The sequence below is a fragment of the Streptomyces alboniger genome (assembly GCF_008704395.1).
GTDB classification, from domain to species: domain Bacteria; phylum Actinomycetota; class Actinomycetes; order Streptomycetales; family Streptomycetaceae; genus Streptomyces; species Streptomyces alboniger.
Map to the genome: position 1 here is coordinate 1,707,531 of NZ_CP023695.1, position 56,148 is coordinate 1,763,678.

Genomic DNA, 56,148 nt, shown 5'->3' on the forward strand with positions numbered 1-56,148 from the left:
GCTGCTCGACCACGTCTGGAAGATCCCGGACGCCCCGGAACACATCGCGTACATCCACGACACCGCGGCGACCGTCGAGAAGGCCGAGCGGGACGGCGGTACGGCCGTCCTGATGCACCCGGTGCACGAGGAGGTCGTACGCGACCTGGCCCGCCAGGGCGTCACGATGCCCCGCAAGTCGACGTCGTTCGGCCCGAAGCCGGCCACGGGCCTGGTCCTGCGCGCCCTGGCCTTCTGACCGACGGCCCTCCTGGTCATAGGACAACGGCATACGACAACGGGCGGGACCCCCTCAGGGAGTCCCGCCCGTTCTCAGTGATCTGTCCGGCTAGCCGGAAGCTCAGTCCTTGTCGTCGTCCGACGTGTCCTGAGCCGCCGCGGGAGCCTCGTCGGCGCCGTCGGTCTCGTCATCACCGAGGGCGTCGACGAACTCGACGCCGTCCAGCTCGGCGAGGCGGTCCGACGCGTCGGTGCTGCCGTCCTTGTCGGACTCGATGACCTTGGCGAACCACTCGCGCGCCTCGTCCTCGCGACCGGCCGCCAGCAGCGCGTCGGCGTACGCGTAGCGCAGCCGTGCGGTCCAGGGCTGCACGGAGTTCGAGGCCAGCTCGGGGCTCTGGAGGGTGACGATGGCCGCGTCGATCTGGCCCATGTCCCGGCGGGCGCCTGCGGCGACGAGCCGCATCTCGACCTGGCTCGCCTTGTCGAGCTTGTGCACCTCGGGCGCACCGGCCATGTCCAGCGCCTTCTCGGGCCGGCCGAGGCCACGCTCGCAGTCCGCCATGACGGGCCACAGCTCGACGCTGCCGGTCATCCGCCGGGCAGCCCGGAACTCGGCGAGCGCCTCGCTGTACTTCTGGTTGGCGTACGCGGCGAAGCCGGCCGCCTCGCGTACGGCGGCGACCCTGGAGGCCAGCCGCAGGGCGATCTTCGAGTAGGCGTAGGCCTGCTCGGGGTCCTCGTCGATGAGGTTGGCGACCATCACCAGGTTCTTGGCGACGTCCTCGGCGAGACCCTTCGGAAGGCTCTGGAGCTCCTGCTGTACGTCCTTGTCGATCTCGTGCCCGGTGACGTCCTCCGGGATCGGCAGCCGCCTGATGGGCTCGCGGTCACGGTCGCCGCGGTCGTCACGACCGCCGCGGTACCCACCGCGGTCACCGTCACGCCGGTCGTCACGGCCGCGGAACCCGCCGCCGCCCCGGTTGTCGTCACGCCGCGGCCCACGGGGGCCACGGTCGTCGCGACCCCGGTCCTCACGCCCGCGGTAGCCACCGCCACCGCGGTTGTCGTCACGGCGGAAACCACCGCGGTCGTCCCTGCGCTCACTGTCCCGGCGGTCGTCGCGCCGGGGCGCGCTGGACCGGTCGTCGCGACGGAACCCGCCACGATCGCCCCCACGGTCATTGTCCCGACGGTCGTCGCGGCGGTCGTCGCGCCGGAAGGCCGGCCGGTCGCCGTCACGGCGGAAGCCGCCACGGTCACGGTCGTCACGGCGGTCGTCGCGACGGGGCCCGCTGGGCCGGTCGTCACGACGGAACGGCGGACGCCCACCGCTGTCACGGTCATCCCGTCCGCGGAAGCCGCCACCGCGGTTGTCATCGCGACGGAAGCCGCCACGGTCGCCACCGCGGTCGTTATCCCGACGGTCATCACGACGGAAGGCGGGCCGGTCACCGTCACGGCGGTCGTTGTCACGTCGATCGTCACGACGGAAGCCACCACGGTCGCCGTCGCGACGGTCGTCACGCCGGTCATCTCGACGGTCGTCGCGGCCACGGAACCCGCCGCCGCCACGGTTGTCGTCCCGCCGGAAGCCACCACGGTCGGGGCGGTCGCTCTCACGACGGTCGTCACGCCGATCGTCCCGGCGGTCGTCGCGCCGGAAGGCCGGCCGGTCGCCGTCACGGCGGAAGCCACCACGGTCACGGTCGTCACGGCGAGGCCCGCTCGGCCGGTCGTCGCGGCGAGGCCCACTGGGCCGGTCGTCGCGGCGGAACGGCGGACGCCCACCGGTGCCACGGTCACCACCACGGTCGTCGCGACGGTCACCTCCGCGGTCGTCGCGTCCGCGGAAGCCGCTACCCCGGTTGTCATCGCGACGGAAGCCGCCACGGTCGCCACCGCGGTCGCTGTCCCGCCGTGGAGCCCCGCGGTATCCGCCCCGGTCGCCACCGTCCCGGCCGCGCTGGTCGCGCCCCGGTCGCTCGTCGGGAGAGTTGGTGGACATGGGTGACTCCTAGTCTTCGGTACCGCAGTCATTCTCGCGCAGCCGGGTTGCCGGCGCGCTTCGACAAAAACAAAAGGACCCCTGGTCCCAGCGTGAACGCTGGGACCAGGGGTCCTCCAAAGATTGTTCGGCGGCGTCCTACTCTCCCACAGGGTCCCCCCTGCAGTACCATCGGCGCTTTGAGGCTTAGCTTCCGGGTTCGGAATGTAACCGGGCGTTTCCCTCACGCTATGACCACCGAAACCCTATGAAATATCCCGCTGAAGAGCAGGATCTCAAACAGGGCAGCGAACAAGCACACTTTTCAATTAAATAGTGACGCTGTTCAGCCGACACAACTGTTCGTTGTTTCAGAACCAACACAGTGGACGCGAGCAACTGAGGACAAGCCCTCGGCCTATTAGTACCAGTCACCTCCACCCGTTACCGGGCTTCCAGATCTGGCCTATCAACCCAGTCGTCTACTGGGAGCCTTAACCCCTCAAAGGGGGTGGGAATACTCATCTCGAAGCAGGCTTCCCGCTTAGATGCTTTCAGCGGTTATCCTTTCCGAACGTAGCCAACCAGCCATGCCCTTGGCAGGACAACTGGCACACCAGAGGTTCGTCCGTCCCGGTCCTCTCGTACTAGGGACAGCCCTTCTCAATATTCCTACGCGCACAGAGGATAGGGACCGAACTGTCTCACGACGTTCTAAACCCAGCTCGCGTACCGCTTTAATGGGCGAACAGCCCAACCCTTGGGACCGACTCCAGCCCCAGGATGCGACGAGCCGACATCGAGGTGCCAAACCATCCCGTCGATATGGACTCTTGGGGAAGATCAGCCTGTTATCCCCGGGGTACCTTTTATCCGTTGAGCGACGGCGCTTCCACAAGCCACCGCCGGATCACTAGTCCCGACTTTCGTCCCTGCTCGACCCGTCGGTCTCACAGTCAAGCTCCCTTGTGCACTTACACTCAACACCTGATTACCAACCAGGCTGAGGGAACCTTTGGGCGCCTCCGTTACTCTTTGGGAGGCAACCGCCCCAGTTAAACTACCCATCAGACACTGTCCCTGATCCGGATCACGGACCGAGGTTAGACATCCAGCACGACCAGAGTGGTATTTCAACGGCGACTCCACGAACACTGGCGTGCCCGCTTCAAAGTCTCCCACCTATCCTACACAAGCCGAACCGAACACCAATATCAAACTGTAGTAAAGGTCCCGGGGTCTTTCCGTCCTTCTGCGCGAAACGAGCATCTTTACTCGTAGTGCAATTTCACCGGGCCTATGGTTGAGACAGTCGAGAAGTCGTTACGCCATTCGTGCAGGTCGGAACTTACCCGACAAGGAATTTCGCTACCTTAGGATGGTTATAGTTACCACCGCCGTTTACTGGCGCTTAAGTTCTCAGCTTCGCACACCCGAAAGTGCACTAACCGGTCCCCTTAACGTTCCAGCACCGGGCAGGCGTCAGTCCGTATACATCGCCTTACGGCTTCGCACGGACCTGTGTTTTTAGTAAACAGTCGCTTCTCGCTGGTCTCTGCGGCCACCCCCAGCTCACGGAGTAAATCCGATCACCAGTGATGGCCCCCCTTCTCCCGAAGTTACGGGGGCATTTTGCCGAGTTCCTTAACCATAGTTCACCCGAACGCCTCGGTATTCTCTACCTGACCACCTGAGTCGGTTTAGGGTACGGGCCGCCATGAAACTCGCTAGAGGCTTTTCTCGACAGCATAGGATCATCCACTTCACCACAATCGGCTCGGCATCAGGTCTCAGCCTTAATGTGCGACGGATTTACCTATCACACGGCCTACACCCTTACCCCGGGACAACCACCGCCCGGGCTGGACTACCTTCCTGCGTCACCCCATCACTCACCTACTACCACCTTGGGTCAGCGGCTCCACCACTTCCCTCAACTCCGAAGAGATCAGGACGGCTTCACGGCCTTAGCATTAATGGGCTCGATGTTTGACGCTTCACAGCGGGTACCGGAATATCAACCGGTTATCCATCGACTACGCCTGTCGGCCTCGCCTTAGGTCCCGACTTACCCTGGGCAGATCAGCTTGACCCAGGAACCCTTAGTCAATCGGCGCACACGTTTCTCACGTATGTATCGCTACTCATGCCTGCATTCTCACTCGTGAACCGTCCACCACTGCCTTCCGGCGCAGCTTCACCCGGCACACGACGCTCCCCTACCCATCCCAGCAGGCGTTGGCCCTATATGCTGGAATGACACGACTTCGGCGGTACGCTTGAGCCCCGCTACATTGTCGGCGCGGAATCACTAGACCAGTGAGCTATTACGCACTCTTTCAAGGGTGGCTGCTTCTAAGCCAACCTCCTGGTTGTCTCTGCGACTCCACATCCTTTCCCACTTAGCGTACGCTTAGGGGCCTTAGTCGATGCTCTGGGCTGTTTCCCTCTCGACCATGGAGCTTATCCCCCACAGTCTCACTGCCGTGCTCTCACTTACCGGCATTCGGAGTTTGGCTAAGGTCAGTAACCCGGTAGGGCCCATCGCCTATCCAGTGCTCTACCTCCGGCAAGAAACACACGACGCTGCACCTAAATGCATTTCGGGGAGAACCAGCTATCACGGAGTTTGATTGGCCTTTCACCCCTAACCACAGGTCATCCCCCAGGTTTTCAACCCTGGTGGGTTCGGTCCTCCACGACCTCTTACAGCCGCTTCAACCTGCCCATGGCTAGATCACTCCGCTTCGGGTCTTGAGCGCGCTACTAAACCGCCCTATTCGGACTCGCTTTCGCTACGGCTTCCCCACACGGGTTAACCTCGCAACACACCGCAAACTCGCAGGCTCATTCTTCAAAAGGCACGCAGTCACGAGACACCAAGCAAGCTTGATGTCCGACGCTCCCACGGCTTGTAGGCACACGGTTTCAGGTACTATTTCACTCCGCTCCCGCGGTACTTTTCACCATTCCCTCACGGTACTATCCGCTATCGGTCACCAGGGAATATTTAGGCTTAACGGGTGGTCCCGCCAGATTCACACGGGATTTCTCGGGCCCCGTGCTACTTGGGTGTCTCTCAAACGAGCCGCTGATGTTTCGACTACGGGGGTCTTACCCTCTACGCCGGACCTTTCGCATGTCCTTCGCCTACATCAACGGTTTCTGACTCGTCTCACAGCCGGCAGACTGTGAAAGAGAGATCCCACAACCCCGCATACGCAACCCCTGCCGGGTCTCACACGTATACGGTTTGGCCTCATCCGGTTTCGCTCGCCACTACTCCCGGAATCACGGTTGTTTTCTCTTCCTGCGGGTACTGAGATGTTTCACTTCCCCGCGTTCCCTCCACACTGCCTATGTGTTCAGCAGCGGGTGACAGCCCATGACGACTGCCGGGTTTCCCCATTCGGAAACCCCCGGATCAAAGCCTGGTTGACGACTCCCCGGGGACTATCGTGGCCTCCCACGTCCTTCATCGGTTCCTGGTGCCAAGGCATCCACCGTGCGCCCTTAAAAACTTGGCCACAGATGCTCGCGTCCACTGTGCAGTTCTCAAACAACGACCAACCACCCATCACCCCACCAGCAAAACCAGTGAGTGTACTGGGGTCGGCATCCCGAAGGACAGGCTTGACAGCCCGTACCTTCAGATACCCAACAGCGTGCCCGACCGAGTCCCGTCCGAAGATCATGCTTTCCACGCCCCGAAGAGCAGTACTTGCAGCCTCCGACCCGTGAACCAGGCCGAGTAGTCAACGTTCCACCCATGAGCAACCACCGTCGATCGTTTGCCGACGTAGTGGCCTCTGAACCAAGCAAGCTTGGCTTAGAAGTGCTCCTTAGAAAGGAGGTGATCCAGCCGCACCTTCCGGTACGGCTACCTTGTTACGACTTCGTCCCAATCGCCAGTCCCACCTTCGACAGCTCCCTCCCACAAGGGGTTGGGCCACCGGCTTCGGGTGTTACCGACTTTCGTGACGTGACGGGCGGTGTGTACAAGGCCCGGGAACGTATTCACCGCAGCAATGCTGATCTGCGATTACTAGCAACTCCGACTTCATGGGGTCGAGTTGCAGACCCCAATCCGAACTGAGACAGGCTTTTTGAGATTCGCTCCACCTCACGGTATCGCAGCTCATTGTACCTGCCATTGTAGCACGTGTGCAGCCCAAGACATAAGGGGCATGATGACTTGACGTCGTCCCCACCTTCCTCCGAGTTGACCCCGGCGGTCTTCTGTGAGTCCCCATCACCCCGAAGGGCATGCTGGCAACACAGAACAAGGGTTGCGCTCGTTGCGGGACTTAACCCAACATCTCACGACACGAGCTGACGACAGCCATGCACCACCTGTACACCGACCACAAGGGGGGCACCATCTCTGATGCTTTCCGGTGTATGTCAAGCCTTGGTAAGGTTCTTCGCGTTGCGTCGAATTAAGCCACATGCTCCGCTGCTTGTGCGGGCCCCCGTCAATTCCTTTGAGTTTTAGCCTTGCGGCCGTACTCCCCAGGCGGGGAACTTAATGCGTTAGCTGCGGCACCGACGACGTGGAATGTCGCCAACACCTAGTTCCCACCGTTTACGGCGTGGACTACCAGGGTATCTAATCCTGTTCGCTCCCCACGCTTTCGCTCCTCAGCGTCAGTAATGGCCCAGAGATCCGCCTTCGCCACCGGTGTTCCTCCTGATATCTGCGCATTTCACCGCTACACCAGGAATTCCGATCTCCCCTACCACACTCTAGCTAGCCCGTATCGAATGCAGACCCGGGGTTAAGCCCCGGGCTTTCACACCCGACGTGACAAGCCGCCTACGAGCTCTTTACGCCCAATAATTCCGGACAACGCTTGCGCCCTACGTATTACCGCGGCTGCTGGCACGTAGTTAGCCGGCGCTTCTTCTGCAGGTACCGTCACTTTCGCTTCTTCCCTGCTGAAAGAGGTTTACAACCCGAAGGCCGTCATCCCTCACGCGGCGTCGCTGCATCAGGCTTTCGCCCATTGTGCAATATTCCCCACTGCTGCCTCCCGTAGGAGTCTGGGCCGTGTCTCAGTCCCAGTGTGGCCGGTCGCCCTCTCAGGCCGGCTACCCGTCGTCGCCTTGGTGAGCCATTACCTCACCAACAAGCTGATAGGCCGCGGGCTCATCCTTCACCGCCGGAGCTTTTAACCTCCACCCAGGAGAGTGGAGGTGTTATCCGGTATTAGACCCCGTTTCCAGGGCTTGTCCCAGAGTGAAGGGCAGATTGCCCACGTGTTACTCACCCGTTCGCCACTAATCCACCCCGAAGGGCTTCATCGTTCGACTTGCATGTGTTAAGCACGCCGCCAGCGTTCGTCCTGAGCCAGGATCAAACTCTCCGTGAATGTTCTCCCGTAATCGGGATGACACCACGAGAGCGGAACGGTCGGGAGGAATAATCCCGTCCGTTCACAGCGTCCTCGCTGTGTTTCTTCAAAGGAACCGCGTCCCAGCTGATGCTGGAGACGGGGTTATCAACATATCTGGCGTTGACTTTTGGCACGCTGTTGAGTTCTCAAGGAACGGACGCTTCCTTTGTACTCACCCGCAGAACATTCTCTGGGGCTTTCCTCCGGGCGCTTCCCTTCGGTATTTCGCGTTTCCAACCTTACCAGATCCGTTTTCCGTTCCGTTTCCGGTTCGGATTTCATTTCCGGTGGCCGTTGGAGGGCCTTTGCCTTTCGGCGTGTTCACTACTTTAGCGGATTCCCTCCGCAACTCATAATCGAGTTCTGCGGGTTCGAATTTCGGCATGCAAGCATGCGAAATAAGCCCCCGCCGAGGGGAAGTCGTAGGTAGTGGTTGGCCGCTTCCAGCTCCCGGCAGATTGCCGTGACCGGTTCAAGCGGCTCGGACTACATTACGGAGGCCCCCAGGCCGCGTCAAGTTCGGCGGCGACGGGGCACATGGGCCCGATAGGGGCTGACCGTAGGGTCGTTGGCCGTCCAGAAGCGCCAGGGGTGGACGGAGCCCTCCCCTCCTACGCCGGTGCGGGGACCCTCGCTGACCTGGTCGGCCTCGACAGGCGTTCCCGCCAGGAGCCTGAAGGGGCTGGCCGGGTCTCCGCAGAGGTCCGCGCCGTCGAGGCTCCGGTCCACGGCAAGGGCCGTGGCCAGACGGGCCGGGCCTTTGGCCAGTTCCTTGTCATTACGGGCCGAGAGTCGACGCGTCCGGGCCAGCTCGGCGCCCACCGTGATCTCGCCCGCCCGCAACAGGACGGCGCTCGCCTCGCCCTCGGGGCCGGTCACGAGGTTCATGCAGTGCCACATGCCGTAGGTGAAGTAGACGTACATGTGTCCGGGCGGGCCGAACATCACGTCGTTGCGGGGCGTGCGGCCGCGGTACGCGTGGGAGCCGGGGTCGGCTTCACCCGCGTACGCCTCCACCTCTGTCAGGCGGACTTCGATCGGTCCGTCGTCCGAGTCGCGTACGAGGACGCGGCCGAGGAGGTCGGGGGCGACTTCCAGGACGGGGCGGTCGAAGAAGTCTCGGGTCAGGGGCGTACGGTCAGGGGCCAAGATCATGCCTTACGAGCGTAGTACACCCGGGCCGTTTATACGGATGCCCTTCGGGGTGCTCGGTTGTCAGGGCGGGGACGCGGAACCGGGCGGGGTCCCCTCGCGTTTGTACCGATCAAGGATTCAAGTCGAGACGAGCCACAGGCGGCGGCCTGGGGAGTGGAGTGTCATGGGGTTCAAGAAGCTGCTCGCGAGTCTGGGGGCCGGCGGTGCCTCGGTCGAGACCGTGCTGACCGAGGTCAACGTGGTTCCCGGCGGTGTCGTCCAGGGTGAGGTACGGATCCAGGGCGGCTCGGTGGACCAGCAGATCGAGGCGCTGTCCGTCGGTCTTCAGGCCCGGGTCGAGGTCGAGGGCAACGACCAGGAGACCAAGCAGGACATCGAGTTCACCAAGGTGCGCCTCGGCGGTGCCTTCACGCTCCTGGCGGGCGAGGTGCACGCCGTGCCGTTCGGCCTGGAGATCCCCTGGGAGACGCCGGTCACCAGCATCGACGGGCAGCAGTTGCGCGGCATGAACATCGGGGTGACCACCGAGCTGGAGATCGCGCGCGCCGTGGACTCCGGTGACCTGGACCCGATCAACGTGCACCCGCTGCCGGCGCAGCAGGCCATCCTGGACGCCTTCATCCAGTTGGGCTTCCGCTTCAAGAGCGCCGACATGGAGCGCGGTCACATCCGCGGCACGCGGCAGAAGCTGCCGTTCTACCAGGAGATCGAGTTCTACCCGCCCCAGCAGTACCGCGGTCTGAACCAGGTCGAGTTGAGCTTCGTCGCGGACGACCGCGAGATGGACGTCGTCCTGGAGATGGACAAGAAGCCGGGCCTGTTCAGCGAGAGCAGTGACTCGTTCCGGTCCTTCAAGGTGGGGCTGAACGACTTCCAGGGCACGGACTGGCCCGCGTACCTGAACGAGTGGCTGTCCCAGGTCGGCAGCAAGCGCAACTGGTTCTAGGGTCGAGGTCGGACGCACAGCAATCAACCAGGAGGTGCTCACGTGACCGAGTTGAAGAGGCCGCCGCTTCCCCATGACTTCCACCCGCCCGTGCCGTCGTTCACGGTCGTGAGTGAGGACGTCGAGCCGGGGGCGGTCCTGGCCGACGCTCAGGTCTACGCGGCCGGGAACACCTCGCCGCAGCTGCGGTGGGAGGGCTTCCCGCCGGAGACCAAGAGCTTCGCCGTGACGTGTTTCGACCCGGATGCCCCTACGGGCAGCGGGTTCTGGCACTGGACCGTCTTCGACATCCCGGCCTCCGTCACCGAGCTGCCGGCCGGTGCGGGCAGCGGCAAGTCCGAAGGGCTGCCCGAGGGCGCGGTGCAGGTGCGCAACGACTTCGGGACGAAGGACTTCGGAGGGGCCGCGCCGCCGCCCGGCGACCCGGCGCACCGCTATGTGTTCACCGTGTACGCGGTGGACCAGGAGCGGCTGGGGCCGGACTCGGACGCCTCACCCGCGTTCGTGGGCTTCAACCTCCGGTTCCACACGCTCGCGCGTGCGCAGGTCATCGCCGAGTACGGCGCTCCCGCCGAGAACTGAGCGTTCACCGATTGTTTGCCCGCCTCTGGTCATGGAAGTGATCAGAGGCGGGCATTTTTTATTGCGTTGTCCATCTCGGCGTGCCCGGCCAGAGTTGATCCAGCCCGCCAGGCGGTGGGCCGGTGCATACGGGAGGTGGGCAGGTTGATGCGGGACACGCTGGTACTGAACGCGAGCTTCGAGCCGCTCTCTACGGTGACGCTCAACCGAGCCGTCGTTCTGGTGCTCCAGGACAAGGCCGTGGTCGAGCAGGCCCACCCCGGACTCCGTGTGCGCGCGGCGGCGGTCGAGATGCCGGTGCCGCGGGTGATCAGGCTCTGTAGATACGTCCGGGTGCCGTTCCGAAGACAGGCTCCGTGGTCGAGGCGGGGCGTCCTGGTACGGGACCAGCACCGGTGCGCGTACTGCGGCAGGCGCGCGACGACGGTGGACCACGTGGTGCCGCGGTCTCAGGGCGGCGCCGACTCCTGGCTGAACACGGTGGCTTCCTGCGCGATGGACAACCACCGCAAGGCGAACCGGACTCCGGAGGAGGCGGGGATGCCGTTGTTGCGGCAGCCGTTCGAGCCGACTCCCGCGGGCGCGATGCTCTTGTCACTGGGGCGGGAGGAACTGGCCTCCCTGCCGGAGTGGCTGGCTCAGCCCGTGCCCGCGGCGTAGGGCCCCTTCGGCGGCGCGTCAGTCGATCGGCGGCTGCTCGCGACGCTCCTTGCCCTGCGCGGGGACGGAACCTCCGCCCAGGGGGCCGAAGTTGCCGAGTGCGCCGCCGAGGCCCTTGAGGGCGTCGCCGATTTCGCTGGGCACGATCCAGAGCTTGTTCGCGTCGCCCTCGGCGATCTTCGGGAGCATCTGGAGGTACTGGTAGGAGAGGAGCTTCTGGTCCGGGTCACCGGCGTGGATGGACTCGAAGACCGTACGGATCGCCTGGGCCTCTCCCTCGGCGCGCAGGGCCGCTGCCTTGGCCTCACCTTCGGCGCGCAGGATCGCGGACTGCTTCTCGCCCTCGGCGCGGAGGATCTCCGACTGCCGTACACCTTCGGCCTGGAGGATCGCGGCGCGCTTGTCGCGGTCGGCGCGCATCTGCTTCTCCATCGAGTCCTGGATGGAGGTCGGCGGCTCGATCGCCTTGAGCTCGACGCGGTTGACGCGGATGCCCCACTTGCCGGTGGCCTCGTCGAGGACGCCCCGCAGGGCGGCGTTGATCTCCTCGCGGGAGGTCAGGGTCCGCTCCAGGTCCATGCCGCCGATGATGTTGCGCAGGGTGGTGACGGTGAGCTGCTCGATCGCCTGGATGTAGCTGGCGACCTCGTACGTCGCGGCCCTGGCGTCGGTCACCTGGTAGTAGATGACCGTGTCGATGTTGACCACCAGGTTGTCCTGGGTGATCACCGGCTGGGGCGGGAAGGGGACGACCTGTTCACGGAGGTCGATGCGGTTGCGGATCGAGTCGATGAACGGGACGACGATGTTGAGTCCCGCGTTCAGCGTGCGGGTGTAGCGGCCGAAGCGCTCGACGATGGCGGCGCTGGCCTGCGGGATGACCTGGATGGTCTTGATCAGGGCGATGAATACCAGCACCACCAGAATGATCAGGACGATGATGATCGGTTCCATCGTGGCTCCCCGTACCCTTCATGCCTCGGCGTTTGTCCGCGGGATCTCGACGATCTGCGGGATCTCAAGGATCTTGCTGGTCGAGTCTGTCAGACCGCCGCACGGCCCGTGGGGCATTCACAGGACGATGGCCGTCGCTCCGTCGATCTCGACGACGTCCACCTCCTGGCCCGCCTCGTAGGCGCGGTCCGGGTCGAGCGCGCGCGCCGACCAGGTCTCCCCCGCCAGTTTGATGCGGCCGCCGGAGGCGTCGACCCGTTCGAGGACGACGGCCGACCTGCCCTTCAACGCGTCGATTCCGGTGGCCAGTTCGGGCCGCTGGGACCGGTGCCGGTTCGCGATGGGGCGTACGACGGCGATGAGCGCGACCGAGACCGCGGCGAAGACGACGACCTGAACAACCGTGTCACCGCCGAGACCTGCGGTGACGGCGGCCGCGACGGCGCCCACGGCGAGCATGCCGAGCTCGGGCATGGCGGTCAGTACGAGCGGGATTCCGAGTGCGGCGGCGCCGATCAGCCACCACACCCATGCGTCGATGTCCACGCGGTCATCGTAGGACCGGGGGTCCCTTCCGGGACAGGGCGCGATCAGTCCGGGGGTGCGCCCCTCAGGAGAGGGGCAGGCCCGTCGCGGTCCAGCGGTCGTTCCGTTGCTCGACGACGAGCGGGAGGCCGAAGCAGAGGGAGAGGTTGCGGGAGGTGAGTTCCAGCTCCAGCGGGCCCGCGGCGAGGATCTTGCCCTGACGGATCATCAGGACGTGCGTGAAGCCGGGGGCGATCTCCTCGACGTGGTGCGTGACCATGATCATCGAGGGGGCGATGGGGTCGCGGGCGAGGCGGCCGAGGCGGCGTACGAGGTCTTCGCGGCCGCCGAGGTCGAGGCCCGCGGCGGGCTCGTCGAGGAGCAGCAGCTCGGGGTCGGTCATCAGGGCGCGGGCGATCAGGGTGCGCTTGCGCTCGCCCTCGGAGAGGGTGCCGAACCTGCGGTCGAGGTAGTCGCTCATGCCGAGGCGGTCGAGGAAGGCGCGGGCGCGCTGCTCGTCCACGTCCTCGTAGTTCTCGTGCCAGCCGGCGGTCATGCCGTACGCGGCGGTGAGCACCGTCTGGAGCACGGTCTGGCGCTTGGGCAGCTTGTCCGCCATCGCGATGCCGGCGACGCCGATGCGCGGGCGCAGCTCGAAGACGTCGGTGCCGGGCTTGCCGAGGGTCTCGCCGAGGATGGTGGCGGTTCCGGTGCTCGGGAAGAGGTAGCTGGACGCGACGTTGAGGAGGGTGGTCTTGCCCGCGCCGTTCGGTCCGAGGATGACCCAGCGCTCCCCCTCCTTGACCGACCAGGAGACCTGGTCCACCAGAGCCCGGCCCTCGCGGACCACAGATACGTCCTCAAGCTCCAGTACATCGCTCATGAGCGCGCTGTCTCCCATTGCAGTCTCGGTCGTCGCTCGCGCCTGTGGACGCGGCCCCCGGATAAAACCTACGCCACCGGCCGGGCGTTCCTGTCGTGAGCCCGGTCCTTAGGCTGTGTGCATGCTCTCGGAACCACGCTCAGGACGCCTGGCCGCATGGGGAAATGCCCTTTTGGCCGGACTTGTTTCTCCGGATGACGCGGTGCTCGCCATGGTCGGCGAGGACGCGGTGCACCGGGTCGAAGGACTTCCCGGCGAGTCGGGCCCGGTCGGTCTGACCCTCGCGATGGGCCGCCTGCGGGCGCTCGGGGTGCGGGGTCTGCGGGTTGCGCTGCCCGCGCCGGGACACCCGCTCGGGCTGAGCGGTCCGCCCGAGTTCAACGCGCGCGCCCTGGAGGCGGAGGAGGCGGTCGTCGCGTTCGGCGCCCCGTACGGGCTCGTTCCCGAGGTGTACGAGGCGGGGCCCGAGGGCGACGTACACGTGGAGGTCCGCTGGCAGTGTCTGGCCGTCCGTGAGGCGCCGCCCGCCGACGTGCCCTCGCTCGGTGAGGCGGAGCGCGAGCTGGCGGAGGCACTGCGGGAGGCGACGCAGGTGCTTTCCCGGCTGGACGTCGCGGGGTCGGGGCCTGTCGCGGAGGCCGCGCTGGAGGCGTACCGGGCGCGTGCGGAGGCGGGCCGCGAGGTGCTGGCTCCCGGGTATCCGCCGCGTGCGGTACGGGTGTTGGAGCTGGCGCAGCGGGTGGGCCTGCTGATCTCCCTGGCGTACGAGAACGGTCACGGCGGCGCGGTGAGCGCCTCGGAGATGGCCGCGCGGGGGCTGGCGCTGCGGCCGGTGGAGCGGACGGCCAGGCGGGCGCAGGTGGCCGCCTACAACGCGTACGTGGAGGAGCGGGAGCGGCACTGACGGGGTCCGGAACCGGGCACGGGGAAGGCCCCGCGGGCCGGTTGGTCCGCGGGGCCTTCTGTGCCCGGGAGGGGCGGTGTGCCCGGGAGGGCGGTGTGTCAGCGGTTCACCGAGGCGTTGCCGAACGCGGGGTTGAGTACGCCGATCACGTCGACGCTGTTGCCCGTGGCGTTGACGGGGATGTGGATCGGGGCCTGCACGAGGTTGCCCGAGCCGACGCCCGGCGAGTTCGCGGCGGTGCCCTGGGCCTGGGCGTCCGAGGTGGCGGACGCGGCACCGGCGGAGGCAGCCGCGGCGAGACCGGCGGTGACGGCGGCCAGGGCGGCCTTCTTGGCGATGCTGTTCATGGGGAGTGCTCCTCTTGCTGACATGGGCGACCCCGGCTGCGGGGTCAGGGGCGTGCGGCGCGGTGGCAGTCGCGGAGAACGGGGACCGGCCGCGCGGGCGCGGCCGGTGGATCGCGCGGGTGCGATCAGAGGTTCTTGCAGACGTTCCCGAAGGTCGGGTTCAGGACGCCGACGACCGAGACGCTGTTGCCGCACGCGTTCACCGGGACGTGGATCGGGGCCTGAACCAGGTTGCCGGAGACGACGCCCGGGGAGTTCTTGGCGACGCCGCCGGCGTGCGCGCCGCCGTGGGCGGAGGCCATACCGGCGCCGGCCGCGACCAGACCACCGGCCACCATCGTGACGGCAGCGGCCTTCTTCAGGTTCTTCACTTCTGGACCCTCCTAGCGATCGCTGCGACCAGCCGTCGCAGCACGCACTGGAGAACGCCGCGGCGGCGCGGAGGATGCGCCATCCGGGTGACACTCACACGACGGTATGAATCTCACACCGGAACAGGACGGTCCGTTCTCAGCCGGTCACGCCATGGCGTACGGCCCAGAGCGCGGCCTGGGTGCGGTCGGCCAGGTCCAGCTTCATCAGGATGTTCGAGACGTGTGTCTTGACGGTCTTCTCGGAGAGGACGAGAGCGCGGGCGATCTCGCGGTTGGAACGGCCGTCGGCGATGAGGCCGAGGACCTCCCGCTCGCGCTCGGTCAGCGTGCCGCCCCTGCCCTGGCCGCCATGCGCCTCCTCCTGGGAGAGGAGCGCGCCCGCCACCTCGGGCTGGAGCAGGACGTGTCCCGCGTGCACCGAGCGGATGGCGCCGGCGAGGGCGTCGGGGTCGACGTCCTTGTAGACGTACCCCGCGGCGCCCGCGCGGAGGGCCGGGACGACCGTGCGCTGCTCGGTGAAGCTGGTGACGATGAGCACGCGCGCGGGGTTGGCCAGCTCGCGGAGCTTGCGCAGCGCCTCGACGCCGTCCATGCCGGGCATCTTGACGTCCATCAGGACGACGTCCGGCCTCAGCTCCTCGGCGAGCGCGACTCCCTCGGCGCCGTCCGACGCCTCGCCGACGACCTCGATGTCGTCCTGGACCTCCAAAAACGTCCGCAGGCCGCGGCGGACCACCTGGTGGTCGTCGACCAGCAGCACCCGGATCCCACTCCTCGCGTCGCGCGCGGCGTCGTCAGCCACCGGGGACCTCCATCTCGATCGTGGTGCCCTTGCCGGGCTCCGATTCCACGGTCAGCCGTCCGCCGACCCCGCTCGCCCGGTCCCGCATGGAGACCAGGCCCAGGTGGCGCCCCGCGCGCCGTATGGCCTTGGGGTCGAAGCCCGTGCCGTCGTCGATGACGCGCAGGACGGCTCCGGCGCCCCGCTTGTCCAGGAGCACGGTGACCCGCTCGGCTCCGGAGTGGCGCAGGGCGTTGTGCAGGGCCTCCTGGGCGACCCGCAGCATCGCCTCCTCCTGGGAGGCCGGCAGCGCTCGTACGCCGTTGCTCTCGAAGGTGACCTGCGCGGAGTGCGCGCGGTGCAGTACCTGGGTGTGCGTGCGCAACGTGGCCACCAGGCCGTCCTCGTCCAGGGCCGCGGGGCGCAGCTCCACGACGGCCGCGCGCAGCTCGTCCGCCGCCTCGGCCGCCAGCGTGGCGACCTGGTGCAGCTCGCCCTTGGCGCGGGAGGGGTCGCGATCCACCAGGGCGGCGGCGGCCTGGGCCGTCAGGCGCAGCGAGAAGAGCTTCTGGCTGACGGCGTCGTGCAGCTCGTGGGCGAGGCGCGAGCGCTCCTCGGCGATGGTCAGCTCGCGGCTTCGCTCGTACAGGCGGGCGTTGGTGAGGGCGATCGCGGCGTGCTGGGCGAGGAGGGCGAGCAGTTCCTCGTCGTCCGCGGTGAAGCCGCAGCCGCCCTCGGGCTTGGGGCACGTCTTGTTGGCGAGGAAGAGCGCGCCGAGGGTCTCGTCGCCGTAGCGGATCGGGAGGCCGAGGAAGTCGGACATGTCCGGGTGGGCGTCGGGCCAGCCCTCGAAGCGGGGGTCCTCACGCACGTCCGCGAGGCGCTCGGGCTCGGACTTCTGGAGCATCGCGGCGAGGATGCCGTGCTGGCGGGGCAGGGGCCCGATGGCCTTCCACTGCTCCTCGCTGACGCCGTCGACGACGAACTGGGCGAATCCGCCGTGGTCGTCGGGGACCCCGAGCGCGGCGTACTCGGCGTCGAGCAGCTCGCGGGCCGAGGCGACGATCGTCTTGAGGACGTCGCGCACCTCCAGGTGCCTGCTCATGGCGAGCAGCGCGGCGCTCACCGCGTCCAGGCCGGATCGGGGTCCTTGACTCATGGGCGACACCGTACCGGCGAGGTGTGACAGTGCGTATCCGCCCTGTGGAGGCCCACCCATGGGCCGCGAGGCCTAGGCCCAGCGGCCGATCTCACCGAGCGCATTGCTGGGGCAACGCATGGTGAGACTGTTACGCGACCGATGTGAGCCCGCGCATAGGGCGAACATCACGTACGAAGGTCCCTAGTGGATAAGCAAACCCTTATGGGGACGGGGATGCGGGGTCATAAGGGTCGGTCGCCCACCCCCTGATCCACTATGCGGGGTCGTACGTCACTGCTTTGCCACAGAATTTTGCTGCCGCTAAGAATTGCTCCCGTCGCTCGGCGCCGCGGTCCTCGCACCGCGGCGTTTGTGCCGGGTAAGCAACTGTCCCCCACCGGCCAGAGCGACCTCCGCTGATTCGAAGAGGTCCGTTCCGCATGTCCCAGCACAGCACCCCTGGTCATAGTCGCGCCGACCTGACCAAGACCCAGAAGTTCTCGATCGCCGGAGTCGCCACCCTCGGCGCCGCCGCCCTCGCCTTCTCCCTCGTGCCGGGCAGCTCCGAGGCCACGACCCAGGCCGCCGACGTCTCCCCCGTCGCCTTCGCCGTCTCCGCCGACGCGCAGCAGTCGGTGCACGCCGGCGTCTCCAAGCAGCAGTCGAACGCCGACAAGCAGGCCAAGGACGCCGCCGCGAAGGCCGCCGCCGACAAGAAGGCAGCCGACGAGGCCGCCGCGAAGAAGAAGGCCGAGGACGAGCGCAAGGCCAAGGAGACGGCGAGCCGCGCCGCCGCCCGCAAGCCCGTCTACGCCAACAACCTCGACGGCTGGATCCGCCAGTCCCTGGACATCATGAAGGCCAAGGGCATCCCCGGTTCCTACGAGGGTCTGCACCGCAACATCCTGCGTGAGTCCTCGGGCAACCCGAACGCCATCAACGGCTGGGACATCAACGCGATCAACGGCACCCCGTCGATCGGCCTGCTCCAGGTCATCAAGCCGACGTTCGACGCGTACCACGTAGAGGGCACGTCCACGAACATCTACGACCCGGTCGCCAACATCACGGCCGCGGCCAACTACGCCGCCGACCGGTACGGCTCGATGGACAACGTGAACGGCGCCTACTGAGCCTTGATCGCCTGATCACTGGACCTCTTCAGCCGAAGACGAGGTTCGCAGACGCCGAAGGGCGGCACCCCGCGCGGGGTGCCGCCCTTCTCGTACGTCATGGCGCGCTTACTTGCGCATGACCTCCGGCTCGTGCCGGCGCAGCAGGCGTGCGACCGCGAAGCCGCAGATGACGCCGAGCGCGAGCAGGATCGTGATGTTGATGCCCCACTGTCCGGCCGAGTGCTCCCAGAGGGGGTCCAGGTCGGTGGGGTTCTTCGCGTCCCACGGCGGCATGAGGTGCGCGAGGTCGAGCGTGGAGCCCGCGCCCGCGATGGCCCAGCGCGACGGCATCAGCCAGGCGAACTGCTCCAGGCCGGGCGAGCCGTAGACCTGGAAGAGGACGCCGGTGAAGACGACCTGGACGATGGCGAACATGACCAGGAGCGGCATGGTCTTCTCGGCGGTCTTCACCAGCGAGGAGATGACCAGGCCGAACATCATCGACGTGAAGCCGAGCGCGATGATCGTCAGGCAGATCTCCACGGCCGGGGGCATGATCAGGCCCTCTTCCGGCAGCTCGCGCGGGGCGAAGCCGATGCCGCAGATGATGACGCCCTGGATGGCCGTGATCACGCCGAGGACGATGACCTTGGACATCAGGTACGCCGAGCGGGAGAGGCCAGTGGCCCGTTCCCGTTCGTAGATGACCCGTTCCTTGATCAGCTCACGTACGGAGTTGGCCGCGCCCGAGAAGCACATGCCGACCGCGAGGATCAGCATGATCGTGCCGGCGTCGCCGTTGAACTTGGCCGGCGGTTTCGGTGCGGCGAGGCCGAAGTCCGCCGGGATGACGACGCTGACGATGCCGAGGACCGCGGGCAGGATCACCATCAGGCCCATGAAGCCCTTGTCGGAGGCGATCACCGAGGTGTAGCGGCGGATCAGGGTCCACAGCTGCGAGCCCCAGCCCTGCGGTTTCGGCGGCCTGACCGCCTGCGGGGGCGGCATCGGTACGGACTGCGCGGCGACGGCGTCGATGTCCGCGGCGTACATCTGGTAGTGCTGCGAGCCCTTCCAGCGGCCCGCCCAGTCGTAGTCGCGGTAGTTCTCGAAGGCGGAGAAGACGTCGGCCCAGGTGCTGTAGCCGAAGAAGTTGAGGGCCTCCTCCGGCGGACCGAAGTACGCCACCGAGCCGCCGGGCGCCATGACCAGGAGCTTGTCGCAGATCGCCAGCTCGGCGACCGAGTGCGTGACGACGAGGACCGTACGGCCGTCGTCGGCGAGGCCGCGCAGGAGCTGCATGACGTCGCGGTCCATGCCCGGGTCGAGGCCGGAGGTCGGCTCGTCCAGGAAGATCAGCGACGGCTTGGTCAGCAGTTCCAGGGCGACCGACACACGCTTGCGCTGGCCACCGGAGAGGGAGGTGACCTTCTTCTCCTTGTGGATGTCCAGCTTCAGCTCGCGCAGCACCTCGCCTATGCGGGCGTCGCGCTCGGTCTCCGTGGTGTCGGCCGGGAAGCGCAGCTTGGCCGCGTACTTCAGGGCCTTCTTGACGGTCAGCTCCTTGTGCAGGATGTCGTCCTGCGGGACCAGACCGATGCGCTGGCGCAGCTCGGCGAACTGCTTGTAGAGGTTGCGGTTGTCGTAGAGGACGTCGCCCTGGTTGGCGGGCCGGTAGCCGGTCAGCGCCTTGAGCAGGGTGGACTTTCCGGAACCCGAGGGGCCGATGACCGCGATCAGCGACTTCTCCGGGACGCCGAAGGAGACGTCCTTGAGGATCTGCTTGCCGCCGTCGACCGTGACCGTGAGGTGACGGGCCGAGAAGGAGACGTCACCGGTGTCGACGAACTCCTCGAGCTGTCCGCCGACGAGGCGGAACGTCGAGTGGCCGACGCCGACGATGTCGTTCGGGCCGATCAGGACCGTCGAGGACTTCGCGATCGGCTGGCCGTTGACGTACGTGCCGTTGTGTGAGCCGAGGTCGTGGATCTCGAAGCGGCCGTCGGGCGTCGCCGTGAATTCGGCGTGGTGGCGCGAGACCTGGAGGTCGGAGACGACCAGCTCGTTCTCCAGGGCGCGGCCGATGCGCATCTTGCGGCCGAGCGCGAGCTGGTGGAACGTCGTCGGGCTGCGGTCGCCGTAGACCGGCGGTGCCCCCGCGGCGCCGCCGGAACCGGGGGTCTTCTGCGCGTACTGCTCGGCAGGGCCACCCTGCTGCTGCGGCACATGGGGCCGCTGCGGCGGCTGGTGCTGCTGCTGGGGCTGCTGCTGTTGCTGCCAGCCCTGCTGCTGTGGCTGGTACGGGGCCTGCTGCTGGGGCGGAGCCTGCTGCTGCCCGGCGGCCTGCGCGGCCCAGCCGGGAGCCTCCTGCTGGTGCGCCTGCTGCGGCGCGGCCTGCTGGGGCGCGTGCTGGGCGTGCTGCTGCGCCGCGGCCGCGGCGCTCCCGGACAGGTTCAGCCGCGGACCGTCGGTCGCGTTGCCGAGGTACACGGCCGAGCCCGGGCCGATCTCCATCTGATGGATCCGCTGGCCCTGCACGAAGGTGCCGTTGGTACTGCCGTGGTCCTCAATGACCCAACTGCGCCCGCTCCAGCTGATCGTGGCGTGACGCCAGGAGACCCTGGCGTCGTCGAGCGCGATATCTCCCTGCGGATCACGTCCGAGGGTGTATGGCCTGGACGCGTCGAGCGTCCAGGACCTTCCATTCAATTCCAGTACGAGTTCCGGCACTCCATGCCCCACTGAGTTGTCCCCCGAGCTAGCCCCCATGTGGGGAGTCTAGGGATGTCGAACATCGGGAGGAACTATTTCAGGAGGAGGCCTCTGACCGAAAGTCGGGCCTTGTGAAGACTGCGTTCGGGCCCCCGGGGTTGCCCCGTTGACGGGGAAGAAATCGCCCCGGAGAGTAGTAAGCACCCATCACGGCCATTACGCGCATGAGATGCGTGAAAATCTACGTATCGCGTGAAATGTGAGCACCGTGGTGAAAGGGCGACGCACTGCGGTTCGGGGGTCCTGATGCAGGCCTGCGCATACGAACGTGAAGGCCGGGGCGTGCCGTGGGGCGACGTACTGCTCTGCGCCGTCGCGGCCGTGAGCTGGTCGCTGGTCGGCATGGCGGCGACGGCCGCTCTCGCGCTGCATCTGCTCGGCGCGGACTCGGTGGGCGCGCTCGGACCGATGGCGGCCGCGACGGTGGCGCTCGGCGCGGGGGGGTCGGTCACGCCGTCCGGCGACGTCTCGGCGTTCGGCCTGGACGGGGCGGAGGCGACCACGGCGATCGATATCGCGCCACTCGGCGTGGGTCTGGTGGGGGCGCTGCTCCTCGCCCACTTCTTCCTGCGCTCCCTGCGCGGGGCGGGGGTGGTCATCACACCCGTCGAACTCGTCGCGAGGGTGGGCTCGGTTCTCGCTCTCCTCGTGGCGATGCTCGCGGGGCTCGCCTGGGTCGGTCACGACGTCGTCACGATCGACGGCGAGCAGCTCGGCATCGACAAGGGAATCGACAAGGGGATCGAGGAAGGGCTCGACCGGCTGCCCGACGGGATCGGCGACAAGCTGCCCGGCGGCCTGGGGGATATCGGGGATATCGGGGGGCTGCTGCCCGACCGGCTCGGGGACCTTGCGGAGGCGAAGGCCTCCGTCGGCTTCTCCGTCGACACCGCGCCGACGCTGCTCGGCGGGACGCTCTGGGCGGCCGGTGTGCTGCTGATCGCACTGCTCGCCTCGCGCCGCACGCCGCTGCCGCGCGGCCTGGATGTGCTGCACCGGGTGGTGCGACCCGCGGCCTCCGCGCTGGTCACGGTGGTTCTGGTCGCGGTCGCCGCGGGGTTCGCCGCGGCGGCGTACGCGATGATCGGCGACGACCATCCGCGGCGTATCGCAGGTGCCGCGCTGCTCGGGGCGCCGAACGGAGTGTGGCTCGGCGTTCCCGTGGGGCTCCTTGTGCCGTGGGACGGCAGGGCGACGGGCGTGCTCGTCCGCTTCCTGCCGGATCCGGTGGACGATCTGCTGACCGGTCCTTCCGACAAGGCACTCACGCTGGGGCGGCTCGCCGAACTCGACGGCAGGGTCTGGCTGCTGGGCGTCGCGGCGGTGCTGATGATGCTGTTCGCCGGGGTGCTCACGGCGGTGCGGACCCCCGAGGCGGGGGGCGCCGTGGGGTTCGCCGGGCGCTGCGGAGTGCGGCTCGGGGCCGTGACCGCGGTCGGGCTTCCGCTGCTGGTGTGGCTGACCGGGGTATCCGCCGACGCCTCGCTGTCGGTGTTCGGCTTCGACGCGTTCGGCGCGGGGATCGAACTGCATGGCCGGCTGGGGGTGGCGGTGCCGCTCGGGGCGGCGTGGGGGTTCGGGGCGGGGGTGGTAGGGGCGCTGACTGCGTATGCCGCGGGGGTGGCGGGCGGGAGGGCTTCGGCGCTGGCGCTGGGCTCGGGCGCGGGCTCGGGATCCAGCTCGGTGGGCGCGACGGGCGCTGGCGGCGCTGGTGCGGGTGCCTCTTTCGGCTCCGGGGGCGTGGGTGAGGGTGCCTCTTCCGGCGCCAGGGGCGTGGGTGAGGGTGGGGCGGGCCCGTACCGGCCCGGGGCTCCGCATCGGCCGCCGAACCCTGATACGAACCCCTATCTGCGGCCGCCGGGGGACGTCTCCAGCGCGCCGACCGTGGTGGGGCCGATCGTCCCACCGCCCCGGCCCCGGCCCCGCCCTCAGCCGAACCGGCCCCGCCCTCGCTCGGGCGACTGGCCCCCTCCGCCGCCCCCTCCCCCACCACCTCCGGAGGCCCCGCCCCGCAGGCCCCGCTGACGCACGCCTCTTCCATGGACACCCGGCACCGCGCGTTGTGCCCACCCGTCCCGCCGTGCGGGACGCCTGCCCACGACGGGGGCCGCCTGCACGAGCACGGCGGGAGGGAGACGGCCCCCTTCCTAGCTGGGTGGGAGGGAGGGGCCCGCCGCGAAGCGGGCGGAATGCGGAACACGGACGTCCGGCGCACCGCGCGCCAACAGCGGGCAGCACGGAGGCAGGAACGGGGACACGAACGTCCGGTGTCCGGGGAGCGGACCGCCAGGCGCCCCCACAAGGTGGGCGGATACCGTAGGGATCACCATGAGTGCTCCGCAGCCCCCTCAGCCCGCCGACATCCCGACGCTCCTCGTCAAGATCTTCGGCAAGGACCGCCCCGGCCTCACCGCCGGCCTCTTCGACACCCTCGCCGCCTACTCCGTCGACGTCGTCGACATCGAGCAGGTCGTCACCCGCGGCCGGATCGTGCTGTGCGCGCTCGTGACTGCGCCGCCCGCCGGTCTTGAGGGTGACCTGCGCGCCACCGTCCACAGCTGGGCGGAGTCGATGAAGATGCAGGCCGAGATCATCTCGGGCATCGGCGACAACCGGCCGCGCGGCCTCGGGCGTTCGCACGTGACCGTCCTCGGTCACCCCCTGACCTCGGAGTCGACGGCCGCGATCGCCGCGAGCATCACCGCGACCGGCGGCAACATCGACCGTATCTTCCGGCTCGCCAAGTACCCCGTCACCGCCGTCGAGTTCGCGGTGTCCGGCACCGAGACCGAGCCGCTGCGCACCGCCCTCGCCATAGAGGCCGCGAAGCTCGGCGTGGATGTCGCGGTGGTCGCGGCGGGCCTGCACCGCCGTGCGCAGCGCCTGGTCGTGATGGACGTCGACTCGACGCTCATCCAGGACGAGGTCATCGAACTGTTCGCCGCGCACGCCGGCTGCGAGGAGGAGGTCGCCGCGGTGACGACGGCCGCGATGCGCGGCGAGCTGGACTTCGAGCAGTCGCTGCACGCGCGCGTGGCGCTGCTCGCGGGCCTCGACGCCTCGGTCGTCGACAAGGTGCGCTCCGAGGTCCGGCTGACCCCGGGCGCCCGCACCCTCATCCGGACCCTCAAGCGTCTCGGCTACCAAGTGGGCGTCGTATCGGGCGGTTTCACCCAGGTCACCGATGATCTGAAGGAACGTCTCGGCCTCGACTTCGCCCAGGCCAACACCCTGGAGATCGTCGACGGCAAGCTCACCGGGAAGGTGACCGGCGAGGTCGTCGACCGGGCGGGCAAGGCGCGGCTGCTGCGCCGCTTCGCCCAGGAGGCCGGGGTCCCGCTGGAGCAGACGGTCGCGATCGGCGACGGCGCGAACGACCTCGACATGCTGAACGCGGCGGGCCTCGGTGTCGCCTTCAACGCCAAGCCCTTGGTCCGCGAGGCCGCGCACACCGCGGTGAACGTGCCGTTCCTCGACACCGTCCTCTATCTCCTCGGGATCACCCGGGAAGAGGTCGAGGCGGCGCAGACGCACACCGATTCCGACTGACGGCCGCCACGACGGTCCTTCGATCTACGTCGTCGGGGCCCCGCACCACCAAGGTGCGGGGCCCCGACGGCGTAGCGATCGAAGTCGGGGCGGGGGGTTACTCGGACGGGGCCCAGTAGTCGACGAGGGTGGCCACGCCGGGTTCGAGCGCCTTCCACGAACCGGAGTACGTCAGGACGGAGAAGGTCGCGGTCGGGAAGCCGCGGCGGGTCAGCCGCTGGCGGGCGTCGCCCTCGCTGTCCCCGGCGAGGATGTCGGTCAGTCCCTGCACTCCGGGGTTGTGACCGATCAGGACCACGTTCCGCACGTCGTCCGGGGTTTCGTTGAGCACGGCGATCAGCTCGCCGGGAGAGGCCTCGTACAACCGCTCCTCGTAGACGGTCTTGGGCCGCTGCGGCAGCTCCTGGACGGCGAGCTTCCAGGTCTCGCGGGTCCGGACCGCGGTCGAGCAGAGGGCCAGGTCGAAGGGGATGCCGCTGTCGGCCAGCTTGCGTCCGGCGACGGGGGCGTCCCGGCGGCCTCGATCAGCGAGCGGCCGCTCGTGGTCGGACACCTGCGGCCAGTCGGCCTTCGCATGCCGGAAGAGGACAATCCTGCGGGGTTCTGCGACGCTCATGCGTCCCAGCTTCGCATGAAACGCGCCACAGGGCGCGGGTAGTTGACGCGGTCGCCCGGCATGGACGACGGCTGTGGCGGGGCGGGGCTCACGGGGCCGTGCGCGAGATCAGCGTCTGTATGTGCTCAAGGAGGCCGGTGACGGCGGGCCCGCTGCTCGCGGCGTGGGCGTCCGCCGGGTTCAGGATCAGCAGGAGGAGGGCCGCGAAGGCGACGGCGGGCAGGGCGATCGCCCACCAGGGGAGCTGGATCTCGGTGCTTCCCGGCTCCGCGGGGTCGCGCCGGGTGTGCGGACGGACCGACATGCCGCCTCCGTGGTCTTCGAGTGCTCCGTGCCGCGTCGTCGCGGGCACATCTCGAAACTAGGCGATCGGCGGCCCTTGGCCCATCCGGAGATCCACCCACTTGACCCTGAGACTGACCCCCTAGGGGATGGGGGTGCTAGCCCCACCATCCGCCTCGCCGGAGCCCGTTCGGAGCACCGCTGGCGTCAGTTCACGGCGAGGCGATGGAGGCGACGATGCCGATGATCACGGTGATGGCCAGCATCGCGCCGAGCACGACGAGCAGCTTCTTCTGGCCGTTCTGGGGGTTCGGGTCGAGTACGGGCATACCGTCAGTCTCGCACTCTTTACCCGTCCCCCTTCCGGCGGGGTCAGGCCGCCTCGGCCCTGGCCGCCACCTCGTCCTCGACCGTGCGGTTGCGGCCCGCGAGGGTGCCGACGACGATCTGCGGCACCATCAGACCCGCCATCAGGGCGATCGGCAGGCCCCAGCCGCCGCTGTGCTGGTAGAGGACGCCCACCAGGAGGGGCCCGGGGATCGAGATGAGGTAGCCGGTGCTCTGCGCGAAGGCGGACAGCTTGGCCACGCCCACGCTGCTCTTGGCCCGCATGCCGACCATCGTGAGGGCGAGCGGGAAGGCGCAGTTGGAGATGCCGAGCAGCAGGGCCCAGGCCCAGGCGCCGCCCGCCGGGGCGAGGTAGAGGCCGGTGTACCCGGCGAGGCCGCAGGCGCCGAGGGCGACCACGACGGGGCCCTGGTGGGTCAGGCGCGTGGCGACCCTGGGGATGACGAACGCCAGCGGCACGCCCATGGCCATCGTGACGGCGAGCAGCACGCCCGCCTCCCCGGCGGGTACGCCCGCGTCACGGAAGATCTGCGGCATCCAGCCCATCGTGATGTACGCGGCCGTGGCCTGGAGCCCGAAGAAGACGGCGAGCGCCCAGGCGGTGCGGCTGTGGGTGATGCGCAGCGCGGTGTCCTCCTGCCGCACGGTGGCGCTGATGTGCTCCGGGGCCGCGGTGGCCGTGCTCCGGTCGCGGGCGAGCGGGATCCACGGCACGACGGCGACGACGGCGAGCCCCGCCCAGACGGCGAGGCCGGTCTGCCAGCGGCCGCCGAGCGCGTCGGTCATCGGAACCGTGAGCGCCGCGGCGAGCGCGGTGCCGAGTGCGAGGGCCATGGAGTACAGGCCGGTCATGGAGCCGACACGGTCGGGGAACCAGCGCTTGACGATCACCGGCATCAGGACGTTGCTGACCGCGATGCCCATGAGGGCGAGCGCGGTGGCGGCGAGGAAGCCGGCCGTCCCTCCTACGAAGGGGCGTATCACCAGGCCGGCGGCGATCGCGCCCATGCCGACGCAGACCACCGCGCTGGGGCCGAAGCGCCGGGCGAACCGCGGCGCCATGACTCCGAAGACCGCGAAGCAGAGCGGGGGCACCGAGGTGAGCAGTCCGGCGAGGGTGCCGCTCATGCCGAGGCCGTCGCGCACCTCTTCGAGGAGGGCGCCGAGGCTGGTGATGGCCGGACGGAGGTTGAGGGCCGCGAGGACGATGCCGACGATGACGAGGCGCGTCGCCCACGCGCGCGTGGGGGCCTGTTGCTCCGCCGCTTTGGTATGCGTGGGGGATGTAGCCGCCGGGGTCATCGTCGTGGTTTCCTCGCTTGCCATGAGGCCATCATAGAATCATGGGATGATTGGCTGTCCAATCCGTTGCGGTTCGCACCGCCGGACCATGTGCTCGTAGAAGGAACGTCATGCCGCTGACCACTCCTCGCCGTTCCGCGCTCTCCGAGCAGGTCATCTCCGAGCTGCGCAACCAGATCTCCTCGGGCGAGTGGCCGGTCGGCTCCCGCATCCCCACCGAGCCCGAGCTGGTCGAACAGCTGGGCGTGGCCAGGAACACCGTCAGGGAGGCCGTGCGCGCCCTCGCGCACAACGGCCTGCTCGACATCCGGCAGGGCTCGGGCACCTTCGTGATCGCGACCAGCGAGCTTGCGGGCGTGATGCACCGCAGGTTCGCCGACGCGGACCCCCGGCACATCGCCGAGCTGCGCAGCACGCTGGAGTCGAGCGCCGCGAAGCTCGCCGCCGAGCGCCGCACCGAGCGCGACCTCACGCAGATCGAGGGGCTCCTGGCCCGCCGCGAGGAGGTGTGGGCCTCGGGGGACGCGGAGGCCTTCGTGACGGCGGACGCAACCTTCCACATGGCCGTCGTCGCCGCGTCGCACAACGACGTCATGACAGCGCTCTACGCGGACCTCGGCGAGGTCCTGCGCGACTGGCTGCGGGTGGACATCGGCACGGAGCTGACCCCCGAGACGCACATGGACCACGGCCGGCTCGTCGACGCGATCCGCGCGCGGGACGCGGAGGCGGCCGCGACCGAGGCGGCGAGTTATCCGTTCCTGTGCCGCCCGGTCACTTCTGGTGACTGACCCAGGCCGAACGGACCTCTTTCCAGCACCGCCCGGTCAGCCGCACGGTCTGGGCCGGCCCCGCCTCGACCGGCGCGCTGTCGACGTCGATGTCCCACCACTGGTCGCACTCCACGTGCAGACGGACCCGGTCGGTCTCGGGGTAGGGGTTGTGGCAGTACGCGATCACGGCGGAGCCCGCGACGCCGGTACGGCACTCCGCCCCGAAGGGCCGCGGCTTCGGCGCGGCCTCGCCGAGGGACGCGGCACCGGACGGCGGCACAGCGACCAACAGGGCGAGAGCGGCGAGCACCGCACCGGAGAGACGCACACTCCAGGGTGCGCGGCACAGCCCCGCCGCCGCCCGGCACGGGGGCCGAACGGGTGACGCCCCGCCTCCCGCGCGCTGCGGGGGACGGGGCGTCATTCACGTACGCGCTGCCTGGTCAGGCACCCATCATGTGGACGCCGCCGTCGACGTGGATGATCTCGCCGGTGGTCATCGGGAAGAAGTCCGAGAGCAGCGCGACGATGCCGCGGCCCGCGGGCTCCGGGTCGGCCATGTCCCACTCCAGCGGGGAGCGGGAGTTCCAGATGTCCGCCAGCTCGCCGAAGCCCGGGATGGACTTGGCCGCCATCGAGCCGAGCGGGCCCGCGGAGATCAGGTTGCAGCGGATGTCCTCCTTGCCCAGGTCGCGGGCGAGGTAGCGGCTGGTGGCCTCCAGGGCGGCCTTGGCCGGGCCCATCCAGTCGTACTTGGGCCACGCGTACTGCGCGTCGAAGGTGAGGCCGACGACCGAGGCGCTGTCGCCGAAGAGCGGACGGCAGGCCATCGTGAGCGACTTCAGGGAGTACGCGGAGACGTGCATCGCCGTGGAGACGTCCTCGAAGGTGGCCTCCAGGAAGTTGAAGGCGCCCTGCGGGGCGAAGCCGATGGAGTGGACCATGCCGTCCAGACCGCCCAGCTCCTCGCGGACGACGCCTTCGAGGCGGTCCAGGTGCTCCTGGTTGGTCACGTCCAGCTCGATGACCTTGGCGGGCTTGGGGAGCTTCTTGGCGATGCGCTCGGTGAGGGTGGGCCGCGGGAAGGCGGTCAGGATGACCTCGGCGCCCTGCTCCTGGGCGACCTTGGCCGCGTGGAAGGCGATGGAGGACTCCGTCAGCACACCGGTGATGAGGATGCGCTTGCCGTCGAGAATTCCGCTCATGTGATCAGTGACCCATGCCCAATCCGCCGTCAACGGGGATGACGGCTCCAGTGATGTACGAGGCGTCGTCGGACGCGAGGAACTTGACCGCGGCGGCGATCTCCTCGGGCTGCGCGTAACGGCCGAGCGGCACCTGGGCGACGATGCCCTTGCGCTGCTCGTCCGTCAGCACCTTGGTCATGTCGGTGTCGACAAAACCGGGTGCGACGACGTTGAAGGTGAGGTTGCGCGACCCGAGCTCGCGGGCGAGGGAGCGCGCGAAGCCGACCAGGCCCGCCTTGGAGGCGGCGTAGTTGGCCTGTCCCGGGCCGCCGTACAGACCCACGACGGAGGAGATCAGGACGACCCGGCCCTTCCTGGCGCGCAGCATGCCGCGGTTGGCGCGCTTGACGACGCGGAAGGTGCCGGTGAGGTTGGTGTCGAGGACGGACGTGAAGTCCTCCTCGGACATGCGCATCAGGAGCTGGTCCTTGGTGATGCCGGCGTTGGCGACCAGGACCTCGACGTTCCCGTGCTTGTCCTCGATCTCCTTGTAGGCCTGCTCCACCTGTTCGGCGTCGGTGATGTCGCACTTGACGGCGAGGACCCCGGCGTCGGTGAGGACCTGCGGCGGCTCGCCCGAGCGGTAGGTGATCGCGACCTTGTCGCCGGCGTCGGCGAAGGCGCGGGCGATGGCGAGGCCGATGCCCCGGTTTCCTCCGGTGACGAGAACCGAGCGGCTCAACGGATCACCCTTTCGATAGCGGTCTGGTACGCCGAAAACCTATCGGTACCTTCCGCGATACGGAGAATCGGCGATCGACAGTGGCGCGGAGGACTCCCTGTCGGGTCCCTACAGAAAGGTCTGGCCGCGCGGCCGTCGGGCGCGACATGATCGGACCTGACCGGTGCCGACAGCAGGGAGACATCCGTGCCTCATTCCATCGATGAAGCCTTCACGGCGTTGCCGCTGCGGGCTCTCGCCGACGCCGCGCTCGCCCGCGCGCGGGCGCTCGGCGCCGACCACGCGGACTTCCGCCTGGAGCGGGTGCGCAGCGCGTCCTTGCGGTTGCGCGACGCCAAACCGTCCGGCTCCTCCGACACCACGGATCTGGGGTACGCGGTGCGTGTGGTGCACGGCGGGACCTGGGGGTTCGCCTCGGGCGTCGATCTGACGATGGACGCGGCGGCCAAGGTCGCCTCGCGGGCCGTGGCGATGGCGAAGCTTTCGGCGCAGGTCATCAGGGCCGCCGGGTCCGACGAGCGGGTTGAATTGGCGGACGAGCCCGTGCACGCGGACCGGACGTGGGTCTCCTCGTACGAGATCGATCCGTTCTCCGTGCCGGACGAGGAGAAGGCGGGCCTGCTCGCCGACTGGAGCGCGCGGCTCCTCGCCGCGGCGGGGGTCGCGCACGTCGACGCCTCGCTGCTCACCGTGCACGAGAACAAGTTCTACGCGGATACGGCGGGCACGGTGACCACCCAGCAGCGGGTGCGGCTGCACCCGCAGCTCACCGCGGTCGCCGTCGACGAGTCGAGCGGTGAGTTCGACTCGATGCGCACGCTCGCGCCGCCGGCCGGGCGCGGCTGGGAGTACCTCACCGGGACCGGCTGGGACTGGCGGGGCGAGCTGGAGCGCATCCCTGAGCAATTGGCGGAAAAGATGCGGGCGCCGAGCGTGCGGGCCGGCTCGTACGACCTGGTCGTCGATCCGTCGAACCTCTGGCTGACCATCCACGAGTCCATCGGCCACGCCACCGAGCTGGACCGCGCGCTCGGCTACGAAGCGGCGTACGCGGGGACGTCGTTCGCCACCTTCGACCAGCTGGGCAAGCTCGCCTATGGGTCCTCGCTGATGAACGTGACGGGTGACAGGACTGCCGAGCACGGGCTCGCCACCATCGGGTACGACGACGAGGGCGTGGCGGCGCAGTCCTGGGACCTGATCAAGGACGGCACGCTGGTCGGCTACCAGCTGGACCGGCGCATCGCGAGGCTCACCGGCTTCGAGCGCTCGAACGGCTGCGCGTACGCGGACTCGCCCGGCCATGTGCCGGTGCAGCGCATGGCGAACGTCTCGCTCCAGCCGGATCCCGGCGGGCTCTCCACGGAGGACCTGATCGCGGGCGTCGACCGCGGGATCTACGTGGTCGGCGACCGGTCGTGGTCGATCGACATGCAGAGGTACAACTTCCAGTTCACCGGGCAGCGCTTCTACCGCATCGAGAACGGGCGGCTCGCCGGACAGCTGCGCGATGTCGCCTACCAGGCGACGACCACCGACTTCTGGGGCTCCATGGCCGCGGTCGGCGGACCGCAGACCTACGTACTCGGTGGCGCCTTCAACTGCGGAAAGGCCCAGCCGGGCCAGGTCGCCGCGGTCTCGCACGGCTGCCCGTCCGCCCTGTTCCGGGGCGTGAACATTCTGAACACCACGCAGGAGGCCGGTCGATGAGCCGCAGCGTCACCAAGCCGCACGAGATCGTCGAGCGTGCCCTGGAACTGTCCACCGCCGACGGCTGCGTAGTGATCGCCGACGAGGAGTCGTCGGCGAACCTGCGCTGGGCAGGGAACGCGCTGACGACCAACGGCGTCACCCGCGGCCGCACCCTGACCGTCATCGCCACCGTCGACGGCAAGGAAGGCACCGCGACCGGTGTCGTCTCCCGCTCGGCCGTCACGGCGGACGACCTGGAGCCGCTGGTGCGGGCCGCCGAGGAGGCCGCGCGCGGGGCGGGTCCCGCCGAGGACGCGCAGCCGCTGGTGACCGGCACCGCCGCCTCCCCCCATTTCACGGACGCCCCGGTCGAGACCTCCTCGGCGGTCTTCGCGGACTTCGCCCCCGCGCTCGGCGAGGCCTTCGCACGGGCCCGCGCGGGCGGGCGGGAGCTGTACGGCTTCGCGAACCACGAGTTCGTATCGAGCTATCTCGGTACGTCGACGGGGCTGCGGCTGCGGCACGACCAGCCCAACGGCACCCTCGAACTCAACGCCAAGTCCCCGGACCGTACGAAGTCGGCGTGGGCCGGGCGGGCCACGCGTGACTTCAAGGACGTCGACCCGCAGGCGCTCGACGCGGAGCTGGCGCAGCGCCTCGGGTGGGCCCGGCGGCGCGTCGACCTGCCGGCCGGGCGGTACGAGACGCTGCTGCCGCCGACCGCCGTGGCGGATCTGCTGATCTACCAGATCTGGTCGTCCTCGGCCCGGGACGCCGCCGAGGGCCGTACGGTCTTCTCCAAGCCGGGCGGCGCCACGCGGCTCGGCGAGCGGCTGGCCGAGCTGCCGCTGACGCTGCGCAGCGACCCGCACGAGCCGGGTCTGGAGTCGGCGCCGTTCGTGCTCGCGCACGCCTCTGGCGGTGACGCGTCGGTGTTCGACAACGGGCTGTCGCTCGGCGCCACCGAGTGGATCCGCGACGGTGCGCTCGCGCACCTCACCACGAGTAGGCACAGCGCCGCCCTCACCGGTCTGCCGGTGACGCCCGCCATCGACAACCTCGTCCTGGACGGGGGCGGCGACCGCTCCCTGGACGAGATGGTCGCCGCGACCGAGCGCGGACTGCTGCTCACCTGCCTCTGGTACATCCGCGAGGTCGACCCGGCGACCCTGCTGCTCACGGGCCTGACCAGGGACGGTGTCTATCTCGTCGAGCACGGCGAGGTCGTGGGCGAGGTGAACAACTTCCGGTTCAACGAGTCACCGGTCGGCCTGCTCGGCCGGGCCTCGGAGGCGGGCCGTACGGAGAAGACGCTGCCGCGCGAGTGGGGCGACTGGTTCACCCGGGCCGCGATGCCCGCGCTGCGCGTCCCGGATTTCAATATGAGTTCGGTCAGCCAGGGCGTATAACCTCGGACCTTGCACGTCCGTGCAGCCCCTCAGTACATCCAGTCAGTACATCCAAGGAGACGCGAGACCCGTGACGGACATCGTCGACGAGCTGAAGTGGCGGGGGCTTTTCTCCCTGTCCACCGATGAGGACGCACTGCGCAAGGCGCTCGCGGACGGTCCCGTCACGTTCTATTGCGGCTTCGACCCCACCGCGGCGAGCCTGCACGTCGGGCACCTCGTGCAGGTGCTCACCGTGCGCCGGCTCCAGCAGGCGGGGCACCGCCCGCTGGCGCTGGTGGGTGGCGCCACGGGCCAGATCGGTGACCCTCGGCCGACCGCCGAGCGTACCCTGAACGACCCGGAGACGGTCGCGAACTGGGTGGCGCGGCTGCGCTCGCAGATCGAGCCGTTCCTGTCCTTCGAGGGCGAGAACGCCGCCGTGATGGTCAACAACCTCGACTGGACCGCGGGCCTGTCCGCGATCGAGTTCCTGCGTGACATCGGCAAGCACTTCCGCGTGAACAAGATGCTCACGAAGGACTCGGTCGCCCGGCGCCTGGAGTCGCAGGAGGGCATCTCCTACACCGAGTTCAGCTACCAGCTCCTCCAGGGCATGGACTTCCTGGAGCTCTACCGGCGCTACGGCTGCACGCTCCAGCAGGGCGGATCCGACCAGTGGGGCAACCTCACGGCCGGCATCGACCTGATCCACCGCCTGGAGCCGGACGCCAAGGTCCACGCGCTCGCGACGCCGCTGATGGTCAAGGCGGACGGCACCAAGTTCGGCAAGACCGAGGGCGGCGCCATCTGGCTCGACCCGCAGATGACGACGCCGTACGCGTTCTACCAGTTCTGGCTGAACGTGGACGACCGGGACATCTCGACGTACATGCGGATCCTCTCCTTCAAGTCCCGCGAGGAGCTGGAGGAGATCGAGAAGCAGACCGAGGAGCGGCCGCAGGCGCGCGCCGCGCAGCGCGCTCTCGCCGAGGAGCTGACGACACTGGTGCACGGCGCCGACCAGTGCGCCGCGGTCATCGCCGCGTCCAAGGCGCTCTTCGGCCAGGGCGAGCTGACCGATCTCGACGAGGCGACGCTGGCGGCGGCGCTCTCCGAGCTGCCGCGCGTCGAGGTCGCCGAGCCGGGGCCGGTCGTGGACCTGCTCGCCGAGGTCGGCCTGGTGGCGAGCAAGTCGGCCGCCCGGCGCACGGTCAAGGAAGGCGGTGCCTACGTGAACAACGTGAAGGTCGCCGCCGAGGACGCCGTCCCGGCCCGCGAGGACCTGCTGCACGGTCGCTGGCTGGTGCTGCGGCGCGGCAAGAAGAACCTGGCCGCGGTCGAGGTCACGGCGGGCTGATCCCCCGTACACACGCGACGCACGCGAACGCACGCGAAGAGGGCCGGTCCGAGTGGACCGGCCCTCTCCGTGCGGCTAGGCCGTCCGTCTGTTGCCGCGCACCATCTTGTAGAGCGCATCACCGATCCCGACGACCACGACCGCCGCGGCCAGCTGCAACGCGTGGCGGCCCCAGTCGATGCCCTTGGTCTCGTTGATGCCGAACTGCGTCGCGAGCCAATTGCCCAGGACGGCTCCGATGATGCCGAACACCGTGGTCAGCCAGATGGGACTGTGCTGCTTACCGGGCAGGATCGCCTTGGCAATCAGCCCCAGCACGAACCCCACGATGATCGCCCACAACCAGCCCATAGCTGCCTCCTTGTGGCTCTACATGAGCATTACCGCCAGTGTCGGCCCGTGCGCCGTACGGCGCATGTCGGGCGCCCCCATACGTGGCGCGACGCAGCCTGTACACCGAGGTGAGGCCCGCCCCGGTCTCGTAGGCGGCGCAGCCCCGGCGTAACGTGGAGTGAGCCGGGACGGGCAGGCACCCAGGAGAGTCCGGCGCAGCGGACAGGGTGGTGGAACGTGATGCGGAAGCGACACGACGGCCAGGTCTTCCGGATCACGGGGGCCCGCCAGGGACTCGCGGAGGACGTGCGCGGCCGGCAGCGCCGGTATGTGATCTCGATGTCGGTGCGGACCGTCTCCGTCGTCGCCGCCGCCGTGCTGTGGAACGTCGAACGGCACGTGGCCATCGTGGCCCTGGTGCTCGGTGTGCTCCTCCCGTACGTCTCCGTGGTGATCGCCAACGCGGGCCGCGAGAGCAACCCCTCGCTTCCGTCGACGTTCGTACCCGCTCCTTCTCGGCCAATGCTCGCGCCGCCCGTCGCGGCCGGTCCCGCGGAATCCGTCCCGGAAGATCCCGTGGGTGCCTCGCACGACCAGCGACGCGGCCCCGGGCACGGTCGGAACTGACCGTCGACGTTCCGCCAAGCTCAAGAAAAGCTCAGATCAATCATGTAGTTCCGGTGCCAGCGACCGGGTCCCCCGTGACATACTTCGTACGCGCTCCGCATCCCCCGTCGGAGCGACAGACCGACGCCGGGCAGCTCCCCCCGTGGCTGCTCGGCGTCGCCTTGTTCGGAACGTTTTTGGACGCGACTGTGAGTGACGAAACGCCGATTTGTTCCGCCAAGGGCTGCCGCGCGGCCGCGGTCTGGGTGCTCGCCTGGAACAACCCGAAGATCCATACGCCGGAGCGGCGCAAGACGTGGCTCGCGTGCGAGGAGCACCGCGAGCACCTCTCCCAATTCCTGGGCGTACGCGGGATGTTGAAGGATGTCGTGCTGCTGGCGGAGTGGGCGGCCCGCGAGGGTTAGGGACCGATCCGCCGGACAGGCACTAGCCGCCGATCGCCGACATCGGGCGGTCCGGCTGGAGGAACGACGGGTCGTCCAGGCCCGAACCGGCCTTCTTGCCCCACATGGCCTGCTTCCATATGCGGGCGATCGCCTCGTCCGAGCCTCCCGTGCTGCCTTCGGGAGCCGCGCGCAGCGCTCCGCGCAGGTCCGTCTCCTCGGTGGCGAACAGGCAGGTGCGCACCTGGCCATCGGCCGTCAGGCGCGTACGGTCGCAGGCCGAGCAGAAGGGGCGGGTCACCGACGCGATGACGCCGACGCGGTGCGGGCCGCCGTCGACGAGCCAGCGCTCGGCGGGTGCGGAACCGCGCTCCCCGGAGGCCTCTTCCGTCAGCTCGAAGCGGGTGCGCAGGGACTGGAGGATGTCCCCCGCGGTGATCATGCCGTCGCGCTTCCAGCCGTGCTGGGCGTCCAGGGGCATCTGCTCGATGAAGCGCAGCTCGTAGGCGTTCTCGACGGCCCAGGCGAGGAGGTCGGGGGCCTCGTCGTCGTTCAGACCCGGCATCAGGACGGTGTTGACCTTGACCGGGGTGAGGCCCGCGTCGCGTGCCGCTTCGAGGCCTTCGAGGACGTCCTTGTGGCGGTCACGGCGGGTGAGCGTCTTGAAGACGTCGGGGCGCAGGGTGTCCAGCGAGACGTTGACCCGGTCGAGGCCCGCGGCCTTGAGGGCGCTCGCGGTGCGCTTGAGGCCGATGCCGTTCGTCGTGAGGGACATCTTGGGGTGGGGCTCCAGCTGGGCGCAGCGCTCGACGATCCCGACGAGGCCGGGGCGCAGCAGGGGCTCGCCGCCGGTGAAGCGGACCTCGGTGATCCCGAGCCGGGTGACGGCGATCCGCACGAGGCGGACGATCTCGTCGTCAGTGAGCAGGTCCGGCTTGGCCAGCCATTGCAGGCCCTCTTCCGGCATGCAGTACGTGCACCGCAGATTGCAGCGGTCGGTCAGCGAAACGCGCAGGTCAGTAGCGACCCGGCCGTAGGTGTCGATGAGCACTGCGGCCTCCTCCCCCGGCGGTTGGTTTGCTCCAGGGGTCCCGCCGGTACGGGGGCCCCACTGCTTTCGACCTTACGCGACACCTCTGACATCACCATGGGCCATTTGCCACGAGGAACGGGGCGGCCGCGTCGTAGGACTCTACGACGCGGCCGCTACGAGCGTGTGAACGATTCCTGGTCAGTGGGCGCCGACGCCGGTGAGGGACTTGACCTCCAGCTCGGCGTACTTGCCCTTGTCCGGTTCCTCCTTGGAGAGGATCGAGCCGAGCCAGCCGAGCAGGAAGCCCAGCGGGATGGAGATGAGGCCCGGGTTCTCCAGCGGGAAGAAGTCGAAGTTCGCGTCGGGGAACATCGAGCTGGGTTTGCCCGAGACGACCGGTGAGAACAGCACCAGGCCGACGGCCGCGGCCAGGCCTCCGTAGATGGACCAGAGCGCGCCCTGGGTGGTGAACCTCTTCCAGAACAGGCTGTAGAGGATGGTCGGCAGGTTCGCGGAGGCGGCGACCGCGAAGGCGAGGGCGACGAGGCCCGCGACGTTCAGGTCGCGGGCCAGGGCGCCGAGCGCGATGGAGACGACTCCGATGAAGACCGTCGCCCAGCGGGCGGCCTTCATCTCCTCCTTCTCGGTGGCCTTGCCCTTGCGGATGACGTTGGCGTAGATGTCGTGCGCGAAGGACGACGACGAGGCCAGGGTCAGGCCCGCGACCACCGCGAGGATCGTGGCGAAGGCGACCGCCGAGATCACCGCGAGCAGGATCGCGCCGCCGGTGGAGTCGCCACCGCCGCCGATCTCCAGTGCGGTGAGCGGCGCCGCCGTGTTGCCCGCCTTGTTGGAGGCGATGATGTCGCCGGGCTTGAGCAGGGCGGCGGCGCCGAAGCCGAGCACGATGGTCATCAGGTAGAAGGCGCCGATGATGCCGATCGCCCAGTTCACGGACTTACGGGCGGCCTTGGCCGTGGGCACGGTGTAGAAGCGGATGAGGATGTGGGGCAGGCCCGCGGTGCCGAGGACCAGGGCGATGCCGAGCGAGATGAAGTCCAGCTTCGAGGTGGCGCTCACGCCGTACTTGAGGCCGGGCTCCAGGAACGCCGAGCCCTTGCCGCTGTTGGAGGCGGCGGAGCCGAGCAGGTCCGAGATGTTGAAGTTGAACTTCAGCAGGATCAGGAACGTGATGAGCAGCGTGCCCGTGATGAGCAGGACGGCCTTGACCATCTGCACCCAGGTGGTGCCCTTCATGCCGCCGATGGTGACGTAGACGATCATCAGCACGCCGACGAGGGCGACGATGAGGATCTTGCCCGCGTCGGAGGTGATGCCGAGCAGCAGCGAGACCAGGACGCCCGCGCCCGCCATCTGTGCCAGCAGGTAGAAGATCGAGACGACGATGGTGGAGGTGCCGGCGGCCGTGCGGACCGGACGCTGGCGCATGCGGTACGCGAGGACGTCGCCCATGGTGTAGCGCCCGGAGTTGCGCAGCGGCTCGGCGACCAGGAGCAGCGCCACCAGCCAGGCGACCAGGAAGCCGATGGAGTAGAGGAAGCCGTCGTACCCGAAGAGGGCGATGGCGCCCGCGATGCCGAGGAAGGACGCGGCGGACATGTAGTCGCCGGAGATCGCCAGGCCGTTCTGGAAGCCGGTGAACTGGCGGCCGCCCGCGTAGAAGTCGGCGGCGCTCTTGGTCTGCCGGCCCGCCCAGACGGTGATGAAGAGGGTCGCGACGACGAAGGCGGCGAAGAGGCTGATGATCAGCGGCCGGTGCTGGGAGGCGTCGGACGCCGCCGCGAGGTCGATGACGGCGGGGTGCGCGGGGCTCATGCGTCGCCCTCCATGCGGGACTCCATGCGGGACTCCATACGGGACTTGATCGCCTCGGACTTGGGGTCGAGCTTCGCCGCCGCGTGCCGCGAGTAGAACCAGGCGATGAGGAACGTGGTCAGGAACTGCCCGAGGCCGAGTACCAGGGCGACGTTGATGTTGCCGAACAGCTTGGTGCCCATGAGGCCGCCCGCGTAGTTGGAGAGCAGGACGTACACGAGGTACCAGGTGATGAAGGCGACGGTGAGCGGGAAGGCGAACGAGCGGTGGGCGCGGCGCAGTTCACCGAACTCCGCGCTCTGCTGCACCTCGGCGAACTCCTCCGTGGTGGGCGCGTGGGGAGCGGGTTCTTTTCCTGCGCCACCCTTCGAAGGGGGCGGTGCGTCGGTGGCCACGGAGTCTCCTCGTGGTGCGGGCGGGGTGGGGACGGACAGTTGTTCCATGGAGGTCTGTGCTCTCACATTCCGGCGTGATGCGGATCACGTGAGCCACGGTTGGCGATGCTAAGGCCACAGGCCGTGATCCGACAGGGGTTGATGTTGCTTCCGTTGTCTGCTCAACGGCACGGCGGCGCGCACGACGCGCCCTGACTCCCCGGTTTCTTCTTTCTTCCGGGAGCCATTGCTGGCCTGGGAGTTCGGGGGATAGCTTCACCCCTGCACCCCCCGTCATGTACCTGCCCGAGCACCAGCTGTGTTCGGGCAGTTCCGTATCCGGATGATGTGGAGATCCCATGGCTCATCTGCGTTCAGGACGCCGTACGGCGCTGACCGTGCCGCTCGGTATCGCGCTCGCCGCCTCGGTCGGCTTCGTGCCCGGTGCCGCGACAGCGGCCCCGAACGAGCCGCCCGCCCCGGTCGCGGCGGCCGCGGAGGACGCCCCCGTCTTCGCGTACGTCGTCAACACCCGTGCGGACCACCGGACGATCGCGTACGTGAAGCGGGCGATAGCCAGGGCCGGCGGGTCCGTCGTCGTCGCGCACGAGAAGATAGGCGTCATCGTCGCGCACTCCTCGAACCCGGAGTTCGGCGAGCGGATACGCGACGTCCGCGGCGTGCGGTCCGCCGGTGCGACCCACACCGCGCCCCTGCGGGCGGCGGGCACCACGGACGACGGCAAGGCGAAGCTGCTGTCCGAGGCCGACGCCGAGTCCCTGAAGCGGAGCGCCGCTCCAGGCGCCGAGCCGATGGAGGCCGACCAGTGGGACCTGCGGGCGATCGGCGCCGACAAGGCGGCGAAGATCAACCCGGGCAGCAGGAAGGTCACCGTCGCCGTGATCGACACCGGCGTCGACGACACCCACCCGGACCTCGCACCGAACTTCTCGGCCGCGCAGTCCGCGAGCTGTGTCGGCGGCAAGGCGGACACCTCGGCCGGTGCCTGGCGCCCGGCGAACAAGGACCACTACCACGGCACGCACGTGGCGGGCGAGATAGGCGCGGCGCGCAACGGCGTCGGTGTCGCGGGTGTCGCGCCCGGCGTGAGGATAGCGGGCATCAAGGTCGCCGACCCGGTCGATGAGCTGTTCTACCCGGAGAACGTGGTCTGCGCCTTCGTGTTCGCCGCCGAGCACAGCGTCGAGATCACCAACAACAGCTACTACGTGGACCCGTGGCTGTTCAACTGCAAGGACGACCCGGACCAGAAGGCGATCCTCGACGCGGTCAACCGCGCCCAGCTGTACGCGCAGCGCAAGGGCATCCTCAACGTCGCCTCCGCGGGCAACTCCAACCACGACCTGGCCTCCGACGCGATCGTCGACAAGTCCAGCCCGGACGACTCCACTCCCGTCACCCGCACCATCGACCCGAGCGAGTGCCTCGACGTGCCGACCCAGCTGCCGGGCGTCGTCACCACGAGTGCGACGGGCGTCAAGAACCTCAAGTCGTCGTACTCCACCTACGGCAAGGGCGTCGTCGACGTCACGGCCCCGGGCGGCGACAAGTTCCAGCTGCCGGCCGACACCCCGTCGGAGAACGGCAACATCCTCTCGACGATGCCGAACGGCGAGTACGGCTGGCTGCGCGGTACGTCGATGGCCGCGCCGCACGCCGCGGGGGTCGCCGCGCTGCTGAAGTCCACGCACCCCAAGGCGGGCCCCGCCGAGTTGCAGCGCCTCCTCAAGGCGCAGGCCGACCGCATGGAGTGCCCGTCAGGACCGTATGACCCGGACGGCGACGGTGATGTCGACGCGGTCTGCGAGGACGGTGGCAGGGGCAAGAACGGCTTCTACGGCAGCGGACTCGTCGACGCGCTCGAAGCGGTGAAGAAGAAGTGACGGGGGGTACGGACATGACTGACATGACCAGGCCACAGAGCGGCGCAGCCACCGGCTTCCGGCGCTCGCGCCGCGCGCTGGCCCTTCCCGTCGGCATTGCGGTGGCCTCGGCCGTCGCGTTCCTGCCGGGTTCGGCGTCGGCACGGCCCGCCACCCTGCCGGACGCTCCGGCGTCGGCCCTCTCCGCGCCCTCGGCGGACGCCCCTTCGATGAGCTACGTAGTGAACGTGCGCCCCGGGAAGGGCAGTACGGCCCGCGCCGAGAGAGCCATCGCCAAGGCCGGCGGCGACGTCGTCATCGCGTACGACAGGATCGGCGTCATCGTCGTCCACTCGACGAACCCGGACTTCGCCAGGACGATCCGGGGGGTGAAGGGCGTCGACTCGGCGGGCGCGACCCGGACGGCTCCGCTGTCCGCGCAGTCCGACAACGCCCTCGCCGCCGAGCGTCCGCTGACCGCCGCCGAGGCGAGGGCCGCGGCGGGCAGGGCGTCGGCGGGGCAGGACGAGCTGGAGCCGCTCCAGTGGGACCTGCCCGCCATGAAGGCGGACAAGGCGCACGAGATCTCGCTCGGCAGCCGCGAGGTCACGGTGGCCGTGCTCGACTCCGGAGTCGACGACACGCACCCCGACATCGCGCCCAACTTCGACCGCCGGGCGTCCGCGAGCTGCCTGGGCGGCGTGCCCGTCCAGAAGGACAACGCGTGGCGTCCGGTGGCCAAGGAGAGCGACCACGGCATGCACGTGGCCGGCTCGATCGCCGCCGCGAAGAACGGCACCGGGATCACGGGTGTCGCGCCCGGCGTGAAGGTGGCGAGCCTGAAGGTGGCGGAGCCCGCGACCGGCCTGTACTACACGGAGGCCGTCGTCTGCGGGTTCGTATGGGCGGCCGACCACGGGGTGGACGTCACCAACAACAGCTATTACACGGACCCGTGGCTCTTCAACTGCACGACGGACGACGACCAGAAGGCTCTGGTCGACGCGGTGAGCCGGGCCGCGAGGTACGCGGAGCGCAGGGGCGCGGTGAACGTCGCGGCGGCGGGCAACGCGAAGACCGACCTCGCCCAGGAGGAGATCGTCGACAAGACGAGTCCCAACGACACCACTCCGGTGACGCGCACCATCAGGACCGAGGAGTGCTTCGACCTCCCGTCGCAGCTGCCCGGCGTCGTGACGGTCTCCGCCACCGGCGCCAAGAACATCAAGGCGTCGTACTCGAACTACGGCAAGGGCGTCATCGACATCACGGCCCCGGGCGGCGACGCCACGAGGTACCAGGCGCCGAACCCGCCCGCCGTCGACGGCAGGATCCTGTCGACCCTGCCGGGCGGCAAGTTCGGCTACAAGGGCGGTACGTCGATGGCGTCCCCGCACGCCGCGGGCGTTGCCGCACTGCTGAAGTCCACGCACCCGCACGCCTCACCGGAGCGGATCAAGGCCCTCCTGTACCGCCAGGCGGACGCGATGGCCTGCACCGATCCGTACGACTTCGACGGTGACGGCAAGGTCGACGCGGTCTGCGAGGGTGGCAGGAACAAGAACGGCTTCTACGGCGTGGGCATGGCCGACGCGCTGGACGCCGTGCGCAAGTAGCGCGACGCGCGAACGGGCGGGGAGGGGCCGGGCGGCGACGCGTCGCCCGGCCCTTCCGCCGCGTCCGTCCTTCCCCTCCGGACCCTTCCGCCGCGTCGGGGCCGCGTGCGGCATAGTGCGTGCATGACACAGACATCGTGGGAGAGCACCGGAGAGGCGTGGGCCGCGCTCGGCGGCGATCCCGCCCTGCTCTCCGGCGTCTCGGCCAACGTACGCGACGGCGCCCTGCCCGCCCGGCTGCCCGTCATCGGGCTCGCCCGCGCGTGCGCGGGCGTCTGCGCCCTGGCCGCCGCGGAGTTGACCGCGGCGCGGACCGGGCGGCAGGTGCCGCGGGTGCGGGTCGACGACGGGGCCGTGGCGACGGCGTTCACCAGTGAGCGGCATCTCCTCGTCGACGGGCGCGCGCCGGTCAACTTCGCGCCGCTGTCCCGTTTCTGGCGCACCGCCGACGGCTGGGTGCGCACGCATGCCAACTACCCGCATCATCGCGCGGCGTTGACGGCTGCCCTGGGGCTCGCCGACGAGCCTTCGGTGGCCGCGGTGGCCGCGTGCCTCGCCGAGCGGTCCGCCGTCGAGGTCGAGGACGCCGTGTACGCCGCCGGGGGCCTCGCCGTCGCGCTGCGGTCCCCGGCGCCGCGTCCCGGGGGCACCGCTGGACCGGGCGCCGCGCGGCTGGGCGGCGTACGCGGCGTGGGCGGGGTGCGCGGCGGCGCTCGGGCTCGCCACGATCGTGGCGAACGGCAACCTCGTCCCCCAGCGGCTCGCGGACCTGGACATCGGGCGGCTCTACGACTCCCGGGACGGATGGCTCGCCCTCCTGGAGGTCAACGCCTTCATCGCGGCCGCGCTGTGCGCCCGCTCCCGGCGCCCCTCGGCGGCCGCGCTCCCCCTGGCCGCGGTCATCTTCGCCGAGGCGCTGCGGGCACACCCTCCGGTGGAGGACTCCGCGCTGGTCGGCAGCGGACTCACCCTCGTGCACCTGACGTGCGGGGCGCTCTGGGCGGGCGGGCTGCTGTACGTCCTGCGGATGCTGCGCCGGTGGCGGACGACCTCTCCGGAGGAGGGCGTCGCCGTTCTCGGGCTCTACGCGCGCGTGGCGGCCGTTCTGTTCGCGGCGATCACCGTGACCGGCTGCTTCAGCACGCTGCGCCGGATGCCGCCCGGCACGGTGATGGACCAGCTCACCGAGACGGCGTACGGCCGCACACTGCTGGCCAAGGTGCTGGTGGTGGCCGTCGTCGCCGTGCTCGCGCTGCTGGCCCGTCGGCGGTTGCGCGGCACCGGCGACCGTCTGCGCGCCTACGTGCCCGCGCGCGGGGAGGTGGCCGCGCTGGGCGTCGTCGTGGTGCTGTCGGCGCTGTTGACCTCGGTGCCGGTGCCGATCCGCTGGTGATCCGCGAGCAGGAGGGCTCTGGCCAGCAGGTACTGGGCGGCGAGGTACGTGAGCATGATCGCGAAGTCGGGCCGGGGCAGTTGCGGCCACTCGGCGACGCCGGTCGCGATGAGCGTGTCCGACAGCAGGAACAGCGCCCCTCCGACGCCCGCCGTGAGGCCCAGGGCGGTCGCGCGGAACGCCATGGCGGTGAGCAGCACGCTGTAGCCCGCGACGGGGCCCCGCATGTCGGCCGGCAGGTCCGGCCAGAGCAGCGCCACGGTGCCGACGAGCGCGAGGGCGTACGCGGCCACGAGTGCCGTCCCGCGCGCGTGGGGCGGGCCGCCCGCGCGTGCGGACCGCTCGGTGTCGCCGTACCGCTTGAAGAGCACGAGGTAGCAGATGTGCCCGGCGGCGAAGGAGCCCATTCCCGCGAGGAAGGCCGGCTCGGCGTCGAGGAGCAGGAGGGTGTCGCCGCCCCAGCCGAGGAGGAGGGCGACGATCAGCAGGCGCGGGCCCCGCTCCGCGGCGACGTACGCCGCGAGGAGCGGCATGAGCAGCGGCTTGAAGACGGCGTGGCCGAGGCCGGAGTCCGCAAGGAGCGCGACGAGATCCCCGAGCGCGGCGAGGGCGAAGGCGCCGAGGAGCAGTGTGGGCGCGGGGCGCCCCGTCACGCCGCCGGCTCCGTGACCGTTCGCGGCGTCTCGACGGCGGCCGCCTGCCCGGCGGGTGAGGCGGGCGTGAGGGCCTCAGGCGCCTCGGGGGCCTTCGGCTGCCATCCGGGGCCGCGGAAGACCCGCCCGGCGCGCTCGCGCCAACTGGTGGCCGCCCTCAGGTCCTTGGCGATGGCGACGTACTCGTGCGTGGCGACGCGCAGGGGGTTGTACGTGTTGATGTTCTTCGTCAGGCCGTACACGGGACGGTCGGTCTCGGCGACCCAGGAGCCGAACAGCCGGTCCCAGATGATGAGGATGCCGCCGAAGTTGCGGTCCAGGTAGCCGCCCTGGGAGGCGTGGTGGACGCGGTGGTGCGAGGGCGTGTTGAGGACGAACTCGAAGGGGCGGGGGAGCTTCCCGACGCGTTCGGTGTGGATCCAGAACTGGTAGACCAGGTTGGCCGACGAGCAGAAGGCGAGCGCCGCGGGATGGACACCGCAGGCGATGAGCGGCAGGTAGAACGGCCACACGGTGAGGCTCGTCCAGGGCTGCCGCAGCGCCGTGGTGAAGTTGAACTTGCGGCTGGAGTGGTGCACCACGTGGCAGGCCCACAGGATGCGGACGACGTGGTGGCCCCGGTGCGACCAGTAGTAGAAGAAGTCCTGCGCGAGGAGCATCAGCGGGATCGTCCACCACAGGACGGGCACGCGCAGCGGCGTCAGCGTGTAGACGGCCGTGTAGACCGCCACGATCGGGATCTTCCACAGGAAGTCGAAGGCGAGGCTGCCGAGGCCCATGGTGACGCTGGTGGCGGCGTCCTTGGTCTCGTACCCGGCGGCGTCCTCGTCGGGGTGGATCCGGTGGCTCACGATCTCGACGACGGTGAGCAGCACGAAGGCCGGTATGGACCACAGCACGACATCGGGCAGGTTCGGGGACATGCGTGCACCGTAGAACGGCTCCCCGCCCGCGACTAGAGGTTGTTACCGACAAGTATTACCGGCGGTACGGGAGGAGTTGTTGGTGATCCTCGCCAAAGGCCCCGCGTCAAACCCCGGCCGCTCCCAGCAGCGCGCCCGCCCCGTAGGTCACCGCCATCGCGAGCGCGCCGCCCGCCACGTTCCGCAGCATGGCGCGGCGCACGTCCGCCGCGCCCAGGCGGGCGCTGCTCCAGCCCGTGAGGCCGAGGGCGCCGAGGACCGAGACGACGGTGACGCCGAGGCGCCAGTCGGCCGGCGGGAGGACGATCGCGAGGAGCGGCAGCAGCGCGCCCGCGGTGAAGGCGACGAAGCTGGCCCAGGCCGCGTGCCAGGGGTTGGTGAGGTCGTCGGGGTCGATCCCCAGCTCCACGCGCGCGTGGGCACGCAGCGCGTCCCTCTCGGTCAGCTGCTCGGCGGCCTCGCGGGCCACGTCACGGCTGAGCCCGCGCTCCTCCAGCAGGTCGGTCAGCTCGGCCAGTTCCGCCTCGGGCCGCTCGCGCAGTTCCCGCTTCTCCATGGCGAGGGCGGCCTTCTCCGAGTCGCGCTGCGTGGACACGGAGACGTACTCGCCCGCGGCCATGGACATGGACCCGGCGAGCAGTCCGGCCAGGCCCGCCGTCAGCAGGGTGTCGCGGGCGTCCGTGGCGCCCGCGACGCCGACGACGAGGCCCGCGGTGGACACGATGCCGTCATTGGCGCCCAGCACGGCGGCCCGCAGCCAGTTGAGCCGTGAGCCGAGGCCGCCGCCGTGCGCTTCCTCGTGCGTTGCTTCCGTCACGCAGGGAGCATCGCACCACCCGCGTCACCAGACCCGTACCGACCCTCCCGGCGCGAACACCGGGCTCGTGGCGCCTGCGGGTGCCTCCTTGAGGGGTTCGTCCAGTTCCTGGACCGTGGGTCCCACGCGCGCGGCGATGCGGCCGAGCCGCTCCAGGTCGAAGCCGTAGACGCGGGCGGCGTTGCCGCCGACCATCGCCGCGATCTCGTCCCTGGGCACACCGGCGTAGGCCATACGCAGGCCCTCGCGCGAGTGGGGGTGGGTGCCCTCGTCGTGGGGGTAGTCGCTGCCCCACATGATCTTGTCGAGGCCGATGCGGTCGCGCAGGGCCGCCTCGTGCGGGCGCATGAAGCTGGCGCCGACGAAGCAGTTCTCGCGCCACACCTCGGAGGGGCCCTTGCCCATCGCGTCGGCGAGGCCCGCGCCGAACTTCGACTCGGCCGTCTCTGCCTTCGTCGCCGCCGCGACCAGGCGCGAGTGGTAGTAGTCCAGCATGTCCAGGACGCCCGGGATCCACCCGGAGCCCTGCTCGGTGAGGACGAGCCGCAGCCCCGGGTGGCGGCGGAAGGCGCCGCCGAAGACGAGGTGCCACAGCGCCCGGTGCGAGAACCACGTCGTCTCGACCATGAACACCGCGCGCGCGGCGGGCTCCTCGCCGAGCGGCGGCGACGCCGAGCCCGCATGGTGGTTGACGGGCACACCCAGTTCGGCACAGACCGCCCAGATCGGGTCGTACGCCGACGAGTACAGCTCCGGCAGGCCCGAGCCCGGCGGGGTGCCGGGCAGCATGAGCCCTCCGGTGAGGCCTGCATCCACCGACCTGCGGATCTCCTCCACGGCCCGGCCGACGTCGTTCAGGAGGATCTGGAAGACGCCCGCCCTGCGGCCCGGCGCCGCGGCGCAGAAGTCCGCGAGCCAGCGGTTGTGGGCGCGCAGGCCCGCCCAGCGCAGCTCGAACTCCTCGCGGGTCGGCGCCGGGGCCATCAGCGAGGCCGAGGGGAAGAACGGCGGGATGGTGTTCGGGAAGACGACCTCGGCGACGATGCCGTCCTCTTCGAGTTCGGCGATGCGGCGGCCGGAGTTCCAGTTACGGTCGGCGGTGTCCGCGAGCAGGTCCTCGTACGGATTGACGTAGGTGGCCGCCCAGTCGTCGAACGCCTCGTGGTGGCGGGACTCCAGGTAGGGCCTGTAGTCCAGGAGGTCGGCGCCCGCGTGGCAGTCCGCGGAGATGACGGTGTAGCGGTCCTGGTGCGTCGGGTCGCTCATGGGCTCGCTCATGGGGTCACCCCTAGCGTCGGGAAGTCGTGGTCGGTCAGCCAGTGGCGGCCCACCTCGCGCGAGCGCGCCCAGGAGGCCTCCACCGCCGACTGGTCGTCGTCCTGGCCGAGTTCGGCCGGTGTGGGGCCGATGCGGCGGGCCAGCGGCGCGAGGGCGCCGGTGTCGAAGCCGAAGACCTCGGCGGCGGCGAGGCCCAGCATGCGCCGGGTCTCCGCCACGGGGATGTCGTGGAACGTTTTCGTCAGCCACGCGCGCGTGTCGGGCCAGGTGCCCTCGGGGTGCGGGAAGTCGCTGCCCCAGAGGATGTTGTCGACGCCGATCTCGTAGCGCTGGGCCAGTTCGCGGCGCTTGGTGTTGGTGGCGCAGACGAAGATCTGCCGGTCGAGGTACTCGTGCGGCGGGCGCTTCAGCTCCGCGAACGGGGAGAGCTTCTTGCCGCCGTGCGCGCCCAGGTAGAGGCGGTCCATGAACCACAGGAGGTTCGGCAGCCACCAGCAGCCGGACTCCGCGACGCCGAACCTCAGTCCGGGGTGGCGCTCGAAGACGCCGGACCAGAGCAGGAACCACAGCGGCCGCGCGGGCCACCACGTCACTTCGGAGACGTAGATCCCGAGGTGGTCGCCGTACTCGTGGCGGGGCGCGGCCCCCGAGTGCGTGACGACGGGCATGGCACACTCGGCCGCCGCCGCCCACACGGGGTCGTAACGCCGGTCGTGGTAGGGCGCCTTGTCGACCCACATGGAGGGGATCATCAGCGCGCCGAGCCCCGACTCCTTGGCCCGGTGGATCTCGGCGACGACGCGGCCCACCTCACCGGTGACGGGCAGCAGAGCGACCCCGCAGTGCCGTTCGGGGTGCTCGGAGACGAAGTCGGCGAGCCAGCGGTTGTGCGCCTGCGCGCCGGCCATGCCCAGCTCCGGGTCCTGGTCCCCGGAGAGGCCGAGGCCCACTCCGAAGGGCGCGGCCGTCCGGCTGTCCACGGCGTCCGCGTCGGGGAAGACGACCTCGGCGGCCACCCCGTCGCCGTCCAGCTCCTTGAGGCGCTGTGCGGTGTCCCAGCCGCCGCGCAGGCCCTCCTCGTGGTCGTGGAACCACTTGGCGGCGAACGCGTCGTTGCGGATGCCGAGCCGGGTCGCCTCCTCCCGGCGTGCGTCCCGCTCGCCGAGGAAGTCGTCGAAGGCGCGGTGGAAGCGGCTGTCCAGGTAGGGGCGGTACTCCTCGGTGGGGAGCCCGGCGTGGCAGTCGGAGGAGATGATCAGGTAGGGGTCGAGGCCGGGATCGTTCTGCTGAGCCGTCATCAGGTGTCCCTCGGTCAGTCCAGGATGAAGCTTTCGAGATACGCCGGGTCGGAGCGGTCGAGCATCGACCGTGACCTCGCCTTGATCTGCCGGTCGCTGTGCTCGCTCTTCGGAAGCAGCCAGAAGCGGCCCGCCGCGATGCCGTCGGCGACGAAGTCCGCGACCTGTTCGACGGGCGTGAACTCCACCGCCTGCCCGGCCTCCTTCATCGCCGCCTCCCACTGGTCGAGGCTGCGGTAAGGGGTCCTGCGGGGGCGGGACTTGGCGTACCGCTCGGGCCGGTTGCGGTGCGACTCCCACAGGCCGGTACGCAGCATGTGGGGGCCGGGGAAGAGGACGGACGCGCCCACGCGCGCGTGCTCCGCCTTCAGGTGCGCGTACAGGGACTCGGTCATCGTCACCACGGCCGCCTTGGTGACGGCGTAGACGGAGGCGGTGGGCAGCGGCGCGATGCCGCCGTCGCCGGAGGAGGTGTTGACGACGTGACCGGGCTCGCCGCCCGCGATCATCCGGGGCACGAAGGCCTGGATGCCGTGGAAGACACCCCATACGTTGACCTCGAAGGCCCACTTCCAGTCGTTCGGATCGTGCTCCCACATGCGGCCCTCGGCGCCCGATCCGACGCCCGCGTTGTTGCACAGCACATGGACGGCGCCGAAGGTCTCGTACACCTCGTCGGCGAGGGCGAGGACCTGCTCGCGGTCTCCGACGTCGACCACGCGCGCGTGCACGCTCGCGCCGTCCTCGCGCAGCCCCGCGGCTGCCTGCTCCAGGGCGTTCTCCTCGACGTCGGCGAGGACCACCTTCAGGCCGCCCGCCGCGAACCGCCGTACCAGGGCGAGCCCGATGCCGCTCGCCGCCCCGGTGACCACGGCGACCTGCCCCTCGCGCAGTTCCATCTCAGCCGCTCCCCTCGGGCGGGCCGTCGAGGATCTGCGCCGGGTCGTCGTACCGCTGGTGGATGTAGGGCAGCAGGGCCTGCGCGCTGACGCGCTCCGCGACATGGCCCCGCTGGACGGTGGTCTTCTCGCCGATGGTGATCTCGACGACCGCGCGCACCGGCAGATCGGCCACCGGGTCGTACATCGACTCGCGCAGGACGACGTCTCCGGTGACGCCCTCCAGCTTGCGCACCTTCTCGTCGCGTACGCAGTGCACGAGCACCGGGTCGGCGTCGAAGCCCGAACCGTCCACCGCGGGAAGGAACTTGAAGTAGAAGTCCGTCCTGCGGGACGGCTCCGGGAGCGGCAGCGCGCCGCTGACCGCACCGCGGACCTCCACGAAGGCGATGCCGTGCCGGGCCAGCGCGGCGCGTACGACCAGGCCGTCGCGCTCGACCTCGACCTCACCGAGCTTCTTCGGCTCCCCGAAGACCTCGCGCCCGCCGATCAGTGCCCGCTCGTGGGTCATCGGCATCACCAGCGGATACCAGCCGCCCACTCCCCCGTGCTCGGCGGCGACGGCCACCGAGCCCGCGCCGAGCGGGTAGCCGGGCAGGTCGACCTTGCTGATGTTCACCCGCACCAGGGGCCGCCCGGTGGGCTTCAGCGGGGGCGGCAGGACCGCCGCGACCGCGTCGGGGTCGCTCTCCCAGACGGCCACGACGCCCGTCGACCAGACTTCGGGGAGCCGGGAACTCGCGGTGCGCGCGGCGGCGATCTCCGCCTCGGTGCGCGCCCCGTACCGTACGCGTGCCATGTCGTACCACCCTTCGTCAGCGCGGACTCGGGCCCGCGGCCGGGACTTGCGGGGGTTCTGTAACACAGTTACAACAGGACTCGTGAAGGGTAAAGAGACGCGCACGCGGCTGAGCCGCAAGGACGTGCTCGACGCCGCCGCGGAGCTGGTGAGGCGGCACGGCCCCCGGTCCCTGACGATGCGCGGCCTGGCAGCCGAGCTGGGCACCGCCGTCACCTCGATCTACTGGCACGTGGGCAACCGCGAGTCGCTCCTGGACGCCCTCGTCGAGCGCACCGTCGCCGACCTCGGCGAGATCCGCCCCGTCGGCCGCACCCCCGCCCAGCGCGTCGTCTCCGTGGCCCGCGCCCTGCGCCGCCAACTGCTCGACCACCCGCACCTCGTCGCGATGGTCCACGAACGCGGCCTCACCGAACGGATGTTCCTGCCCGCCCAGCGGTCCCTGGTCCACGAGGTGCACGAGGCGGGCCTGCGCGGCGCCCGGGCCGCCGACGCGGTGCGCTCCGTCCAGGTCCACGTCGTCGGCCATGTCCTCGTCGAGCGCAACCGCGAACGCGCTCCCGTGCAGCGCCCCGCCGAGGAGGAGCCGTGGACGAAGGACACGGCGGAGCAGGACGGCGCGCTCGCCCGCGCGCTGGCAGGCCCCCTCGATCCGGAGGCCTTGTTCACCGTCTCCGTCAAGGCTCTGGTGACGGGGCTTCTCGGACCGGGGGCCATGACTGTCGGTGGCGGCCCGTATCCTCATTGACCATGCTCGAAGACCGCACGACCGCAGCGTCCGCCGCCCCCTGGCCGGCCGCGTATCCAACGGGGTACGCGGTCGTCGACGTGGAGACCACCGGCCTGGCCCGCGACGACCGCATAGTGTCGGCCGCCGTCTACCGGGTGGGCGCCCAGGGCGAGATCGAGGACCACTGGTACACGCTGGTGAACCCCCAGCGCGACCCGGGGCCCGTGTGGATCCACGGCCTCACCAGCGAGGTGCTCGCGGACGCGCCGCTGTTCAAGGACATCGCCGAGGAGTTCGCGAGCCGCCTCGACGGCCGCGTCCTGGTCGCGCACAACGCCTTCTTCGACTGGTCGATGATCGCCAGGGAGTACGCGCGCGCGGAGCGCACCGCCCCCGTGCGCCAGCGGCTGTGCACCATCGCGCTCTCCAAGGAGCTGGCGCTCCCGCTGCCCAACCACAAGCTGGAGTCCCTGGCCGCGCACTTCGGCGTCGAGCAGCGCCACGCGCACAACGCCCTCGACGACGCGCGCGTGCTCGCCGAGGCGTTCCGCCCGAGCCTGCACGCGGCGGCCGGCGGCAATGTCCGCCTGCCGCTCCTGGAGTGCCGCCCGCTCACCGAGTGGTCCGACGGCGCGCCCCGCGTCGTCCGGCAGTCGACGGGGCCCGCGCCCTCCTCGTCGTACCGGCCCGCCAGTTGGCGCCCCTCGCGCAAGCGGCCGCCGTGCCCCTACCCGAACCCGGGGCGTTACGAACCGGGCAAACCACTCAAGCAGGGCATGCGGGTCGCGTTCTCCGGAGACACCTCCGTGGAGCGCGATCTCCTTGAGGACCGGGCGGTCGAGGCGGGCCTGCACATCGCGACGAGCGTGTCCCGCCTCACCAGCCTGCTCGTCACGAACGACCCGGATTCGGGCACTTCCAAGACCGTCAAGGCGCGCCAGTTCGGCACGCCGGTGATCGACGAGGCCGCCTTCGGCCAACTGCTCCCGGACGTGGCGCCCGCCACGGACGGGTGATCGAGGGGCGGTGACCGTCAGACGGGTGATTGCGGGCGACTCGCCCGCACACCACTCGCTCCGCACCGCCGCGGCGCCCCACCCTGTGGCGCATGGCACGTTGCGAGGTCTGCGGAAACGACTACGGCATGTCCTTTGAGGTGCACGCGCAAGGCTCGGTGCACGTCTTCGACTGCTTCTCCTGCGCCATCCACCGCATGGCGCCCATCTGCGAGCACTGCCGGTGCCGCATCATCGGCCAGGGCGTCGAGGTGGAGGGCCACTGGTACTGCGGCGCCCACTGCTCACGCGCGGAGGGGCGGGTGGGCATCGTCGACAAGGTCTGAGCGACCCCACGTCCCGGCACCCCACGACCGAGTTGTACCGTCGTGGGGTGTACCGCTTCCTCCTGACCCGGCAGTGGGTGATCCTCACCCTTATCGCCCTCGTTCTCATCCCCGTGATGGTCGAGCTGGGTTTCTGGCAGCTGCACCGGCACGAGCACCGCGTCGCGCAGAACGAGCGGATCTCCAAGGCACTGGCCGCCGACCCGGTCCCCGCCGAGGAGCTGACCTCCCCGGGCCACGAGGTGCCGAAGGCGGATCTGTACCGCCGGGTGAGCGCCAAGGGGACGTACGACACGAAGCACGAGGTCGTCGTGCGGCGCCGCACCAACTCCGATGACGAGGTCGGCTTCCACGTCCTGACGCCGTTCGTCCTGGACGACGGCAAGGTCCTGCTCGTCAACCGCGGCTGGATCCCGGCCGACGGCCCGCAGACCGCGTTCCCGGAGATCCCCGCCGCCCCCAGGGGCGAGGTGACCATCACCGGGCGTCTGATGGCCGACGAGACGTCCGCGGCCAGCGGCATCAAGGACGTCCGCGGCCTGCCGGACCGTCAGATCATGCTGATCAGCAGCGGGCAGCAGGCCGACAGTCTCGGCAAGCAGGTCCTCGGCGGCTACATCGAGCAGACCTCGCCCGAGAACCGCGGCAACACCCCCGAGCTGATCGGCGAGCCCGACCACAGCGGCATCGGCGCGCACATGGCGTACGCGGTCCAGTGGTGGCTGTTCGCCGCGGGCGTCCCGGTCGGCTGGGTGGTCCTGGTCCGCAGGGAGCGCCGTGACCGCGCCGCCGCCGCGCAAGCACCCACTCCGGAAACCGCGCCCACGACCGCTTGAGGTCCCTTTCGATTGACATGGGCCTCCTCCGGGAACCCGTTCTGCGTGTCCCGTCCAATCGAAGATTACGCACTCATCGGCGACCAACAGACCGCCGCCCTCGTCGCCAGGGACGGCTCGCTGGACTGGCTCTGCCTGCCCCGATTCGACTCCGCCGCCTGTTTCGCCGCGCTGCTCGGCGACGAGGAGAACGGCCACTGGCGCATCGCCCCCAAGGACGCGGACTCCTGCGCCCGCCGCGCCTACCGCCCCGACTCCCTCGTCCTCGACACCGAGTGGGACACGGAGGACGGCTCCATCCGTGTCACCGACTTCATGCCCCAGCGTGACCGCGCCCCCGATGTCGTACGCATTATCGAAGGCCTCAAGGGCAGCGTCACCGTCCGCAGCACGCTCCGACTCCGGTTCGACTACGGCTCCGTCGTGCCGTGGGTGCGCAAGGTGGACGGCCACCGCGTCGCCGTCGCCGGACCCGACTCCGTGTGGCTGCGCAGCGAACCGCCCGTGCGCACCTGGGGGCGCGACTTCGGCACCCACTCCGAGTTCACCGTCGAGGAGGGCGAGAAGGTGGCGTTCGTCCTCACCTGGCACCCCTCGCACGAGCTGCGCCCGCCCCTCGTCGACCCGTACACATCGCTGCGCGAGAGCCTGGAGGACTGGCGCGCCTGGACCTCCCGCTGCCAGTACGACGGGCCGCACCGCGACGCGGTCATACGCTCCCTGATCACCCTCAAGGCGCTCACCTACGCCCCGACCGGCGGTGTCGTGGCCGCCCCCACCACTTCCCTGCCCGAGGAGATCGGCGGCGTACGCAACTGGGACTACCGCTTCTGCTGGCTGCGCGACTCCACCCTCACCCTCGGCGCCCTGCTCCTCGCCGGCTATCTGGAGGAGGCCGAGGCCTGGCGCGACTGGCTGCTGCGCGCGGTCGCGGGCAACGCCGCCGACCTCCAGATCGTGTACGGCCTCGCCGGCGAACGGCGCCTTCCGGAGTACGAGATTCCGTGGCTGCCCGGGTATGAGAACTCGGCCCCCGTGCGCATCGGCAACGAAGCCGTGGAGCAGTTGCAGCTCGACGTGTACGGCGAGGTCGTCGACTCCCTCGCCCTCGCACACCGTTCGGGCCTCGCCCGCCGCCCGCAGGCCTGGAACCTCCAGCTCTGCCTCCTGGAGTTCCTGCGCGAGAAGTGGCGCGAGCCCGACCAGGGGCTGTGGGAGGTGCGCGGCCCGCGCCGCCACTTCGTGTACTCGAAGGTGATGGTGTGGGTAGCCGCCGACCGCGCGGTGCGCGCCCTGGAGGAGGACCCGGAGCTGCCCGGCGACGCGGACCGCTGGCGGGAACTGCGGGACGAGGTCCACCGCGAGGTGTGCGAGAAGGGCTACGACCCGGAGCGCAACACCTTCACGCAGTCCTACGGCTCCACCGAGCTGGACGCCTCGCTGCTGCTCATCCCGCACGCCGGTTTCCTGCCACCCGACGACCCGCGGGTCGTCGGCACGATCGACGCGGTCCGCGCCGAGCTGAGCCACCACGGCCTGCTGCGCCGCTACACCTCCGACCAGAAGGAGATCGACGGCCTGCCCGGCCAGGAGGGCACCTTCCTCGTCTGCACCTTCTGGCTGGTGGACGCCCTGCACATGACGGGGCGCACGAAGGAGGCGCACGAACTGTTCGAGCACCTGGTGTCCCTGACCAACGACGTGGGGCTGCTCGCGGAGGAGTACGACCCGGTCTGCGGCCGCCAGCTGGGCAACTTCCCGCAGGCATTCAGCCACATCGGTCTGGTGAACACCGCCCTCGCCCTCTTCGGCGAGGACACGGAAGGAGAGGACACGGGAGGATAGGGACCATGGATCTTGGACTGAAAGACCGTGTCTACGTAGTCACCGGCGCCACGCGCGGCCTCGGCAACGCCACCGCGCGCGAACTGGTCGCCGACGGCGCGAAGGTCGTCATCACCGGCCGCGACGAGAAGACCGTCGCCGAGGCGGCCGCCGAACTCGGCCCGAACGCGGTCGGCGTCGCCGCCGACAACGCCGACCCGGCCGTCGCGGGCCGGCTGGTCGCGGCGGCGCGCGAACACTTCGGCGGCTTCGACGGCGTACTGATCAGCGTGGGCGGGCCCGCGCCCGGCTCCGCCGCGGACAACACCGACGAGCAGTGGCAGGCCGCCTTCGACACGGTCTTCCTCGGCGCGGTCCGGCTCGCCCGCACCGCCGCCGCGGAGCTGCACGAGGGGGGCGTCATCGCGTTCGTGCTGTCCAGTTCGGTGTACGAGCCGATCGCGGGCCTGACGATCTCCAACGGCCTGCGGCCCGGGCTCGCCGGGTTCGCCAAGTCCCTGGCGGACGAGGTCGGGCCGCGCGGCATCCGCGTCCTCGGCGTCCTGCCGGGCCGCATCGGCACCGACCGCCTGCGTCAGCTGGACGGGCTCTCCCCCGACCCGGAGGCGACCCGCGCCGCCAACGAGGCGAAGATCCCGCTGCGCCGCTACGGCACACCGCAGGAGTTCGGGCGGGCGGCGGCCTTCCTGCTCTCGCCCGCCGCCTCCTACGTGACAGGGATCATGGTGCCGGTGGACGGCGGGGCGCGCAGCGGCTTCTGACCGGGGCGGGCACGCGGGACGCGGGGCTCAACTCACGCGTTCGGCGCGGTGCTTGACTCCGCGCAGCCGCACCGTGGCGGGCAGGCCCGCCAGGCCCGCCGAGTCGCGGGCGCGCGCGAGGACCTCGGAGGAGAACCGGTGCAGCGCCTCGGAGGGCGTGGCGTCGGGCGTGAGGACGAGGTCCACGCGCGCCCGCGGTGTGCCGCGGCGCCCGGTCAGGGCGGTGTGGGCGCGCTCGACGCCGTCCAGCACCTCGGCCTCACCGGCCAGCACCTGCTCCAGGGCGCGCCCGCGCAGCAGTGCGCCCTCGCCGTCCCCGGTCTCCACCAGGACCTCCGCGAGGCGGCGCCTGCGCAGCTGTGCCGAGAGCCACCACAGGGCGAGCAGCACCACGAGGGCGAGGCCGCCGATGACCGTGGGCCAGAACCATCCCTCGTCCCGCCGGCTCGTCCGGTCGGCGGCGCTGAGCAGCACGTCGTGCCGCCCGTCGTGGATCCACCAGGAGGGCG

Annotated in this window: 51 protein-coding genes, 3 rRNA genes and 3 pseudogenes (2 of these 57 running past the window's edge); 24 read left to right on the top strand and 33 right to left on the bottom strand. The window is 69.6% G+C overall.

Features of this window, described 5'->3' with window-relative positions; genetic code table 11:
• Nucleotides 1-238 carry the 3' end of a DUF1015 domain-containing protein gene (locus tag CP975_RS07405; protein ID WP_055536092.1) on the top strand. 1,046 nt of this gene lie to the left of the window's left edge, so the window shows 238 of its 1,284 coding nt (coding positions 1,047-1,284); the start codon falls outside the window, past its left edge; the stop codon is at nt 236-238.
• Between the two features lie 102 nt (nt 239-340).
• Here the strand turns inward: CP975_RS07405 and CP975_RS35380 are convergent, their stop codons facing one another.
• The 6 genes and pseudogenes from CP975_RS35380 to CP975_RS07430 form a co-directional block, all read right to left on the bottom strand.
• Nucleotides 341-1,090: a tetratricopeptide repeat protein gene (locus tag CP975_RS35380; RefSeq protein WP_199783229.1), complete on the bottom strand. Its 750-nt coding sequence runs from the start codon at nt 1,088-1,090 to the stop codon at nt 341-343.
• Between the two features lie 243 nt (nt 1,091-1,333).
• Nucleotides 1,334-1,939: pseudogene (locus CP975_RS36565) on the bottom strand (hypothetical protein); the annotation flags it as partial.
• Nucleotides 1,940-2,352: 413 nt separating this feature from the next.
• Nucleotides 2,353-2,469, bottom strand: a 5S ribosomal RNA gene (rrf, locus tag CP975_RS07415).
• 138 nt (nt 2,470-2,607) lie between these two features.
• Nucleotides 2,608-5,733, bottom strand: a 23S ribosomal RNA gene (locus CP975_RS07420).
• Between the two features lie 319 nt (nt 5,734-6,052).
• Nucleotides 6,053-7,578, bottom strand: a 16S ribosomal RNA gene (locus CP975_RS07425).
• The 16S, 23S and 5S rRNA genes sit together here, the layout of an rRNA operon.
• 537 nt (nt 7,579-8,115) lie before the next feature.
• Entirely contained in the window at nt 8,116-8,757 is a 642-nt protein-coding gene (locus CP975_RS07430; RefSeq protein WP_055533776.1) for a DNA-3-methyladenine glycosylase, read from the bottom strand.
• Nucleotides 8,758-8,920: 163 nt separating this feature from the next.
• Between CP975_RS07430 and CP975_RS07435 the strand changes: the two genes are divergently transcribed.
• The 3 genes from CP975_RS07435 (at nt 8,921) to CP975_RS07445 (ending at nt 10,945) form a co-directional block, all read left to right on the top strand.
• Nucleotides 8,921-9,703: a sporulation protein gene (locus CP975_RS07435; protein WP_055533777.1), complete on the top strand. Its 783-nt coding sequence runs from the start codon at nt 8,921-8,923 to the stop codon at nt 9,701-9,703.
• Between the two features lie 42 nt (nt 9,704-9,745).
• A complete protein-coding gene (locus CP975_RS07440) occupies nt 9,746-10,285 on the top strand; it encodes a YbhB/YbcL family Raf kinase inhibitor-like protein (protein ID WP_055533778.1) in 540 nt (179 codons plus the stop codon).
• A 147-nt stretch (nt 10,286-10,432) separates the two neighbouring features.
• Nucleotides 10,433-10,945, top strand: a complete 513-nt coding sequence (locus tag CP975_RS07445; RefSeq protein ID WP_055533779.1) for an HNH endonuclease — start codon at nt 10,433-10,435, stop codon at nt 10,943-10,945.
• 18 nt (nt 10,946-10,963) lie between these two features.
• On the opposite strand, the gene CP975_RS07450 is transcribed toward CP975_RS07445, so the two are convergent.
• From CP975_RS07450 to CP975_RS07460, 3 genes are all read right to left on the bottom strand, one after another.
• The gene (locus CP975_RS07450; RefSeq protein WP_030789573.1) at nt 10,964-11,899 is read right to left on the bottom strand and encodes an SPFH domain-containing protein; all 936 of its coding nucleotides are present in this window, start codon (nt 11,897-11,899) and stop codon (nt 10,964-10,966) included.
• A gap of 117 nt (nt 11,900-12,016) precedes the next feature.
• A complete protein-coding gene (locus tag CP975_RS07455) occupies nt 12,017-12,445 on the bottom strand; it encodes an NfeD family protein (protein WP_030789575.1) in 429 nt (142 codons plus the stop codon).
• A gap of 64 nt (nt 12,446-12,509) precedes the next feature.
• Nucleotides 12,510-13,307 carry an ABC transporter ATP-binding protein gene (locus tag CP975_RS07460; RefSeq protein WP_030789579.1) on the bottom strand — a complete coding sequence of 266 codons (798 nt, stop codon included), beginning with the start codon at nt 13,305-13,307 and terminating at the stop codon, nt 12,510-12,512.
• Between the two features lie 121 nt (nt 13,308-13,428).
• On the opposite strand from CP975_RS07460, the gene CP975_RS07465 reads away from it, so the two are divergent.
• Entirely contained in the window at nt 13,429-14,211 is a 783-nt protein-coding gene (locus tag CP975_RS07465) for a hypothetical protein (RefSeq protein ID WP_070321264.1), read from the top strand.
• Nucleotides 14,212-14,309: 98 nt separating this feature from the next.
• Here CP975_RS07465 and CP975_RS07470 read toward each other — a convergent pair whose 3' ends face one another.
• From CP975_RS07470 to CP975_RS07485, 4 genes are all read right to left on the bottom strand, one after another.
• Nucleotides 14,310-14,558 carry a chaplin gene (locus CP975_RS07470; protein ID WP_030789584.1) on the bottom strand — a complete coding sequence of 83 codons (249 nt, stop codon included), beginning with the start codon at nt 14,556-14,558 and terminating at the stop codon, nt 14,310-14,312.
• Nucleotides 14,559-14,683: 125 nt separating this feature from the next.
• A complete protein-coding gene (locus CP975_RS07475; protein ID WP_055533780.1) occupies nt 14,684-14,929 on the bottom strand; it encodes a chaplin in 246 nt (81 codons plus the stop codon).
• Nucleotides 14,930-15,068: 139 nt separating this feature from the next.
• On the bottom strand, nt 15,069-15,734 hold the full coding sequence (locus tag CP975_RS07480; protein ID WP_281292819.1) for a response regulator: 666 nt from the start codon (nt 15,732-15,734) through the stop codon (nt 15,069-15,071).
• On the bottom strand, nt 15,727-16,872 hold the full coding sequence (locus CP975_RS07485) for a GAF domain-containing sensor histidine kinase (protein WP_055533781.1): 1,146 nt from the start codon (nt 16,870-16,872) through the stop codon (nt 15,727-15,729). Before CP975_RS07485 ends, CP975_RS07480 begins: the two co-directional genes overlap by 8 nt.
• A gap of 422 nt (nt 16,873-17,294) precedes the next feature.
• Between CP975_RS07485 and CP975_RS07490 the strand changes: the two genes are divergently transcribed.
• The gene (locus tag CP975_RS07490) at nt 17,295-17,987 is read left to right on the top strand and encodes a DUF6033 family protein (RefSeq protein ID WP_030789599.1); all 693 of its coding nucleotides are present in this window, start codon (nt 17,295-17,297) and stop codon (nt 17,985-17,987) included.
• Between the two features lie 108 nt (nt 17,988-18,095).
• On the opposite strand, the gene CP975_RS07495 is transcribed toward CP975_RS07490, so the two are convergent.
• Complete coding sequence (locus tag CP975_RS07495; protein ID WP_055533783.1) at nt 18,096-20,699, bottom strand: ABC transporter ATP-binding protein/permease; 2,604 nt, start codon at nt 20,697-20,699, stop codon at nt 18,096-18,098.
• A 288-nt stretch (nt 20,700-20,987) separates the two neighbouring features.
• On the opposite strand from CP975_RS07495, the gene CP975_RS07500 reads away from it, so the two are divergent.
• Nucleotides 20,988-22,766 carry a streptophobe family protein gene (locus CP975_RS07500; RefSeq protein ID WP_150476688.1) on the top strand — a complete coding sequence of 593 codons (1,779 nt, stop codon included), beginning with the start codon at nt 20,988-20,990 and terminating at the stop codon, nt 22,764-22,766.
• Nucleotides 22,767-23,069: 303 nt separating this feature from the next.
• Nucleotides 23,070-24,290 (top strand): phosphoserine phosphatase SerB, encoded by a 1,221-nt coding sequence (gene serB, locus CP975_RS07505; protein ID WP_150476689.1) that lies wholly within the window; start codon nt 23,070-23,072, stop codon nt 24,288-24,290.
• A gap of 97 nt (nt 24,291-24,387) precedes the next feature.
• On the opposite strand, the gene CP975_RS07510 is transcribed toward serB, so the two are convergent.
• The 4 genes from CP975_RS07510 to CP975_RS07525 form a co-directional block, all read right to left on the bottom strand.
• Nucleotides 24,388-24,906, bottom strand: a complete 519-nt coding sequence (locus CP975_RS07510; protein WP_055535200.1) for a SixA phosphatase family protein — start codon at nt 24,904-24,906, stop codon at nt 24,388-24,390.
• 88 nt (nt 24,907-24,994) lie between these two features.
• Nucleotides 24,995-25,210 (bottom strand): hypothetical protein, encoded by a 216-nt coding sequence (locus tag CP975_RS07515; RefSeq protein ID WP_030789610.1) that lies wholly within the window; start codon nt 25,208-25,210, stop codon nt 24,995-24,997.
• Nucleotides 25,211-25,400: 190 nt separating this feature from the next.
• On the bottom strand, nt 25,401-25,517 hold the full coding sequence (locus CP975_RS36225) for an SGM_5486 family transporter-associated protein (protein ID WP_103557516.1): 117 nt from the start codon (nt 25,515-25,517) through the stop codon (nt 25,401-25,403).
• A 43-nt stretch (nt 25,518-25,560) separates the two neighbouring features.
• Nucleotides 25,561-26,862, bottom strand: coding sequence for a CynX/NimT family MFS transporter (locus CP975_RS07525; RefSeq protein ID WP_199783179.1), 1,302 nt, complete (start codon nt 26,860-26,862; stop codon nt 25,561-25,563).
• A gap of 86 nt (nt 26,863-26,948) precedes the next feature.
• On the opposite strand from CP975_RS07525, the gene CP975_RS07530 reads away from it, so the two are divergent.
• Complete coding sequence (locus CP975_RS07530) at nt 26,949-27,629, top strand: FadR/GntR family transcriptional regulator (protein WP_055535196.1); 681 nt, start codon at nt 26,949-26,951, stop codon at nt 27,627-27,629.
• Here CP975_RS07530 and CP975_RS07535 read toward each other — a convergent pair.
• The 3 genes from CP975_RS07535 to fabG all read right to left on the bottom strand — a co-directional run bounded on the left by CP975_RS07535 (nt 27,613) and on the right by fabG (nt 29,540).
• Nucleotides 27,613-27,939 carry a hypothetical protein gene (locus CP975_RS07535; RefSeq protein ID WP_055535194.1) on the bottom strand — a complete coding sequence of 109 codons (327 nt, stop codon included), beginning with the start codon at nt 27,937-27,939 and terminating at the stop codon, nt 27,613-27,615. The two genes, CP975_RS07530 and CP975_RS07535, sit on opposite strands and share 17 nt — an antisense overlap.
• 115 nt (nt 27,940-28,054) lie before the next feature.
• The gene (gene fabI / locus CP975_RS07540; RefSeq protein ID WP_055535192.1) at nt 28,055-28,816 is read right to left on the bottom strand and encodes an enoyl-ACP reductase FabI; all 762 of its coding nucleotides are present in this window, start codon (nt 28,814-28,816) and stop codon (nt 28,055-28,057) included.
• A gap of 4 nt (nt 28,817-28,820) precedes the next feature.
• Nucleotides 28,821-29,540, bottom strand: coding sequence for a 3-oxoacyl-[acyl-carrier-protein] reductase (gene fabG / locus CP975_RS07545; protein ID WP_030789620.1), 720 nt, complete (start codon nt 29,538-29,540; stop codon nt 28,821-28,823).
• Between the two features lie 186 nt (nt 29,541-29,726).
• On the opposite strand from fabG, the gene CP975_RS07550 reads away from it, so the two are divergent.
• The 3 genes from CP975_RS07550 (at nt 29,727) to tyrS (ending at nt 33,980) form a co-directional block, all read left to right on the top strand.
• Entirely contained in the window at nt 29,727-31,250 is a 1,524-nt protein-coding gene (locus CP975_RS07550; protein WP_055535190.1) for a TldD/PmbA family protein, read from the top strand.
• Nucleotides 31,247-32,641, top strand: coding sequence for a metallopeptidase TldD-related protein (locus CP975_RS07555; RefSeq protein ID WP_055535188.1), 1,395 nt, complete (start codon nt 31,247-31,249; stop codon nt 32,639-32,641). Before CP975_RS07550 ends, CP975_RS07555 begins: the two co-directional genes overlap by 4 nt.
• Nucleotides 32,642-32,711: 70 nt before the next feature.
• The gene (gene tyrS, locus CP975_RS07560; RefSeq protein ID WP_055535186.1) at nt 32,712-33,980 is read left to right on the top strand and encodes a tyrosine--tRNA ligase; all 1,269 of its coding nucleotides are present in this window, start codon (nt 32,712-32,714) and stop codon (nt 33,978-33,980) included.
• A gap of 75 nt (nt 33,981-34,055) precedes the next feature.
• On the opposite strand, the gene CP975_RS07565 is transcribed toward tyrS, so the two are convergent.
• Nucleotides 34,056-34,331: a GlsB/YeaQ/YmgE family stress response membrane protein gene (locus CP975_RS07565; RefSeq protein ID WP_030789629.1), complete on the bottom strand. Its 276-nt coding sequence runs from the start codon at nt 34,329-34,331 to the stop codon at nt 34,056-34,058.
• Nucleotides 34,332-34,553: 222 nt separating this feature from the next.
• Here CP975_RS07565 and CP975_RS07570 point away from each other — a divergent pair, with 222 nt between their 5' ends.
• Nucleotides 34,554-34,940 (top strand): DUF3099 domain-containing protein, encoded by a 387-nt coding sequence (locus CP975_RS07570; protein WP_055535185.1) that lies wholly within the window; start codon nt 34,554-34,556, stop codon nt 34,938-34,940.
• Between the two features lie 188 nt (nt 34,941-35,128).
• On the top strand, nt 35,129-35,344 hold the full coding sequence (locus CP975_RS07575; protein WP_055535211.1) for a hypothetical protein: 216 nt from the start codon (nt 35,129-35,131) through the stop codon (nt 35,342-35,344).
• A 22-nt stretch (nt 35,345-35,366) separates the two neighbouring features.
• Here CP975_RS07575 and moaA read toward each other — a convergent pair whose 3' ends face one another.
• From moaA to CP975_RS07590, 3 genes are all read right to left on the bottom strand, one after another.
• Nucleotides 35,367-36,374, bottom strand: a complete 1,008-nt coding sequence (gene moaA / locus CP975_RS07580) for a GTP 3',8-cyclase MoaA (RefSeq protein ID WP_055535183.1) — start codon at nt 36,372-36,374, stop codon at nt 35,367-35,369.
• Nucleotides 36,375-36,554: 180 nt separating this feature from the next.
• Nucleotides 36,555-38,192 carry a solute symporter family protein gene (locus CP975_RS07585; protein WP_055535181.1) on the bottom strand — a complete coding sequence of 546 codons (1,638 nt, stop codon included), beginning with the start codon at nt 38,190-38,192 and terminating at the stop codon, nt 36,555-36,557.
• A complete protein-coding gene (locus CP975_RS07590) occupies nt 38,189-38,587 on the bottom strand; it encodes a DUF485 domain-containing protein (RefSeq protein ID WP_055535179.1) in 399 nt (132 codons plus the stop codon). The genes CP975_RS07585 and CP975_RS07590 overlap by 4 nt, the downstream gene beginning before the upstream one ends.
• Nucleotides 38,588-38,925: 338 nt before the next feature.
• Between CP975_RS07590 and CP975_RS07595 the strand changes: the two genes are divergently transcribed.
• From CP975_RS07595 to CP975_RS07605, 4 genes and pseudogenes are all read left to right on the top strand, one after another.
• Entirely contained in the window at nt 38,926-40,470 is a 1,545-nt protein-coding gene (locus tag CP975_RS07595; RefSeq protein ID WP_055535177.1) for a S8 family peptidase, read from the top strand.
• Nucleotides 40,471-40,493: 23 nt separating this feature from the next.
• The gene (locus CP975_RS07600; RefSeq protein WP_055535175.1) at nt 40,494-42,065 is read left to right on the top strand and encodes a S8 family peptidase; all 1,572 of its coding nucleotides are present in this window, start codon (nt 40,494-40,496) and stop codon (nt 42,063-42,065) included.
• Nucleotides 42,066-42,188: 123 nt separating this feature from the next.
• Nucleotides 42,189-42,698, top strand: a pseudogene (locus tag CP975_RS35695) (CoA transferase); the annotation flags it as partial.
• Nucleotides 42,697-43,458, top strand: a pseudogene (locus CP975_RS07605) (CopD family protein); the annotation flags it as partial. The pseudogenes CP975_RS35695 and CP975_RS07605, both read left to right, overlap by 2 nt.
• Here the strand turns inward: CP975_RS07605 and CP975_RS07610 are convergent.
• The 7 genes from CP975_RS07610 to CP975_RS07640 form a co-directional block, all read right to left on the bottom strand.
• Complete coding sequence (locus CP975_RS07610; RefSeq protein ID WP_070321294.1) at nt 43,365-44,111, bottom strand: lysoplasmalogenase; 747 nt, start codon at nt 44,109-44,111, stop codon at nt 43,365-43,367. The pseudogene CP975_RS07605 and the gene CP975_RS07610 sit on opposite strands and share 94 nt — an antisense overlap.
• On the bottom strand, nt 44,108-45,034 hold the full coding sequence (locus tag CP975_RS07615; protein ID WP_055535172.1) for a sterol desaturase family protein: 927 nt from the start codon (nt 45,032-45,034) through the stop codon (nt 44,108-44,110). The genes CP975_RS07610 and CP975_RS07615 overlap by 4 nt, the downstream gene beginning before the upstream one ends.
• Nucleotides 45,035-45,140: 106 nt before the next feature.
• Nucleotides 45,141-45,851, bottom strand: coding sequence for a VIT1/CCC1 transporter family protein (locus CP975_RS07620; RefSeq protein ID WP_055535170.1), 711 nt, complete (start codon nt 45,849-45,851; stop codon nt 45,141-45,143).
• A 24-nt stretch (nt 45,852-45,875) separates the two neighbouring features.
• The gene (locus CP975_RS07625) at nt 45,876-47,129 is read right to left on the bottom strand and encodes an amidohydrolase family protein (protein ID WP_425474231.1); all 1,254 of its coding nucleotides are present in this window, start codon (nt 47,127-47,129) and stop codon (nt 45,876-45,878) included.
• Nucleotides 47,126-48,427 carry an amidohydrolase family protein gene (locus CP975_RS07630; RefSeq protein ID WP_055535166.1) on the bottom strand — a complete coding sequence of 434 codons (1,302 nt, stop codon included), beginning with the start codon at nt 48,425-48,427 and terminating at the stop codon, nt 47,126-47,128. Before CP975_RS07630 ends, CP975_RS07625 begins: the two co-directional genes overlap by 4 nt.
• A 14-nt stretch (nt 48,428-48,441) precedes the next feature.
• A complete protein-coding gene (locus CP975_RS07635; protein ID WP_055535164.1) occupies nt 48,442-49,326 on the bottom strand; it encodes an SDR family NAD(P)-dependent oxidoreductase in 885 nt (294 codons plus the stop codon).
• 1 nt (nt 49,327) lies between these two features.
• A complete protein-coding gene (locus tag CP975_RS07640; RefSeq protein WP_055535162.1) occupies nt 49,328-50,125 on the bottom strand; it encodes an acetoacetate decarboxylase family protein in 798 nt (265 codons plus the stop codon).
• An 82-nt stretch (nt 50,126-50,207) separates the two neighbouring features.
• Between CP975_RS07640 and CP975_RS07645 the strand changes: the two genes are divergently transcribed.
• The 6 genes from CP975_RS07645 (at nt 50,208) to CP975_RS07670 (ending at nt 55,639) form a co-directional block, all read left to right on the top strand.
• A complete protein-coding gene (locus tag CP975_RS07645) occupies nt 50,208-50,873 on the top strand; it encodes a TetR/AcrR family transcriptional regulator (protein ID WP_055535160.1) in 666 nt (221 codons plus the stop codon).
• Between the two features lie 2 nt (nt 50,874-50,875).
• The gene (locus CP975_RS07650) at nt 50,876-51,871 is read left to right on the top strand and encodes a DEDDh family exonuclease (RefSeq protein WP_055535158.1); all 996 of its coding nucleotides are present in this window, start codon (nt 50,876-50,878) and stop codon (nt 51,869-51,871) included.
• A 92-nt stretch (nt 51,872-51,963) separates the two neighbouring features.
• The gene (locus CP975_RS07655) at nt 51,964-52,197 is read left to right on the top strand and encodes a hypothetical protein (protein WP_078594554.1); all 234 of its coding nucleotides are present in this window, start codon (nt 51,964-51,966) and stop codon (nt 52,195-52,197) included.
• Nucleotides 52,198-52,244: 47 nt separating this feature from the next.
• Nucleotides 52,245-53,033 carry an SURF1 family cytochrome oxidase biogenesis protein gene (locus CP975_RS07660; protein ID WP_055535156.1) on the top strand — a complete coding sequence of 263 codons (789 nt, stop codon included), beginning with the start codon at nt 52,245-52,247 and terminating at the stop codon, nt 53,031-53,033.
• A gap of 45 nt (nt 53,034-53,078) precedes the next feature.
• Nucleotides 53,079-54,878 carry a glycoside hydrolase family 15 protein gene (locus CP975_RS07665; protein WP_055535154.1) on the top strand — a complete coding sequence of 600 codons (1,800 nt, stop codon included), beginning with the start codon at nt 53,079-53,081 and terminating at the stop codon, nt 54,876-54,878.
• A 5-nt stretch (nt 54,879-54,883) separates the two neighbouring features.
• Nucleotides 54,884-55,639: an SDR family oxidoreductase gene (locus CP975_RS07670; RefSeq protein ID WP_055535152.1), complete on the top strand. Its 756-nt coding sequence runs from the start codon at nt 54,884-54,886 to the stop codon at nt 55,637-55,639.
• Nucleotides 55,640-55,666: 27 nt separating this feature from the next.
• On the opposite strand, the gene amaP is transcribed toward CP975_RS07670, so the two are convergent.
• A protein-coding gene (gene amaP / locus CP975_RS07675; RefSeq protein WP_055535210.1) for an alkaline shock response membrane anchor protein AmaP crosses the window boundary here: on the bottom strand, nt 55,667-56,148 show its 3' portion. The gene runs 97 nt beyond the window's last position; only the last 482 of its 579 coding nucleotides appear in the window; the start codon falls outside the window, past its right edge — the gene reads right to left on this strand; its stop codon occupies nt 55,667-55,669.

What these genes read in the sequence shown, in the direction of transcription:
- CP975_RS07465 (WP_070321264.1), top strand. Translation starts at nt 13,429, where the DNA reads ATGCTCTCGGAACCACGCTCAGGACGCCTGGCCGCATGGGGAAATGCC.
- CP975_RS07625 (WP_425474231.1), bottom strand. Translation starts at nt 47,129, where the DNA reads ATGAGCGAGCCCATGAGCGACCCGACGCACCAGGACCGCTACACCGTC.
- CP975_RS07485 (WP_055533781.1), bottom strand. Translation starts at nt 16,872, where the DNA reads ATGAGTCAAGGACCCCGATCCGGCCTGGACGCGGTGAGCGCCGCGCTG.
- CP975_RS07500 (WP_150476688.1), top strand. Translation starts at nt 20,988, where the DNA reads ATGCAGGCCTGCGCATACGAACGTGAAGGCCGGGGCGTGCCGTGGGGC.
- CP975_RS07595 (WP_055535177.1), top strand. Translation starts at nt 38,926, where the DNA reads ATGGCTCATCTGCGTTCAGGACGCCGTACGGCGCTGACCGTGCCGCTC.
- CP975_RS07510 (WP_055535200.1), bottom strand. Translation starts at nt 24,906, where the DNA reads ATGAGCGTCGCAGAACCCCGCAGGATTGTCCTCTTCCGGCATGCGAAG.
- CP975_RS07555 (WP_055535188.1), top strand. Translation starts at nt 31,247, where the DNA reads ATGAGCCGCAGCGTCACCAAGCCGCACGAGATCGTCGAGCGTGCCCTG.
- CP975_RS07600 (WP_055535175.1), top strand. Translation starts at nt 40,494, where the DNA reads ATGACCAGGCCACAGAGCGGCGCAGCCACCGGCTTCCGGCGCTCGCGC.
- CP975_RS07570 (WP_055535185.1), top strand. Translation starts at nt 34,554, where the DNA reads ATGCGGAAGCGACACGACGGCCAGGTCTTCCGGATCACGGGGGCCCGC.
- CP975_RS07450 (WP_030789573.1), bottom strand. Translation starts at nt 11,899, where the DNA reads ATGGAACCGATCATCATCGTCCTGATCATTCTGGTGGTGCTGGTATTC.
- CP975_RS07515 (WP_030789610.1), bottom strand. Translation starts at nt 25,210, where the DNA reads ATGTCGGTCCGTCCGCACACCCGGCGCGACCCCGCGGAGCCGGGAAGC.
- CP975_RS07525 (WP_199783179.1), bottom strand. Translation starts at nt 26,862, where the DNA reads ATGGCAAGCGAGGAAACCACGACGATGACCCCGGCGGCTACATCCCCC.
- CP975_RS07650 (WP_055535158.1), top strand. Translation starts at nt 50,876, where the DNA reads ATGCTCGAAGACCGCACGACCGCAGCGTCCGCCGCCCCCTGGCCGGCC.
- CP975_RS07445 (WP_055533779.1), top strand. Translation starts at nt 10,433, where the DNA reads ATGCGGGACACGCTGGTACTGAACGCGAGCTTCGAGCCGCTCTCTACG.
- CP975_RS07655 (WP_078594554.1), top strand. Translation starts at nt 51,964, where the DNA reads ATGGCACGTTGCGAGGTCTGCGGAAACGACTACGGCATGTCCTTTGAG.
- CP975_RS07435 (WP_055533777.1), top strand. Translation starts at nt 8,921, where the DNA reads ATGGGGTTCAAGAAGCTGCTCGCGAGTCTGGGGGCCGGCGGTGCCTCG.
- fabI (WP_055535192.1), bottom strand. Translation starts at nt 28,816, where the DNA reads ATGAGCGGAATTCTCGACGGCAAGCGCATCCTCATCACCGGTGTGCTG.
- CP975_RS07640 (WP_055535162.1), bottom strand. Translation starts at nt 50,125, where the DNA reads ATGGCACGCGTACGGTACGGGGCGCGCACCGAGGCGGAGATCGCCGCC.
- CP975_RS07490 (WP_030789599.1), top strand. Translation starts at nt 17,295, where the DNA reads ATGTCCCAGCACAGCACCCCTGGTCATAGTCGCGCCGACCTGACCAAG.
- CP975_RS07615 (WP_055535172.1), bottom strand. Translation starts at nt 45,034, where the DNA reads ATGTCCCCGAACCTGCCCGATGTCGTGCTGTGGTCCATACCGGCCTTC.
- CP975_RS07530 (WP_055535196.1), top strand. Translation starts at nt 26,949, where the DNA reads ATGCCGCTGACCACTCCTCGCCGTTCCGCGCTCTCCGAGCAGGTCATC.
- CP975_RS07630 (WP_055535166.1), bottom strand. Translation starts at nt 48,427, where the DNA reads ATGACGGCTCAGCAGAACGATCCCGGCCTCGACCCCTACCTGATCATC.
- CP975_RS07635 (WP_055535164.1), bottom strand. Translation starts at nt 49,326, where the DNA reads ATGGAACTGCGCGAGGGGCAGGTCGCCGTGGTCACCGGGGCGGCGAGC.
- serB (WP_150476689.1), top strand. Translation starts at nt 23,070, where the DNA reads ATGAGTGCTCCGCAGCCCCCTCAGCCCGCCGACATCCCGACGCTCCTC.
- CP975_RS36225 (WP_103557516.1), bottom strand. Translation starts at nt 25,517, where the DNA reads ATGCCCGTACTCGACCCGAACCCCCAGAACGGCCAGAAGAAGCTGCTC.
- CP975_RS07470 (WP_030789584.1), bottom strand. Translation starts at nt 14,558, where the DNA reads ATGAACAGCATCGCCAAGAAGGCCGCCCTGGCCGCCGTCACCGCCGGT.
- CP975_RS07670 (WP_055535152.1), top strand. Translation starts at nt 54,884, where the DNA reads ATGGATCTTGGACTGAAAGACCGTGTCTACGTAGTCACCGGCGCCACG.
- CP975_RS07460 (WP_030789579.1), bottom strand. Translation starts at nt 13,307, where the DNA reads ATGAGCGATGTACTGGAGCTTGAGGACGTATCTGTGGTCCGCGAGGGC.
- CP975_RS07430 (WP_055533776.1), bottom strand. Translation starts at nt 8,757, where the DNA reads ATGATCTTGGCCCCTGACCGTACGCCCCTGACCCGAGACTTCTTCGAC.
- CP975_RS07565 (WP_030789629.1), bottom strand. Translation starts at nt 34,331, where the DNA reads ATGGGCTGGTTGTGGGCGATCATCGTGGGGTTCGTGCTGGGGCTGATT.
- CP975_RS07585 (WP_055535181.1), bottom strand. Translation starts at nt 38,192, where the DNA reads ATGAGCCCCGCGCACCCCGCCGTCATCGACCTCGCGGCGGCGTCCGAC.